This window comes from Mycolicibacterium helvum (assembly GCF_010731895.1).
Classification (GTDB): Bacteria; Actinomycetota; Actinomycetes; order Mycobacteriales; family Mycobacteriaceae; genus Mycobacterium; species Mycobacterium helvum.
The window spans coordinates 2,985,424-3,041,693 of sequence record NZ_AP022596.1; the positions used below are offsets into that span (position 1 = coordinate 2,985,424).

The following is a 56,270-nucleotide window of genomic DNA, read 5'->3' on the forward strand; positions in this document are numbered from 1 at the left end:
ACCGTTACCCTTGGCGAAGACCTTGGGACGGGTAGGAGCATGCCGTGGCGCGAGCGCGCAACCAGGACGCGCGGCGCAGCCAGCTGGTGGCTGCGACGATCGAGGTCATCGCCGACCGTGGCCTGGGCGCCGTACGCGCCAAGGACATCGCCGCGGCCGCCGGGATATCTCCGCGGTTGGTGGCCTACTACTACCCGGAGATCGACGATCTCATCGACGAGGTCTACCGCAGCGCCGTCGATCGGTATTACTGGCAGCGGCTGGAGGCGATCAACAAGCTCGACAGCCCGGTTGACCGGCTCGTCAACCTGATCGAGTCAGGTCTACCCGCTGGCGAGAGCGACATGCTCAGCCGCGCGCTGTACGAGTTCTCCGTCAATGCCGGCCGTGAGCCCACCCATGGCACGTTGATGACGCTGCTATTCGAGCGCGAGGTGTCGCTGTACGCCGCTGTGCTCGAGGCCGGCCAGGCGTCGGGGGACTTCGCGCTCACCGAGTCCGTCCTCGATATCGCACAGAATTTCGTCGCGCTCGAGGATGCGTTCGGCATGTACCTCAACGGCGGCAACTCCTCATTGGACACCAGCGGTGCCGCGGCTTTGCTGCGCAGTTACGCGCGCTCGGTCACCGGCGCCGATATCTGAGAAATCCGCACCACCTCTTGACGCGCGACTCTTAGCGGAGCATTCTTTGCGGTATAGCGCAAAGAATGTGAACGGCGCGACATAGCACCGTGGTTCGTCGCATGCGCCACTTCGACAGGCGAGACCAATGGAGAGGACGGCATCACCCATGACCGAGACGATCGAAAGTCCCACATCATCGGCCCCGGCAACGGACTGGTCGATGGGCGACCTCGGGCGACTTGCCCAGCGGCACCTCATCATGAGCTTCACCGCGGGTTCGGTCTACACCGAAGTGCCCCCGCCGGTGATGGTGCGCGGCGAGGGCAGTCGTCTTTGGGATACGGAGGGTCACGAGTACATCGATGCGCTCGCCGGATTGTTCTGTGTCAACGTCGGATACAGCTTCGGCGCAGAGATCGGCGAGGCGGTACGGGATCAGATGGCCCAACTTCCGTACTACACCAACTGGGGTGCGGCGCATCCGCCGGCCGTGAAACTAGCTGCCAAGATCGCCGAATTGGCTCCGCGTGGACTGGACCGGGTGTATTTCACCTCTGGCGGCGGCGAGTCCAACGAGGCTGCCGTCAAGCTCATCCGGCAGTACCACCAGGCCCGCGGCGAACACGCCCGGATCAAGTTCCTCTCGCGGCGCGCGGCCTACCATGGCACGTCGTATGCCGCCCTTTCATTGAACGGAATGACCAACCTGCGCAAGCAGTTTGAGCCACTGATGTATGGGTCGCGACATATCGCCAACAGTAAGCGTTACAAGCGTCCCGCCGGGGAGACCGAGCGGCAGTTCACCGAATTGCTGCTCAACGAGATCGAGACGCTGATCGCGCAGGAGGGGCCGGATACGGTGGCGGGGATTTTCCTCGAGCCGCTGCAGAACGCCGGTGGGTCGCTGGTGCCTCCAGCGGGCTATCACGAAGGCGTACGTGAGATCTGCGACCGCTATGGCATCGTCCTGGTCGCCGATGAGGTGATCTGCGGATTCGGCCGGCTCGGCGAGTGGTTCGGATCCACCCGGTTCAACGTCCAGCCCGACATCATCACTTTCGCCAAGGGTGTGTCGTCGGCGCACGTGCCGCTCGGCGGGATGATCACCAAGAGCGCGATCCTGGATGCGGTCAACAACGGACCCGACGGAATGTACCTTCACGGCTTGACATTTGGTGGTCACCCAGTGGCGTGCGCCGCCGGCCTGGCGAATATCGAAGTAATGGAGCGCGAGGACGTTCTCGGTAACGTCAAGCGTAACGAAGCCTATTTCCGCGCCCAGTTGGACACACTGCTCAATGAGCGTCTGGTCGGCGATGTCCGTGGCGTCGGTTACCACTACTCACTGGAGTTGGTTACTGACAAGGAGCGGCGCACCTGGACGGCCGAGACGACGGCCAACGACTTCGTGTCCGGCATGTTGCAGCCAGCCCTCCTTGAGGCCGGGATCCTTTGCCGTGCGGCGGTGGATCATGAGGGCGCGCCGCTGATCCAGTTCTCGCCGCCGCTGGTGTTCGGTCGCGACGATATCGATGAACTCGTCGGACGGCTGCGGCGGCTCCTGGGTGAGCTGACCGCGCGCGTGCGGTAGAGGTTCGGGTGACGGTGCCCGCAGTCACAGGCTGCGGGCACTTCGCCGACCCCGAAATATGTTGTGCTGCATCGATTTATGCGATTATCTAGCCAGGAAAAGAGTGCTTTACACGTGGCTGCGCCGGCCTCAGTGTCATATCTCACAGCAGCGGTATCGCTCGCTGATGCGATCACAAGCAAAGGTGCGATAAATGGCCTCAGACAAGCTATTCGAAGTATCGGCGGACCAGCAGACTGTCCTGGCCGCCAGCGAGACAAAGCATCTCCAGAAGTCGCTCGGCCGGCTGGACATCATTTTCCTCATCGTTGCGGCGGTGGTATCCATCGAAGTGCTGGGACAGGTTTCCAGCTTCGGCGGGCAGACCTTCACTTGGGCACTCGTGCTCGCCGTCTTCTTCTTGGTGCCCTATGGCCTGATCTTCGCCGAGATCGGAAGTACGTTCACCGACGAGGGTGGTGTGTACGTGTGGGTGCGGCGCGCCTTCGGCCGTCCGATGGCGGCCATTGCCGCGCTCTTGACGTGGGTGACACAGCCGGTGTGGGTGGGCGGCTCGTGCACGTTCATCGCCGCCGAGGTATGGAGTCAGTACGTCCTGCCGTTCGAGCACGGGTCACTGACCGACTACTTGTTCAAGACGGTATTCATCTGGATGACGGTGTTGGCCGCGGTCATCAGCCTGCGTCACGGAAAATGGATCCCCAACCTCGGTGCAATCCTCAAGATCATCTTCCTGCTGAGCTTCGTCGTGACCGCCGGAATCTACGCCGCCCGCAACGGTTTCGCCGGACTGACGACAAGTGACTTCTCGCCGACGCTGGCCGGCCTGCTAGGCGTGACACCGCTGCTGCTGTTTTCCTATCTCGGCTTCGAGTCGGGAAACAGTGCTGCAGAAGAGATGAAGAAGCCGGCACGGGACGTGCCCGTCGCCATCGCGCGGTCCTCGGCGATCGCTGCGGCCGCATATCTGTTGCCGATCGCGGCGATCCTGCTCGTTGTGCCCGCCGACCAGATCACCGGGATCGGTGGTCTCATGGAAGCCGTTGCCACTGTCTACAGCGTCTACGGTTCGGCTGCTCCGGCCATGCTGACCGTGACGGGCATCGTGTTCGCCCTCGTGTTGATGACGCAGGGCTCCGCATGGATGATCATCAGTGACCGGATGCAGGCGATGGCTGCGGCCGACGGAGCCTTCTTCCGTGGGTTCTTCGGCCGATTCCATCCCAAGCTGGGCACGCCGATCCGCGTCAACCTGCTGTCGGGCGTCGTGGGGACGATCTTCATGCTGGCCGCCATGGCTGTCAGCGGATCGGCCGCAGCGGTATTCGGAGTTGTGCTCTCGATCTCGGTGTCGACGTTCCTGCTCAGCTACTTGATCACGATCCCGGCCGCGGTTCGGTTGCGCACGGCATTTCCCGATGTAGTTCGGCCCTTCAAGGTGCCGGTGTCCGACAGCGTGTTCCGTGCGTTGGGTGCACTGTGCTTCAGCTGGGTGGCATTGGGCAGTTGGGTAGCCGTCTTCCCCGGTACGCTCGATCGCCTCTTCGGCCTTGACTACGACTTCCAGGAAACCTGGGGTGTGAGTGCGGGCGTCTTCGAACTGTTCACGCTCGGCACGCTCGCCGCCCTCACCGCCCTTGGACTGGTGGGTTATCTGGCAGCCAGACCGTTGCGAACCGAACGAGGAACCGGACAGCGAACGCCGGCAGCTGCCGTCGAGGGCGAACCTGCGTTGCCGTGACCGGGACCGGTTGCCGCAGTCGCGCGAGGGGCAGAAGTCCTCGCGTGGCTGCGCTTTGCGCCAGGCCTCACAGTTGGTCGTCGGGAATCCGGCTGATCAATCGGATCGCGAGGTGGACGCAGGGCCCGATGAAGACCGCGAACAGCACCGTTCCGATTCCCGCGACACCACCGAGCAGCCAGCCGGCGAGCAGCACAGTGCCCTCCACTGCGGCACGCGCCGCGCCGAGTGGCCAGCCCGCAGTTCTGGCGATGCCGGTCATGAGTCCGTCCCGCGGCCCTGGGCCCAGTCCAGTCGTGAGATAGACACCACTGCCGAGCGCGACGACCAGTATCCCGCCTATACACAGGGCAACCCGTTGGGGCAGCACGTCGACGTCGGGTAGCCAACGCAGGACCACGTCGAGAGCACTGCCAACCAGCACGACATTGGCCAGCGTGCCCAGACCGGGGCGCTGCCGCAACGGAATCCACAGCAGCAGTACGGCCGCGCCGATCAGGTTGGTCATCATGCCGATGGATAGCCCGGCACGGGCCGCGGTGCCCTGCGCGAAGACCGTCCACGGTGAATTGCCCAGATGCGCCGCGACAAGCATCGCCTCGCCGGTGCCGAACAGCCACTGCCCGCCGACGAGCCGCACCGCCTGGCCGGGGCGCGGCAGCCATCTGCTCATCACCGCGGACAACGCACGGCGCTACCTCGCTCTAGAGTGCGATCCACGTGGTCTTGAGTCCGGTGTACTTGTCTAGCGCATGCAAGGACAAGTCGCGGCCGAAGCCGGACTGTTTGAAGCCGCCGAACGGCGTCTGCGCGCTCAGGGCGTCGACGGTGTTGACGGACACGGTGCCGGCCCGCAGCGCGGCGGACACCGTGTGAGCGCGGCGCAGGTCGTTGGTCCACACCGACGCGGCCAAGCCGTACACAGTGTCATTTGCCATCCGGATCGCCTCGTCCTGATCGTCGAACGTCTGGACCGCGAGAACCGGACCGAACACCTCCTCGGTGATCAGTTCGGCGGCCGGACCGAGTCCGGTCACAACGGTCGGTTCGATGAAGCAGCCGTCGCCGGCCCGCCTCCCGCCGACCAGCACATCGCCGTCGTTGCGCGAGCGGTCGACAAAGCCGAGCACGTGCTCGGTGTGGGCGACGTCGACGATGGCGCCCTGCGCTGCTGCCGGATCGAGGGGATTGCCCGGACGCAGCTGTCCGGCACGGACCACCAGCTCGGCAACGAACTCGTCGGCGATCGACTTCTGCACCAGCAAACGGGAATTCGACGAGCACACCGCGCCCTGGTTGTAGAAGGCGCCGAACAGTGCCTTGTCGACGGCCTGCTCGAGATCGGCGTCCGCGAACACCAGATTAGGGCTCTTACCGCCGCATTCGAGCCAGACCTGCTTGAGGTTGGAATCGGCGGCGTACCGCAGGAACGCCTTCCCGGTGGCGGTCGAGCCGGTGAAGGCGAGGACGTCGACGTCTGGATGCAGGCCCAGAGCTGCACCCGCGGTCTGCCCCAGGCCGGGAACGACGTTGAGCACTCCGCTGGGCAGGCCGGCTTCGGTGGCCAATTCGGCCAGCCGCAGCGAAGACAGCGGTGCACGTTCGGAAGGCTTGAGCACCACGGAGTTTCCGGCGGCCAGTGCCGGCGCCACCTTCCAGACGGCGAGGTCGAGCGGGAAATTCCACGGCGTCACGGCGCCCACCACACCAAGCGGTTCACGGGTCACCAACGCGAGGTTTCCCGGCTCGGTCGGTGCGATCTCACCGTTGATCTTGTCGAGGGCCTCGCCGTAGTAGGCGACTAAGCCTGCAGCCGAAGGGACGTCGACGGTGTAGGCCTCGGTGACGAGCTTGCCCATATCCATGGAGTCCAGCAGGGCTAACTCGACGCTGTGCTCAACGATCAAGTCCGCTAGTCGCAACAGCACGCGCTTGCGCTCCCCGATCGAGGAACGCGACCAGTCGCCCGTGTCGAATGCCCGCCGAGCGGATCGCACGGCGAGATCGACATCGACGTCCTGTGCCGAGGCCACTGTCGCGATGACATCCCCGGTGGCCGGATTCACCGAATCGAAGGTCGCCCCGGATTGGGCGGGGCGGAAAGCGCCGTCCAGGAAAATGCCGTCGCGGGGCTCGATGTCGGCGGCGTGGCGGGTCCAGTCGGCCAGAGTCGCGGGGCGGATATCTGCTGTCGTCGTCACGGCTCCACCCTGCACCGACGACATGCACCTGTACAGCAGGTGTTTCCGAACCCTAGGATCGATTTTCCTGATGCGAGAGGTTCTCGATATGTCCGACTACACACTGCGGCAACTCGAGTACTTCGTCGCGGTCGCCGAGGCGGGCAGCGTGACGCGAGCGGCGGCACAGGTTCACCTGTCGCAGTCGGCTATGTCGGCCGCGTTGGCCGACCTGGAGAACGCGTTGTCGGTGCAGCTGCTGGTGCGTCATCACGCCCGAGGAATCAGCCTGACTCCCGCGGGCAAGGAACTGCTTGTCGCCAGCCGCCAACTGCTGGCGTCCGCGGCCGACCTGCGCGCCGTCGCGCAGGGATTGGGCACCTCCCTCAGTGGCACACTCTCGATCGGCTGCTTCCAGGTCGTAGCGCCCTACCTGCTGCCGGAGCTGCTGGCCACCGCCGCCGAGAAACTGCCCAAACTCGACTTGCTCACGACCGAAGTCGATCTCGCAGATCTGGCGGAAGGGGTGGCCAACGGGACGTTCGAACTAGGCATCGGATACGACCTCGTCGACGACCCGCGGCTGAAGCGCTGGCCGTTGTACACGCTGCCGCCCTATGTCCTGGTCTCGGGACAGCATCGCTTCGCGACCCGGGACAGCGTCGATCTTGCCGAACTCGCCGACGAACCGATGGTCCTGCTGGATCTGCCGCACAGCCGCGACTACTTCCAGAGCGTCTTCAGTGCGGCCGGTGTCACACCGAACATTCGCTACCGCTCGACGACAGTCGAAACGTGTCGCGCACTGGTCGGGCGTGGCCTGGCCTACTGCGTGCTGAACCTGCGGGCTGCGGTGCCGACCGCACTCGACGGCCACGCGGTCGCCGCCGTTCCGATCAGCGGTGACCCGCCCAGCCTCACCGTGGTCCTGCTCGACGCCATCGCGGCCCGTCCTACCCGGCGAGCCAGCGTCGTTGCCGACCTGTGTCGCAACCTGTTTGCGAGTCCACCCAAAATCTGACCTCCGACGTGCGTGGATCGTTTTCCCCGATGCCATACATCGGATCTACGCGCTGTACAGATGCAGGCTGGGCTTGAACCATGGAAGGCGCGAGCAGATGTGCCGAATCCGTGGAGGTCAAGTTGTCGATCGAAGAGGTCGAGGTTCTCGTCGTGGGGGCGGGGCAGGCGGGGATCGCGATGAGCGAGCACCTCGGTGCGCAGCGCGTGCCGCACCTCGTCGTGGAGCGCGACCGCATCGCCGAACGATGGCGGTCGTGGCGGTGGGACTCCCTGGTGGCCAACGGCCCGGCGTGGCACGACCGCTTTCCCGGACTCGAGTTCGAGCTGGCCCCTGATGCTTTCGCCGGCAAGGACGAAGTCGCCGACTACCTCGTCGCGTACGCGAACAAGATCGCTGCTCCGATTCGCACGGGCGTCACGGTGACGTCGGTGCGGAAACTGCAGGGGCGGGCGGGCTTTCGCGTCGAGACGTCCGACGGCACCATCGATGCCCGGTTCGTCGTCGCCGCCACCGGTGCCTTTCAGAAACCGGTCATCCCGGCGGTCGTCCCGGACAGCGCCGGGATCCATCAGCTGCACTCCAGCTCTTACCACAACCCACAGCAGCTACCTGCCGGAGCCGTGCTGGTGGTCGGTGCCGGCTCGTCCGGGGTGCAGATCGCCGACGAGCTGCGGCAATCCGGCCGGGACGTGTATCTCGCGGTCGGTCCACACGACCGCCCGCCCCGAAGCTATCGGGGCCGCGACTTCTGCTGGTGGCTGGGAGTTCTGGGCAAGTGGGACATGGCCGCGCCCCCACGCGGCGCTGAACACGTGACGATCGCGGTCAGTGGCGCGCAGGGCGGACACACCGTCGACTTTCGTAACCTGGCGGCCAGCGGGATCACGCTGTTGGGGATGGCTGGTCCGTACGAAAACGGTGTCATGAGCTTTGCGCCGGATTTGCGCACCAACATCGAAAGTGGTGACGCGAACTACCTTTCGATGCTCGACGAGGCGGATGCCTACATCGCCCGCAACGGACTGGACCTGCCCGAGGAACCCCAGGCACGCGTCTTCGGCCCCGATCCTGACTGCATGACCAACCCGATCGGTTCACTCGACCTGGGCGCAGCCGGCATCACGTCGATCATCTGGGCCGTCGGTTTCGCGTTTGACTTCGGCTGGCTTCAGGTCGACGCCTTTGACGACACCGGCCGCCCCCGCCATCAGCGCGGTGTGTCAGCCGAGCCCGGCGTCTACTTCCTGGGGCTGCCGTGGCAGTCCCGTCGCGGATCGAGCTTTATCTGGGGTGTCTGGCATGACGCCAAATATCTGGCCGACCAGATCGCGATCCAGCGCAGCTATCTTGCCTACGATGCACCTCTGCTCGCCGATCACTAACTGCGCCAAAATGATTAGAGAGGATTGTGGTCGATGAGTGACGCGACACCGACTGGAGCCACGCACACGCGCATCCGGCCGTTCAACACCAAAGACACCTACCCCGAGCAGAACCTCGACAATGATCTCTGCCAGGCAGTGATTGCAGGTGGTGTGGTGTACCTCCGCGGGCAGATCGGTCAGGATCTCGACACCCGCGAGTCGGTAGGCATCGGAGACGTCGAAGCGCAGGCCGAGAAGGCGATGGCCAATATCGCGATGCTGCTCGATGAGGCGGGGAGCAGCCTCAAGGACATCGTCAAGGTGACGGTCTATCTCGTCGACATCCGCTACCGCGAAACGGTATACCGCGTGATGGGGCGCTGGCTCAAGGGCGTATACCCGGTCTCCACCGGGCTGGTCGTCGACGCGCTGGCCCGCCCCGAATGGCTGGTGGAGATCGACGCCACCGCGGTACTCAGCCGGGATCCGTCGTGACGTTCTCACTGGTGGTACGAGACGGCGCAGCGTTCGGCATGGTGGTGTGCTCGTCGAGTCCCGCGGTCGCCTCCCGGTGTGTGCACCTGCGCGCCGGTGTAGGAGCGGTCGCCAGTCAGAACGTCACCAACCCGCATCTGGGCGTGCTGACACTGAATGCGCTTGCCGGCGGGGCCGATGCGGCTTCCGCACTCGAGAAGACCGTCGCCGGTGAGCCATACGCCGACCACCGGCAACTGATCGTCGTCGACTCGTCGGGCGGCACCGCGATCCACACCGGTGCGAAGGCGTTGGGCACCCGGCACGAGAGGCAGACCGAGAACGCAGCGGCCGCGGGCAATATGCTCGCCGACCGCGCGGTCATCGATGCGCTACTCGAGGGTTATCGCGACTCCGCCGCATCCACGACTGAACGGCGAATGCTGGACGGTCTCGCCGCCGCTCTGGCAGCGGGTGGTGAGGCGGGACCGGTGCATTCCGCCGGACTCCAGGTGGTCGAGGACGTGCCGTGGCCGGTCACCGACCTTCGCGTCGACTGGCACGATGATCCGATCGGTGAGCTGCACCGGTTGTGGCAGGTCTGGGAGGAGCAGAAGGCCGACTACCGCACGCGCGCAATCGATCCCACTGCTGCACCGTCGTATGGAGTGCCGGGGGATCTATGATCGCCGCACTCGACGAGACCGTCCGCTCCGCGATCGATCGCGCGCGCGATCGAATCCTCGCGCTGTCGCACGATTTGCACGCACATCCCGAGATCGCTTGGGAAGAGGTCCGGTCCTGCGCCCGGGTGGCGAGCGACCTGGCTGATGCGGGATTCACCATCGAGGAGAATTTCACCGGTCTACCAACGGCCTTCCTGGCTCGGCGTGGAACCGGGCCACTCCACCTCGCGGTGTGCGCCGAGTACGACGCGCTGAAGGGGATGGGGCACGCATGCGGTCACAACGTGATCGCCGCGATCTCAACGGGTGCGGCAGTCGCCCTCGCACCGTACGTCGATGACCTCGGTGTCACGCTGTCGGTGTTCGGCACCCCCGCAGAGGAGGGCGGTGGCGGAAAGATCGAGATACTGGACCGCGGTGGATTCGTCGGTGTGCACGCGGCTGCCATGGTGCACCCCGGGCCGGTCGACGTGGCCCGTGCCGAGCCGTACGCCGTGTCGCACAGTCACATCCAGTACGACGGAAGGGCCGCTCACGCGGCAGCCTATCCGGATCGGGGAGTGAACGCCGCTGACGCCTTCACCATCGCTCAGGTGGCGATCGGCTTGCTGCGCCAGCAGTTCCCTCACGATGTCCGCGTGCACGGAGTGATGACCAATGGCGGAGAAGTGCCGAACGCCATCCCGCAGCGCACCGAGGGCCGCTGGTACGTGCGGGCGGGCACGCTGGCCGAACTCGCGGGCCTCGAGCAACGAGTCAACCGGTGTTTCGAGGCCGGTGCGCTCGCGACGGGTTGCGAACTGACGATCACTCCGGAAAGCAAGCCATACGCCGAGTTTCGTACCGACGAGGGCTTGCTGGCCGGCTACGTGCGGCGAGCCGAAGAGCTCGGCAGGCGCTTCAGTTCCGGTTCCGATTCGCTGATGAACCGTGCATCCACCGATATGGGCAATGTCTCCCAACATATTCCGGCGATTCACCCCTACATCGGGATCGACTCGCTACCCGCGGTCAACCACCAAGTCGAATTCGCGGCGGCGGCCATCTCTGCGGCCGCCGACAGAGCCGCAGTCGACGGCGCTCAGGCGCTGGCGCTTACCCTTCTGGACGCGGCGTCCGACCCCGAAACCCGGCAGCGCCTGATAGAGGCGGCGGAAGGCGATGTGCGATGACCGTACGCGTGGAACACGATCTGCTCGGCGACTGCGAGGTCCCCGCCCTTGCGTATTACGGGGTGCACACCGCGCGCGCTGTCGAGAATTTCCCGATCACCGGCATCCCCATCGCACGGTACCCGGAACTGATCGTTGCGCTGGGCTGCGTGAAATTGGCAGCCGCCCGCGCCAACCACCGGTTGGGGTTGCTCAACGCCGAACGGGCAGATGCCATCGTTTCGGCCTGCCAGGAGCTCAAGTCCGGCATGTTGCACGACCAGTTCGTCGTCGATGTCATCCAGGGTGGTGCCGGCACGTCGACGAACATGAACGCCAATGAGGTCATCGCCAACCGGGGCCTGGAATTACTCGGATACCAGCGGGGGCAGTACGCGCATCTGCACCCCCTCGAACACGTCAACCTCGGACAGAGCACCAACGATGTCTATCCGACTGCGCTGAAGATCGCGCTTCAGTTCGCGGTTCACCGGTTACAACGTGCGATGACTGAACTTGTTGCGGCGTTCGCGGACAAGGCTGTCGAGTTCGGCGGACATCTGAAGATGGGGCGTACCCAGCTGCAGGATGCGGTCCCGATGACGCTCGGTCAGGAGTTCGGTAGTTACGCGGTGATGGTGGGTGAGGATGCTGACCGATTGGGTGAGGCCGCCACACTGATCTGCGAGATCAATCTGGGCGGCACCGCGATCGGCACCGGCCTCAACGCGCACCGTGGATATGCCGAGGCGGTGTGTGAGGAGTTGTGCGCTACCACCGAATTGCCGTTGGTGACCGCATCGAACCTCGTGGAAGCCACCCAGGACGTCGGTTCGTTCGTACAACTGTCTGGCGTGCTGAAGCGAACCGCGGTCAAATTGTCGAAGATCTGCAACGATCTGCGGCTGCTGTCATCGGGTCCGCGGGCCGGCCTGGGTGAGATCAATCTGCCTGCCGTACAGGCGGGTTCGAGCATCATGCCGGGCAAGGTGAACCCGGTGATTCCCGAAGTCGTCAATCAGGTGGCCTTCGAGGTGATTGGCAATGATGTCGCGATCAGCATGGCTGCCGAGGGCGGTCAGTTGCAGCTCAACGCCTTCGAACCGATCATCGCGCACAGCCTGTTCGAATCCTTGACCCACCTGACGGCCGCATGTGACACCCTGCGGAAGCGCTGTGTGGTGGGGATAACGGCCAATGTCGCTCGTATGCGCGCCACGGTCGATCAGTCCATCGGTCTGGTGACGGCGCTCAACCCGTATATCGGTTACGAGGCAGCGACCAGGCTTGCGGCCGATGCACTGAACTCTGATTCCGATATCGCATCACTTGTCCTCGATCGCGGGCTGCTGACAGCCTCGGAGCTGGAGAAGATTCTGCAACCGCACAATCTGACCGGGCCGCGGCACGGGGGCAGTTGATGACGGGCATCGTGACCATCGGCATCGCACAGTGGCTGGCGCGATGCGGTGAGCCGGCCCGAAATCTGGACGACGCGCTGCGACTCGTCGGGGAGCTCGGGGAACGGGGCTGCGACCTCATCGTGCTGCCGGAGCTGTGGCCCTGCGGATACAACCCGGCGACGGTGGCCAGTGACGCGCGCAATGCCGCTGAGCCACTTGATGGTCCGCGTGGTCTGGCATTGGCGGACGCTGCGCGCACCCACAACGTGTGGTTGTTCGCGGGCACGGTGCCGGAGTTGAGCGCGGACCGGATCTACAACACCGCGCTGTGCTATCGACCGGATGGTGCGCTCGTCGGCACACACCGCAAGGTGCACCTCTACACACCGCTCGGCGAGCACGAGGTCTTCGCGGCCGGCGAGCGAGCCACGGTTATCGACGTCGACGGCGTCGGCGCGGTGGGCATGAGTACCTGCTTCGACGGTGATCATCCCGCGTACGCGCGTTCGCTGCACGACGCCGGCGCCCGCGTCGTGATTGCTCCATGCGCTTACGAGGTCGCGACCGAATCGTGGTGGGATATCTTGTATCCCGCCAACGCGCTGGCCAACGGCCAATGGTGGATCATGGCGAATCAGTGCGGTGACGATCTACTGGGCAAGAGCCGGATCATCGCGCCGGACGGGGCGATCGTGGCGCAGGCACGGCGGGTTGGCGACAGCGACGGCGCCGACCTGATCGTGGCTGCGGTGGACCTCGCCGCGGGCGTTCAGGCTGCCGAACTCACCGCGGGAGCCCTGTGGTCTTGATGCCATCGGATGGCCGGCCGAACGCTAGGCGCGCTGAACGGCTTTAGGGATCACAAATCACAATCGGGATGACCCGGTCGGTCCACGCCTGGTAATCCTGGAAGCTCGAGTACATCTCGACCAGCTTGGGCCAGTACACGGCGCGCTCCTGCTCGGTTGCGTCCCTGGCGGTCAGGTACAGCACCTCATCCTTGATCTGGACGGTGATCTTCGGGTCGGCCTTGAGGTTGAGGTACCACATCGGATGCTTTGCGGCGCCGCCCTGCGAGGCCACCAGAACCACCCGGTCGCCCTCGCGCAGGAACAACAGCGGACTCACCCGTGGCTCACCGGTCTTGCGGCCGGTGGTGGTCAACAACGCCACCGGTGCGCCCTGCAGGAAACTGCCGGCGACCTTGCCACCGCTGCGCTTGTACAAGAAGGTCTGCGCCCGCGACATCCACTTGATGATGAATTTGGTCTGCGGCGAGTTCAGCGACTTGGGTGGCGGCTTGGCGGACATGCGGCACTCCTCGTGCGTGCTAGCGCGTGATGAACGGGCGGATACCTGCCCGGATGTGGTGGATCAAGCCGTCGGAGGCGGGGATCAAGAACGTCTCGTCGATGTGTGCGCCGACTCGCCGTCCGGCCAACGACGGTTTGGTGACCAGATCAAAGCGGGCGTGGACTTCGTCGCCGACCACCCTGAACTCCGGCTCGGACACTGACGCGATGACCTTGTACTGCAGACCGTTATTGAGGCTGCGGCGCAAGTGATCTCCGGAGAAGCCGGTCTTGAGCCCGACCTCGACGCGCGTGCAGCCCGGGGCGAACGGCACCTGGTCGGCCCGATGGCTGGCCAGCGCCTCGATATAGGCGCGCGCCGCCGCAATCCGTGCATCGTCCGAAACAGGTTGGGTCACGCGAGCACTAGATCCGCTCGATGATGGTGCCGGTCGACAGCGCGCCGCCGGCACACATGGTGATCAGGGCGGTGCTCTGGTCGGTGCGCTCCAGTTCGTGCAGCGCGGTGGTGATCAACCGGCTGCCGGTGCTGCCCACGGGGTGGCCGAGCGCAATCGCGCCGCCGTTGACGTTGACCTTGTCCATATCGGCGCCGTGGACCTGGGCCCAGCTGAGCACCACCGACGCGAACGCTTCGTTGATCTCCACCAGGTCGATATCGCCCAGCTTCATGCCGGCCTTCTCCAACACCCGTGCGGTGGACTGCACGGGGCCGTCGAGGTGGTAGTAGGTCTCGGAGCCGACGAGAGCCTGGCTGATGATCCGAGCCCGCGGCTTGAGCCCGAGCGCACGCGCCTTGTCTTCGTCCATCCACAGCACCGCCGCGGCGCCGTCGGAGATCTGCGATGAGGTGCCCGCAGTGTGCATGGCGCCCTCCATCACCGGCTTGAGCCCCGCCAGCCCCTCGAGCGTGGTCTCCCGGAGCCCCTGGTCGCGGCTGACCATGTGCCGCTCCTCGGTAGGCCGCTTGTTCTCGTCGATCACCGGGGCCTCGATGGGGGAGATTTCCCGGTCGAAGCGGTGCTCGTCCCAGGCCCGCTTGGCTCGTTGCTGCGAGAGCAATCCGAGGTGGTCGAGGTCGTCGCGAGTGATACCGCGGCGCTTGGCGATCCGCTCGGCGGCGGTGAACTGATCGGGCATGTCGATGTCCCACGATGCGGCGCGGATCAGCGAGCGGTCCGGCCCGGCGTTGGCACCCAGACCGACCCGGCTCATCGCCTCGATACCGCAAGCGATGCCGACGTCGATGGCGCCGGTGGCAATCAGGCCGGCGATCAGGTGGTTGGCCTGCTGTGCGCTGCCGCACTGGCAGTCGACGGTCGTCGCGCCGATCTGCTCGGGCAGGCCCGCGGTCAGCCACGCCACCCGGGTGATGTTGTTGGACTGCTCGCCGTATTGGGTGACGCAACCGCCGATGACCTGCTCGACCTCGTTGGCGTCGATGCCGGCCTTGTCGATCACTGCCTTTTGAACGGCGCCCAACAATTCGGTCGCATGCAGACCCGAGAGCCAACCGCCCCGCTTGCCGATCGGGCTGCGGGTGGCTTCGACGATGACAGGATTACCCATGAGGTCAGGCTAGAACACGTTTCATTACTCTGACAAGCGAGGATGCTTTTGCGCCTTTTGTCTGCGGTGAAGCCATGTTTTACTGGCACTAGAACACGTCATATTGAGGAGTGCATGAGCATGCCAACCCCCAACATCCCGCCCGGCTTCGATTTCCTGGACCCGGATCTGTGTGTGCAGCGGCTGCCAGTCGAGGAACTCGCCGAGCTACGGCGGGTCGCGCCGGTTTGGTGGTGCGAACAGGCTATCGGCAAGGGCGGATTCAACGACGGCGGCTACTGGGTCGTCACCAAGCACAAGGACGTCAAAGAGGTCTCGCGCCGTAACGACGTCTTCCTCAGCTCGCCCAACACCGCGATCCCGCAGTTCCCCGATGAGATGGCGCGTGAAGACATCGACCTGCAAAAGGTCGTAATGCTCAACATGGACGGCGAGTACCACGACCGGTTGCGCCGGATCATCTCCAAGGGGTTCACCCCGAGGGCCATCGGGGCGCTGCGCGAGGAGCTCGACCGGCGGGCCCAGATCATCGCCAAGGAAGCCTCCGCTCAGGGCGGCGGCGACTTCGTCGAGCAGGTGGCCTGCGAGCTGCCGCTGCAGGCGATCGCCGATTTGCTGGGCGTGCCCCAGGACGATCGCGCCAAGCTGTTCCGCTGGTCGAACGAAATGACCGGTAACGGCGACGAAGAATTCGACGTCGACCCCAAGCAGTCCTCGATGGAGGTGCTGGCCTACGCCATGCACATGGCCGAGGTGAAGGGCAAGAATCCTGGCGATGACATCGTCACCGCGCTGATCAACGCCGACATCGACGGCGAGAAGCTCTCCGATGACGAGTTCGGCTTCTTCGTCATGATGCTGGCCGTCGCCGGCAACGAGACCACCCGCAATTCGATCACCCACGGGATGATCGCCTTCGCCAACAATCCTGACCAGTGGGAGCTCTACAAGAAGGAACGCCCGGAAACCGCGGCGGATGAGATCGTCCGGTGGGCCACCCCGGTCACCGCCTTCCAACGCACCGCTGCCGAGGATGTCGAGCTGTCCGGCGCGCAGATCAAGCAGGGCCAGCGGGTGGTGATGTTCTATCGCTCGGCCAACTTCGACGAAGACGTCTTCGAGGATCCGCACGCGTTCAACATCCTGCGCAATCCGAACCCGCACGTCGGCTTCGGCGGCACCGGGGTGCACTACTGCGTCGGGGCGAACCTGGCCAAGATGACGATCAACCTCATCTTCAACGCCATCGCCGACCACATGCCCGATCTCACCTCGGTCGGCACACCCGAACGGCTACGTTCGGGGTGGCTCAACGCCATCAAGCACTGGCAGGTCGACTACGTCGGCACATCGGCCTAAGCATTTCGTAGGAATCAAGGAGGATTCTCCGTGGACTTCAGTCCGGACGAAGGGCAGCAGGCCGTCACCGATGTGGTGACGTCCGCGCTGGAGCGGGACAACAGCTGGGACGCGCTGGTCACGGGCGGCATCGTGGCGTTCGGCGTCCCGGAGCGGCTCGGCGGTGACGGTCTGGGGCTAGCCGAGATCACCTCGGCGCTCACTCAGATCGGCAGGTTCGGCAACGTCAGTCCTGCGTTTGCGACCCTGGGTCTGGGCCTGCTTCCGTTGCTGGACTTGGCCTCCGACTCTCAACAGGATCGCTACCTGGCCGGTGTCGCCAAGGGCGCGGTGCTGACCGCCGCGCTGAACGAGCCGGGGCGCTCGTTGCCGGAGCGGCCCGCCACGCGGCTGACGGACGGCAAGCTCAACGGCACCAAGGTCGCCGTTCCCTATGCGGAGCAGGCGGACTGGATCGTCGTCAGCACCGACAGCGGTGTGGTCGTGGTCTCGCCCAAGGCCGCCGGCGTGAGCTTGACGAAGACTCCGACGGCGACTCACTCCGACGAGTACGTCGTCACCTTCACCGACACTCCGGTCGCCGACGCCGATGTGTTGGGCGGCAACGACTCCGTGCATCGGGTCAATCAGCTGGTGCTGGCCGCCGTCGGCGCATACGCGGCCGGTCTGGTGGCGGGTGCGCTGAGGCTCACCGCCGACTACGTCGCCACCCGCGAACAATTCGGCAGGCCGTTGTCGACGTTCCAGACCGTCGCCGCCCAGCTCGCCGAAATCTATATCGCCTCGCGAACCATCACGTTGGCGTCGACATCGGTGTCCTGGTTGCTGTCGGAGGGCCGGGACGCGTCGGATGATCTTGACGTCCTTGGTTACTGGGTGACATCGCAGGCGCCCCCGGTCATGCAACTGTGCCACCATCTGCACGGCGGGATGGGGATGGACATCACCTATCCCATGCACCGCTATTACTCGTCGATCAAAGACCTGACCCGGCTGTTGGGCGGTAAGGCACACCGCCTCGAACTGGTTGGAGCGTAAATGTTTATCGAGCTAACGCCCGAGCAGAAGCAGCTGCAAGCCGAACTGCGGGAGTACTTTTCAAATCTCATTTCGCCTGAGGAGACCCAGGCGATGGAGTCCGACCGGCACAATGAGGCCTACCGGGCAATCATCAAGCGAATGGGCTCCGACGGCAAGCTGGGTGCCGGCTGGCCCAAAGAGTACGGCGGCCTGGGCTACGGCCCCATCGAGCAGTCGATCTTCGTCAACGAGGCGCAGCGTGCCGATGTGCCGCTGCCCGCGGTGACTCTGCAGACCGTCGGACCGACCCTGCAGCAGTACGGGACCGAGGCGCAGAAGAAGAAGTTCCTGCCGGCGATCCTGGCCGGCGAGGTCCACTTCGCCATCGGCTACAGCGAACCGGACGCCGGCACCGACCTGGCCTCATTGCGGACCACAGCGGTCAAGCAAGGCGACGAGTACATCGTCAACGGTCAGAAGATGTGGACCACCGGCGGGCACGATGCCGACTACATCTGGCTGGCCTGTCGCACCGACCCTGACGCGGTGAAGCACAAGGGCATCTCGATTCTCATCGTCGACACCAAGGATCCGGGGTACTCCTGGACGCCGGTCATCTTGTCCGACGGCGCCCATCACACCAACGCGACGTACTACAACGACGTGCGGGTGCCGGCCGACATGCTCGTCGGTGAAGAGAACGGTGGCTGGCGGCTGATCACCACCCAGCTCAACAACGAGCGGGTCATGCTCGGGCCCGCCGGACGCTTCGCTGCGCTCTACGACCGGGTGCATGCGTGGGCGTCCAAGCCCGGCAGTAATGGGGACACTCCGCTCGACCACGACGACGTCAAGCGCTCGCTCGGCGAGCTCAAGGCGATGTGGCGCATCAACGAACTGCTCAACTGGCAGGTTGCGGCGTCGGGCGAGACCATCGACGTCGCGGACGCGGCCGCCACCAAGGTCTTCGGTACTGAGCGCATCCAGTACGCGGGCCGGTTAGCCGAGGAAATCGTTGGTACACATGGCAATCCGGCTGATCCGGAAACCGCTGAGCTGCTGCAGTGGCTGGACAGCCAGACCAAGCGCAACTTGGTGATCACATTCGGTGGTGGAGTGAACGAAGTGATGCGGGAAATGATCGCGGCGTCCGGCTTGAAGGTCCCGAGGGTTCCGCGATGAGCGCTTGCGCGAAGAGCCGAGGACAGCGATGAGCGCCGTCGACGACATCAAGGCCGCGGCCGAGCGGGTCAAGGCCGAAGGCAGGAGCAAGCCGCGGGTTGGCCGGCATCCGGTCAACCAGCCGATGGTCGATCACTGGCTGGACGCGATCGGTGACAAGAATCCGATCTACGTCGACTCCGACGCCGCCAAGGCGGCCGGTCATCCCGGCCTCGTTGCACCGCCCGCGATGATCCAGGTCTGGACGATGATGGGTCTCGGTGGTGTTCGCCCCGACGACGATCCGCTGGGCAAGATCCTCGAATTGTTCGACGAGGCAGGCTATATCGGCGTCGTCGCAACCAACTGCGAGCAGACGTATCACCGCTACCTGCGGCCCGGCGAAGAGGTCAGCGTCGCCGCCGAGCTGACCGATGTGGTGGGCCCGAAGCGTACGGCATTGGGTGAGGCATTCTTTGTCACGCAGACCATCACCTGGTCTGTCGGTGATGAGGATGTCGCCGAAATGATGTGGCGCATCATGAAATTCATCCCAGCAGAAAAGGATGGGGCTAAGGAGTCCGCAGTTTCTTCGGTGCCGGACGACCTCGATGCGGATTCCGCGATGCGGCCGGCGTCATCGCGGGACACCAAGTTCTTCTGGGACGGTGTCAACGCGCACGAGCTGCGCATCCAGAAACGGGACGACGGAACGCTGGTTCATCCGCCGGTTCCCGCGCTGTGGCTGGACAAAGAGCAGGAGACCGACTACGTCGTCGCCAGCGGCAACGGCACCGTCTTCAGCTTCGTGGTGCACCACGCACCCAAGGTGCCCGGTCGCACGCTGCCGTTCGTCATCGCCCTCGTCGAACTCTCCGAAGGCGTGAAGATGCTCGGTGAGCTGCGCAACGTCGACCCCTCGACCGTGGAGATCGGAATGCCAGTGCGCGCAATGTATATCGACTTCCCGGCCAACGATGTCGGCCCGGCCTGGACCAACTACGCGTGGGAGCCCGCCACATGAGCGCGCCTGCAATCGAGGTCGGCACCAAGCTGCCCGAGCTCAAGTTCTACGGGGACCCGACGTTCATCGTCTCGACGGCGATCGCCACCCGGGATTACCAGGATGTGCATCACGACCGGGACAAGGCGCAGGCCAAGGGTTCCAAGGACATCTTCGTCAACATCCTCACCGACACCGGTCTGGTCCAGCGGTTCATCACCGACTGGGCTGGGCCGACCGCGGTCATCAAGTCGATCGGTCTGCGCTTGGGCGTGCCCTGGTATGCCTACGACACGGTCACGTTCTCGGGTGAGGTCACCGCAGTGGAGGACGGATTGATCACGTTGAAGATCGTGGGCAACAACAGTCTTGGTGACCACGTGATTGCCAACGCCACGCTCACGATTGGTGCCGCCTGATGCCGGGCGAGCTGTCGGGCAAAGCCGCGATCGTCGGTATCGGCGCGACCGATTTCTCGAAGAACTCCGGTCGCAGCGAGCTCCGGTTGGCGTCCGAAGCCGTGCTGGACGCCCTGGCGGATGCGGGCCTCACGCCCGCCGACGTCGACGGCATGACGACGTTCACGATGGACTCGAATACCGAGGTCGCCATTGCGCGGGCCACCGGTATCGGCGACCTGAAGTTCTTCTCCAAGATCCACCATGGCGGGGGCGCGGCCTGCGCGACTGTCCAGCAGGCAGCCATCGCGGTGGCCACCGGTGTCGCGGATTGCGTTGTGGCATATCGCGCTTTCAACGAGCGCTCGGGGATGCGGTTCGGCCAGGTGCAGATGCGCCTGGTGGAGAATGCCGACTCCACCGGTGTGGACAACTCGTTCTCCTATCCGCACGGGCTGTCGACGCCGGCGGCTCAGGTGGCGATGATCGCCCAGCGCTACATGCATCTGTCAGGGGCAACGAGCCGTGATTTCGGCGCGGTGTCGGTCGCGGACCGTAAGCACGCCGCCAACAACCCGAAGGCGTACTTCTACGAGAAGCCGATCACCATCGAGGATCATCAGGCCTCACGGTGGATCGCCGAGCCGCTGCGGCTGCTGGACTGCTGCCAGGAGACCGATGGCGGTGTCGCGCTGGTGATCGTCTCGGCCGAGCGTGCCAAGGACCTCAAGCACCGGCCGGCGATCATCGAGGCGGCGGCGCAGGGGTCGAGCCCCAACCAGTACTCGATGACGAGCTACTACCGGCCCGAACTTGGGCTGCCCGAGATGGGGCTGGTCGGCCGGCAGCTGTGGGAACAGTCCGGGTTGACCCCGGCCGACATCCAGACGGCGATCCTCTACGACCACTTCACCCCGTTCACGCTGATTCAGTTGGAGGAGTTGGGGTTCTGCGCGCCGGGTGATGCGAAGGACTTCGTCAAGGACGGGGCGCTGGAGATCGGCGGACGGCTGCCGATCAACACTCACGGCGGTCAGCTCGGTGAGGCCTACATCCACGGCATGAACGGCATCGCCGAAGGTGTGCGCCAGCTGCGGGGCACCTCGGTGAACCAGGTGGACAACGTCGAGCACGTGCTCGTCACCGCAGGCACCGGCGTCCCGACGTCCGGCTTGATCCTGGGTTGATTTCCCGCCGAGCGTCACGTCAGAGTCACGTTCGGCGTCGAGCGTGGCTGTGGCGTGACGTTCGCGGTGGTTGTCGGTGGCTAGCGGCACACTGCCGCCATGAGTCAGCCGTTCATCGGTAGCGAGGCCGTCGCCGCCGGAGACATCCCCAAGAGTGCGCTGCGGCGTCGCTTCACTCGTCTTCTTCCCGACGGGTATGTCGCGGCCGGCACCGAATTGAACGCCCAGGGTTGGGCTCGAGGCCGGCTTGCCACGGCCGCAGACCCAGATCGCCATCTATGACACGTTCGGTGAACTGATCGCTTACCTCGACATGGGGTGGGAGGGCGTCAAGGTTGCCGCCGAGTACGACGGACAGCAGCACCGCACCGATCGGATGCAGTACGCCTGGGACTCGCGGCGCCGCGAAAAGCTGGAAGAGCTGGGATGGATCGTCATTCGGGTCCTGGCCGGGGATCAGCCGGCCGATGTCATCCGGCGGGTGCGGGCCGCTGTTGCACGCCGAGCGTCACTCCAGGGTCACATTCGACGTTCAGCGTGACTCTGGTGTGACGCTCGGCGAAAAAACTAAGGCCCGAGAGGGCTTAGGTCAGGTTGTTCTTGATCTGAGTATCCTGCATCTTGGCGATGGCCAGCGCGGTCTCGTTCTGCACCGGATCGTTTGGCGCACTGGAGAACTCGACGCTCGTGACTGCCTTACCCTGGGTGAAGTACACCTCGGTGATGGCTTTCGAGCCGTCGGGCGATTTGCCGGTGGCGATGAAGCCGCCGTCGCCGACGTCAGCGGGCTGCGGCGCTCCGTCGACGTCCTTGGAGACCGCTGACTTTGCATCATCCAGCCTCTTGACCGCCGCAGCGGGATCCGTTTCGATCATGATCTGGAAGGTGATGGTCTGGTTCTGCGCGGCGTTGGACATGGTCTGGCCGATTCCGGTGATACCGGCCGGGGGCGTCTCCGGCGGGCTGGCCACGAAGCTCGGATCGATGTCAGAGGCCTTCAGCAGAAGATTGCTGTAGTCGCCCGCGGGGGCGGCGGTGGCCGCAGCGCTGGAGGTCTCCGACGCGGCGGACGAAGAGCTGCTGGCGGAGCTCGACGCAGCCGACGACGACGATGAGGACCCCTTGTCGTCGCTGCCGCAGCCGACTGCTGCGGCGCCCACGAGCAGCGCGGCGGCGACGAGGCCGACGGTCTTGGTAGGGGCAATCTTCATGGGGACGTCCTTTCGTAGAAGCACCAAAGTTTGCTTTGCCTAAGTTCCTACCCTGGAGCTGGCTGAAAGTCCGACCGATCGACAAATAAGACGTCCAAATCACACCACTGCGTAATCTGGATCGCGGACTGCTGACGGTGGTGACGCACCGACCCGCTATCGCCCGCGAGAACTCAGACCGGGATAAATTCCACGTCGGAGAGGATGACGGCATCGTCGCGGCTCGGAGCGGTGACGATGCCGACATAGCGGCCGTCTTCCTTCCATGCGCTGACCTTGATGGTCTCACCCGGATAGCAGACCCCGGCGAACCGCGCGCCGTAGGTCTTCACAGCCGATGCGTCGGAATCGAGCAGCGTGTCGACCAGCGCCTTGCAGGTCATCCCGTAGGTGCACAGGCCATGCAGGATCGGCTTGGGAAAGCCTGCCGCCGCGGCGAATTCGGGATCGGAGTGCAGCGGGTTGCGGTCACCGCACAGGCGGTACAGCAGCGCCTGCTGGGGCAGTACCGGTACCGAGATCTCGTAGTCCGGCGCGCGATCGGGGGCAGCCACCGATGTCGACGGGCCGCGCTCGCCACCGAAACCGCCTTCACCGCGGGCGAAGATCGATCGCTTGGTGGTCCACAACAGCTTGCCGTCCGGGTCGGTCACCGTCGTCTCGCTGACGATGACGGCCGCCTTGCCCTTGTCCCAGATCTCGGTGAACCGCTGAACCGATCGCGCGGTGCCACTCGGCGGCAGCGGAGCTGGCACGGTCACTGCCTCGCTGGCGTGCAACACCTTGCTCAGCTCGATCTCGATGCCGGGGAACTTCACCTCGGGGGGCTCGGTCATGTGGAAGCTGGCCGCGACGTTGCCGAAGGTCGGCAGCACCTGTGGGGTGCCGTCGGTGAGGTAGCGCAATTCCTTGGGATCCATGGGATCCGCACCGGCGCCGAGACCGAGCTGATAGAGCTGGACATCGCTACTGGTCCAGGAGAACTCGATGGGTTCCAGTTCAGCCGCAAGTGCGACGGACACATCTATCGGCATGTCAGCTCTTTCCTGTGCTGGACGTCGCCGGCCCAGCGGCTCCGGCGATATGCAATGCCGCTAAGTACCCGAACGCCATCGCGGGGCCGATGGTGCCGCCGGGACCCGGATAGGTGTGACCCATCACCGGGGCACTGACATTACCGGCCGCATAGAGGCCCTCGATCACTGAACCGTCGTCGCGCAGCGCCCGTCCGTTCACATCGGTGCGGATGCCGCCCTTGGTGCCCAGATCGCCGGGCACCATCTTGGCGGCATAGAACGGCCCGTTCTTGATCTCGCCGAGGTTGGGGTTGGGCTTGTTGGTCGGATCGCCGTAGTAGCGGTCGTAGGCGCTTTCGCCACGGTGGAAGTCCTGATCGGTCCCCGAGCGGGCGAAGCCATTGAACCGCTCGACGGTCGCCAGGAAGGTGTCGGCCGGAAGTCCGGTCACCTTGGCCAGCTCCTCGAGCGTATCGGCCTTGACGATCACGCCGGATTCCATCCACTTCTTCGGAATCCGTTGTCCCGGCTGCAATCCGGCGAAGATGTACCGGTCGCGGTACTGCTGGTCGAAGACCAGCCACGCCGGGACGTTCTCACCCGGGCCGGGTCCCTGGCCGTACTGGCCGCCGTACATGTGGTGGCAGGCCTCGACATAGGGCATGGACTCGTTCATGAAGCGCTTGCCGGCCAGGTTGACGATGATCGATCCGGGGGAGTTGCGTTCCGACAGCGCGAACCACGGCGCGCCGACCAGCGGAACCGTCGGGCCCCACCATGCGTCTTCCATCAGTTCCAGTGCCGCACCGAGCTTCTCGGCCGCCACGATGCCGTCGCCGGTGTTGGCCGCGGCTCCCACCGTCCAGTCGGCGGTGATCGGTGCGCGCTGGTACTTCACGCGCATCTGCTCGTTGCGTTCGAATCCACCGCTGCCGAGGATGACGCCGCGGCGGGCGCGGATCAGTTGCGGGTCAGCTGATTCCGGTCCGGTGGTGTCACGCACATAGATACCGCGCACGACGCCGTCCTCGACGTACAGGTCGGTCAGCGCGGTGTTGAGCAGTACGGGAACCCCGGCCTGTTGCAGGCCGATCCGCAGCGGGGCGATCAACGCGCGGCCCATGCCGACCAGGTTCTTGCCGCGCGCACCGGCCCACATCGTGCGCGCGCCGACCTTCAGGCTGCGCAGCACACCGCGGGGATGGCGCTTGAGCTGGTTGAGACGCACGTAGTCCTGCTGCATGACAACCACATTGAGTGGCACCTTGCCGTAGGGCGGTTCCAGGAACTTCTCGTCGGGGCCCAGCTTCTTGGCGTTGAACGGCTTCGGTTCGATCGAGCGTCCCCCTGGGCGCCCGCCGGGAGTCTCCGGGTAGTAGTCGGAGTAGTTGGGCACCCAGCACATCTTCAGCGGCGAGTGCTTGAGCACGAACGACAGCATCTCGGGTCCGCGCTCAAGGTAGGTGTCGATGCGCTCCGGCTCCACCACGTCGCCGACGATCTCGTGCAGATACCTCCGCGCGGCTTCTTTGGTGTCGGTGACCCCGTCACGCTTGAGGATCTCGTTGTTGGGGATCCATACGCCGCCACCCGAGCGCGCGGTCGAGCCGCCGTAGTGCGGGGCCTTCTCGACGACGACCGCCGATAGTCCCTGGTGAGCGGCGGTGAGTGCGGCGACCATCCCGGCAGCGCCGCTCCCGACGACGACGACGTCGAACTCCTGAGCTGTCATACTAGAACACGTTATAGAATTGCCCCGTCCGGGCGCTACTGACCCCTCCTTTCCGATCAGCGGAACGCTTACCCCAAGGGCTCTCGGACCGCACTAGAATTGCCGCACCGGGTGCCGTTAGCCCCGGTCACACCGACGATGGGACTCCCCGGAATGCTGAGCGTTTCGACGCGCGACGAGCTTGCCGCCGAACTTGCCGAGGCGGAGCGCAGCCGCGTCCCCATGACTCCGTTGACGTCCAATCACCCCGATATCGATGTGGTCGACGCCTACGAGATCCAGCTGATCAACATCCGGCAGCGGATCGCCGAAGGGGCCCGGGTGGTCGGTCACAAGGTCGGGCTGTCGTCGGAGGCCATGCAGAAGATGATGGGCGTCGACGAGCCCGATTACGGTCATCTGCTGGCCGATATGGAGGTGTTCGAGGACCGGCCGGTGCCCGCCGGGCGCTACCTGTTCCCGCGCGTCGAGGTCGAGGTCGGCTTCATCCTCGCCGACGACTTGCCGGGCGCGGGGTGCACCGAGGACGACGTGCTGGCAGCTACCGCCGCCTTCGCGCCGGCGATCGAACTCATCGACACCAGGATCAAGGACTGGAAGATCGCGCTGTGCGACACCATCGCCGACAATGCGTCCTCGGCGGGCTACGTGCTCGGCAAGGAGCGGGTGTCGCCCAAAGACGTTGATATCAGGGCCATTGACGCGGTGCTCACCCGCAACGGGGAAGTGGTGGCCGAAGGTCGTAGCGACGCCGTGCTGGGCAATCCGGTCACCGCGGTCGCGTGGCTGGCCCGCAAGGTCGAGAGTTTCGGGGTGCGCCTCAAGGCCGGCGACATCGTGCTGCCGGGGTCGTGCACCAGGGCCATCGATTGCCGCCCTGGCGACCAGTTCATCGCCGACTTCGCCGGGCTGGGTTCAGTCCGGCTGTCATTCGAGTAAGAGGAGCGTCCTAATGGGCCAGAAGAGCTCAGTTGCGATCGTCGGGTCGGGCAACATCAGCACCGACCTGCTGTACAAGCTCCTTCGTTCGGAGTGGCTCGAGCCGCGCTGGATGATCGGCATCGATCCGGAGAGCGAAGGCCTGGCTCGCGCCCGCAAGCTGGGGCTGGAGACCAGTCACGAGGGCGTCGACTGGCTGTTGGCTCAGTCGGAGAAGCCGGATCTGGTGTTCGAGGCCACCAGTGCCTACGTGCACAAGGCCGCCGCGCCGCGCTACGCCGAGGCCGGGATTCGGGCCATCGACCTGACGCCGGCCGCCGTCGGCCCCGGCGTGATTCCACCGGCCAACCTGCGTCAGCACCTGGACGCCCCGAACGTCAACATGGTCACCTGCGGCGGCCAGGCCACCATCCCGATGGTCTACGCAGTCTCGCGCGTGGTCGATGTGCCGTACGCGGAGATCGTCGCGTCGGTGTCGTCGGCATCGGCCGGTCCGGGCACGCGGGCCAATATCGACGAATTCACCAAGACCACCAGTGCCGGTGTCGAGGTGATCGGTGGTGCCAAGCGCGGCAAGGCGATCATCATCCTGAACCCGGCCGATCCGCCGATGATCATGCGAGACACCATCTTCTGCGCGATTCCCGAGGACGCCGACCACGACGCGATCACCCAGTCGATCAAGGACGTGGTTGCGGAGGTGCAGACCTACGTGCCGGGCTACCGGCTGCTCAACGAGCCGCAGTTCGACGAGCCGACGGTCTACAACGGCGGCAACCATCTCGTCACCACGTTCGTGGAAGTGGAGGGTGCCGGTGACTACCTGCCGCCCTACGCTGGAAACCTGGACATCATGACCGCCGCGGCCACCAAGGTCGGCGAAGAAATCGCGAAAGAGCGCGCGTCGCGCGGCGATGAGCGCTCGCGCGAAGAGCAGACAGCAGCGGCCGGAGGAGCGCAGGCATGAGCACCGAAGAGATCTACTTCAACCCGATGTGGGACGTCCGGATGACGGACACGTCCTTGCGTGACGGCAGCCACCACAAGCGCCATCAGTTCACCAAGGAAGAGGTCGGTGCCATCGTCGCCGCCCTCGACACCGCGGGCGTTCCGGTCATCGAGGTGACCCACGGCGACGGGCTGGGCGGCTCGAGCTTCAACTACGGGTTCTCCAAGACCCCGGAGCAGGAGCTGATCAAGCTGGCCGCCGAGACGGCCAAGGAATCCAAGATCGCGTTCCTGATGCTGCCCGGCGTCGGCACCAAGGAAGACATCAAAGAGGCGCAGAACAATGGCGGCTCGATCTGCCGGATCGCCACCCACTGCACCGAGGCTGACGTCTCGATCCAGCACTTTGGCCTGGCCCGCGAACTCGGGTTGGAGACCGTGGGATTCCTGATGATGAGCCACACCATCTCTCCGGAGAAGCTGGCTGCGCAGGCGCGGATCATGGCCGACGCGGGATGTCAGTGCGTCTACGTCGTCGATTCCGCCGGTGCCCTGGTGCTCGAGGGGGTGGCCGACCGAGTCGCCGCGTTGGTCGCTGAACTCGGTGACGACGCTCAAGTCGGTTTTCATGGCCACGAGAACCTCGGCCTCGGCGTGGCCAACTCGATCGAGGCCGTCCGCGCCGGTGCCAAGCAGATCGACGGATCGTGCCGCCGGTTCGGCGCGGGGGCGGGCAACGCTCCGGTCGAGGCGCTAATCGGGGTGTTCGACAAGATCGGCGTCAAGACCGGTATCGATTTCTTCGATATCGCCGATGCCGCCGAAGAGGTCGTCGCACCGGCCATGCCGGCCGAATGCCTGCTGGACCGCAATGCGCTGATCATGGGTTACTCCGGCGTCTACTCCAGCTTCCTCAAGCACGCCATCCGGCAGTCCGAGCGCTACGGCGTGCCGGCCCACCAGCTGTTGCACCGGGCCGGTCAGCGCAAGCTGATCGGTGGCCAGGAGGATCAGCTGATCGATATCGCGCTGGAGATCAAGCGCGAACAAGAAGCGGCTGCCGCCAAGTAGGGGACTTCCTGACACGAGACGACGCCCAGGCCATCCTGGAACAGTTGGCCGGGCCCACCGCGGTTCTGCGCGACGACCAGTGGACGGCCATCGAAGCACTGGTGGTGCATCGCCGCCAGGCGCTGGTCGTGCAGCGCACCGGGTGGGGCAAATCGGCGGTGTATTTCATCGCCGCCAAGCTGCTGCGCGAGCGGGGCCACGGTGCGACGGTCATCGTGTCGCCCTTGTTGGCGCTGATGCGCAACCAGGTCGCCGCCGCGCAACGAGCAGGAGTTCGTGCGGCCACCATCAACTCGGGCAACGTCACCGAGTGGGACGAGATTCACCAGCGGGTCAACAGCGGCGACCTTGATGTCCTGCTGGTCAGCCCGGAACGGCTGAACAATCCGGAGTTTCGCGACACCGTGTTACCGGCGCTTGCCGCCGACGCCGGACTGGTGGTGGTCGATGAGGCGCACTGCGTCTCGGACTGGGGCCACGACTTCCGGCCCGACTATCGGCGGATCCGAACGCTGATCGCCGAACTCGGTTCGGATATACCGGTTTTGGCGACGACCGCCACCGCCAATGATCGTGTCGTCAACGATGTCGCGGCGCAGCTGGGCGTCGGCCGCGCCGACAATGTGTCGGGTGGCGGCCGGGACACGCTGGTGCTGCGCGGTGGACTTGATCGTGAGTCGTTGCGGTTGTCGGTGGTCCAGGCCGGCGGCGGCGCACAGCGTACGGCCTGGCTGGCCGAGAATCTCGATTCGTTGCCGGGTTCTGGAATCGTCTACACCCTGACCGTCGCCCAGGCGAACGATGTGGCCGCGCTGCTACGCGAGCGCGGGTATGAGGTGGCCGCGTACACCGGGTCGACGGAAACCGCTGAGCGAGAACAGCTCGAGGCGGACCTCCTCGGCAACCGGGTGAAGGCCCTGATCGCCACTTCGGCGCTGGGGATGGGATTCGACAAACCGGATCTGGGCTTCGTGGTGCATCTCGGAGCGCCCTCGTCGCCGATCGCGTACTACCAGCAGGTCGGGCGTGCGGGTCGCTCGACGGACAACGCTGAGGTGGTGCTGTTGCCTGGTCGTGAAGATCAGGACGTCTGGCGGTATTTCGCATCGGTGGCGTTTCCCTCGGAGGCCATGGTGCGGAACGTGATTCGTGAGCTCGATCCCGACCGCCCACAGTCGACGCCCGCCTTGGAGCCATTGGTGGATCTGGGCCGCACCCGGCTGGAGATGGTGCTGAAGGTGCTCGACGTCGACGGTGCGGTACGGCGGGTCAAAGGTGGCTGGCTCGCCACCGGCGAACCATGGCATTACGACGAGGCCCGCTACCGCCAACTCGACGAGGCCCGCCGCCGCGAGCAGCAGGCGATGCTCGACTACCAGAGCACCGGCGAATGCCGAATGACGTTCCTGCGCAGGCAACTCGACGATCCTGATCTCATCGACGGCGAGCGGTGTGGCCGCTGCGACAACTGCGCCGGTGCCCATTTCGGTGCCGCGGTGGACGAAGATGCGGCCGTGCTCGTCCAGGAGCGGCTGATGCGACCCGGCGTGGAGATCACCCCGCGCAAGCAGTGGCCGTCGGGGCTGGGAAAGCTCGGTGTCACTCTCAGCGGCCGAATCGGCGACGGTCCGGAGCCGGGCCGGGCGATTGGGCGACTGACCGACCTGGGCTGGGGCCCGCGCCTGCGGCGGTTGATCGACGAACCCGACGGTGAGGTGCCACCGGATGTGGTGCAGGCTGCGGTCAAGGTGCTGGCCGCCTGGGACTGGGCAACTCGTCCGGCTGCTGTGCTGGCATTGGACTCGGATAGGCATCCCGCCCTGATCGCGTCCCTGGCTCGGGAACTGGCCCGGCTCGGCAGACTGACCGACCTCGGGGTGTTGCGCTACGCGGCGGGCCACCGGCCGGTTGGCGCGGCCAACTCCGCGTATCGGGTCGCAGCCCTGGATGGAGCGTGGTTGCCGCCGGATCCGGCGGCTATTGCGGCAGCGGGCGGCCCGGTGCTGCTCGTCGATGATCTGACCGATACGGGGTGGACACTGACGATGGCCGCGCGGGTAGTGAAGGAGGCCGGTGCGCCCGCCGTGCTGCCGCTGGTGCTCGCGGCTACGAGCTGAGGGCGGGTAACGCCGGCGGTCGTCATCGGCGAGCTGTGATCACCACTGCGGTTTGGTGCCCCCGAGCTGTGCGGTGAGCGCATCGGCGGCGGCGACCAATCCGCGGGCGTGCTTGGCGATCTCGGAGTCGGTGAGCGCCCGGCCGATCTGAAGCGACACCACCATCGCCTGTCGGTGGTAGTGGTCGTAGACGGGCGCGGAGATGACGCTGACGTCGTGGCGTTGACGGGTGCCCTCGGCCTCACTGCGCAGGTACACCCGCTCCCCGATATCGGAGATCAACTCACCCAGCAGCGCGCGCAGCTCGTCGGGCAGTGTGCTCGACATCCCCGCCATCATCGCGTACAGCCGTCTGCCCCCTGGGGTGAGGCGCTCGACGAGATATCCCGTCGTCCGGCATTCGGCGATCACGCGGTCGAGTCGCTGCGTTTCGGTGCGCAGCGGGATTGTCGGGGCCCTGTCCAGCCAGTTGCGCAGGGAATCGTCGTCCCACAGCACGAACATCAGGCCCACCGGCGGGGCGAAGGGGTAGCTCTGCCCGACGCGCACCCCGACGTCGGAGCCGGGCGGTTCGACCAGTTCCAGCAGCGTGATCCGGTCATCGACGACGGCGGCCAGCGCCGCAGTGGTGTCGAAGGACTTCGACAGCGTGGCCAGTTCGGCACGCGCGGCCGGGTTGACCCGCAGTGATTCCTGCGCCAGGTGGCCCAGCGCGATCAGGCTGGGGCCCAGCCGGTAGGTCTTGTCGGCAGCATCGCGCACCAGGTAGCCCGACTCGGTCAGGGTGGTGACGATGCCCAGACAGGTGGGCTTGGCCAGGCGGAGTCGGCGGGCCAGCTCCGAGAGACCGAAGCGGTCGTGTGGGTGTTTGGCGAGAAAGTCCAGAATCGCCACCACGCGCTGCGTCGGGGGAGATGATCGACCGGGAGTGGACGGGTCCGCCATTGCAAAATCCTACCTCTACGTTCCAGATATGGACCATTAGCTTGGTTGACTGGAATTAGAACGCGTTCTAGTCTCAGTCGGAGAACGTACCAATGCGGTCCAATATTGAAACGCGAGGCGGTCGATGTACACCCAGCCACTAGTGGACGCCATTGCCGAGTCCGAACGTCTGGTCTCCGAAGCTCCGTTCATCGAGTCGGAGGCCGACCTGCTCGAGGGGCTGCAATATCTGGCGGGGTGCGTCGCGGCCTGTACACACGTCGCCTTCGACTACGACCGCGACCATCCGTTCCTGCATTCGGGTACCGGACCGTTCACCAAGATGGGTCTGGACAACCCGGACACGATGTACTTCGGCACCAGGGTGGTGGCCGGCCGTGAGTACGTCGTCACCGGCAAGCGCGGCACCACCACCGACGTCAGCTTCCAATTACTCGGCGGTGAGTACACCGATGCGGTGGTCCCCGACAGTGAGACGGCGTTCGACGACCGCAAGCTGGACATCGCCGCCGACGGCACCTTCGAGTGGCGATTCACCCCGGACACCAACGCGCAGCTGGTGATTCGCGAGGTCTACAACGACTGGTCCGCCCAGCGTGGCAGCTTTGCGATCGCTCGCACTGACACCGCAGGCACTGCGCCGCCGGCACTCACCAACGATCTGATCGAAAGGCGCTGGGCGACCGCGGGCAAACAACTGGTGCAGCGCGTCAAGACCTGGCTGCAGTTCCCGAAATGGTTCTATGACAATCTGCCGGTCAACACCCTGACGGCACCGCGTCTCACACCTGGTGGGCTGGCCACCCAGTACTCGTCGGTGGGCCATTACGACATCACGCCCGATCAGGCACTGATCCTGACGCTGCCGGTCTCCGACGCCCCGTACCTCGGGTTCCAGCTCGGCAGCTTGTGGTACATCTCGCTGGACTACATCAACCACCAGACTTCTCTGAATGGCACTCAGGCACAGGCTGATCCGGACGGCAAGATTCGCATCGTCGTCGCCGACCAGAACCCCGGGGTGACCAACTGGGTCGAGACGCTCGGGCATGCCAAGGGCTACCTGCAGTTCCGCTGGCAGCGGGTATCCCGCGAACTGACCGAGGCTGACGGCCCCACCCTGGAGCTGGTCGATCTCGACGCGGTGGCGGGCAAGCTGCCCTACTACGAGCACAACAAGATCTCCGACGACGACTGGCGCCAGCGAATCGCGCTGCGTCAGCAATTAATTGGCAACAGGATGGTGGGATAAACACATGGCCGGCTTGCTCGAGAACAAGGTCGTCGTGATCAGTGGCGTTGGTCCGGCGCTGGGCACGACGCTGGCGCGCCGATGTGCCGAGGAAGGCGCCGACCTGGTGCTTGCGGCACGGACGGTCGGGCGCCTGGACGATGTGGCCAAACAGGTCACCGACCTTGGCCGCCGCGCGCTGTCGGTGGGCACCGACATCACCGACCAGGGCCAGGTCGACAATCTGGTCAAGCAGACGCTGGACGCCTACGGCAAGGTCGACGTGTTGATCAACAACGCATTCAAGGTGCCGTCGATGAAGCCCTTCGCCAATACGACGTTCGACCATATCCGCGAGACGGTGGAGCTCACAGTGCTCGGCGCGCTGCGGCTGATCCAGGGTTTCACCCCGGCTCTGGTCGAGGCCAAAGGATCGGTGGTCAATGTGAACTCGATGGTGGTGCGGCACTCCGACCCCAAGCAGGGCGCATACAAGATGGCGAAGTCGGCATTGTTGGCCATGTCGCAGTCGCTGGCCAGTGAGCTGGGAGAACAGGGTATCCGCGTCAATTCCGTTCTGCCCGGCTATATTTGGGGCGGAACCTTGCAGGGCTACTTCGAGCATCAGGCCAGTAAGTACGGCACGACCGTCGACGAGATCTACAAGGCTGCCGCGGTGAACAGCGATCTCAAGCGGCTGCCCACCGAGGACGAGGTCGCCTCGGCCATCCTGTTCATGGCCAGTGATCTGTCCAATGGAATCACCGGCCAGACGCTGGACGTCAACTGCGGGGAGTATCACAACTGATGAGTGAAAAGACCGTGAGTGATTTCCTCAGCGTCGAGAGCCTGCTCGCCTCGGCCGTCAAGGCCACGGGTATGGACGATTTCGGCGTTGATGATGACAACTATCGAGAAGCGCTGAGTGTGCTGCTCGAATCGTTTCGCAACGATGCGGACCTCACCGAGGTCGGCAGCAAGATGCAGCGGTTCTTCGTGCGAAATGCATTGGTGGCCAGGCTGGTTTCCGAGGCGGCCTTCAAACAGTATCCGCAGCATGTCGACGTGCCGATCGAACGACCGATCTTCGTCACCGGGCTGCCGCGCACCGGAACCACCGCGCTGCATCGGCTGTTGTGCGGCGACCCGCGGCATCAGGGATTGGAGCTGTGGCTGGCCGAGTTCCCGCAGCCCCGGCCGCCCCGGGAAACCTGGAAGGACAACCCGGTCTTCCAGCAGATCGATGCGCAGTTCGCCAAGGCTCATGAGGAGAACCCGGACTACACGGGCTTGCACTACATGACCGCCGACGAGGTGGAGGAGTGCTGGCAGTTGCTGCGGCAGTCGCTGCACTCGGTGTCCTACGAGACGCTCGCGCACGTGCCGACCTACGCGCAGTGGCTGGCAGGTCAGGATTGGACGAAGTCCTATGCGCGGCATCGCAAGAATCTGCAACTGATCGGGCTCAACGAGCCGGAGAAGCGTTGGGTGCTCAAGAATCCGAGTCACCTGTTCGCCTTGGATGCGGTGTTCGCCGTCTACCCTGATGCGCTGATCCTGCAGTGCCATCGGCCGGCCGAGACGATCATGGCGTCGATGTGTTCGCTGGCTCAACACACCACCGAGGGCTGGTCGAATACGTTTGTCGGGGACGTGATCGGTGCCGACTCGCTGGAGACCTGGTCGCGCGGGCTTGAGCGGTTCAACACCGAACGCGCCAAGCAGAATCCGGCACAGTTCTACGATGTGGACTATTTCGAGCTCATCAAGGAACCGATTCGCACGGTGGAGAACATCTACTCGCACTTCGGCATCGAGATGACTGACGACGCACGCGCAGCGATCCAGCGCACCGACGAGGAGAGTAAGCAGGGCCCGCGGGCGCCCAAACACACCTATTCGCTGGCCGACTACGGGTTGACCGAGGAGCAGGTCAAGGAGCGCTTCAGGGGGCTGTGAGCCTCCTCGAGGAGAAGGTGTCGTCGAGCTATGCGCCGTCGTTGCCATCGCGCAGGGAACGGATCATGCTCTGCAGGATCCGGTACGCGCCTGACTGCTCGGTCTCGGTCAGGCCGGCCAGCATTCTGACCTCGACGGACCGGACCGCTACGGTCGCCTTCTCGAGGCTGCGTCGGCCGCGCGGTGTGAGCCGCGTAGGGAGAACCTTCCCGACGGGCGCCGCTGCGGGCCTGGTCACGTACCCGTCTCGTTCCAGGGCCTGGAGCAGCACGTTCATCGATTGCCGTGTCACGAACGCGCCCCGCGCAAGCTCGGAGTTCGACAAGCCCGGCCGTTGAGCCAGCAGCTCGAGGCAGGAGTAGTGCGTCACGCTCATCCCGAGCGGCCGCAGCACCTCCTCCATGGCTGCGCGGAGCGCGCTCGACGCCTCTTTCAGCAGGTATCCCAGTGACGTCTCGAGGTCGACGCCGTCTTGACTCATGTCAGTATTCTGACATAGTGTGCGCCGTGTCAGTAAACTGACACAAAGAGAAGGAGCATCCTCATGCCCGCCACCGGCCCCGACTTCATCTCGCTACAAGCGCGCGACCTCGACGCTTCGCAGGCGTTCTACGAGCAGTACCTCGGCCTCGTTCGATCGCAGGCCGGACCTCCGCACGCCGTGGTCTTCGAGACGAAGCCGATTGCGTTCGCGCTCCGCGACGTCATACCCGGCACCGATCTCGGATCCGTTGCTCAGCCGGGCATCGGTGCAGCGATCTGGTTCCACGCCACAGATGTCCAGGCCATTCACGATGCTCTCGTCGCCGACGGTCACCCCATCGTTTCCGCACCGATTGACGGGCCCTTCGGCCGGACATTCACCTTCGCCGACCCCGACGGTTACCACGTCACTCTCCACGACCGCGGCTGACCGGCCCTAGCGCACTGGACGATCACCGGTCACAACGACCGCGCCTCTACACATTGGCGTGGGCGCTACAGTGCGGCAATAAGATTCAGCCGTCGCCCGGGGCGGGGGCGCTGGAGTACTCTTCCAGGCAGCCCTCCGCCACCGCGTGCTTGATGCTGTCGGACAGTTTCGGGCAGGACCGGGTGCGGGCACTAGACCCGCCCGCCTCGCGAATCTCGGCGAAGTAGGCGCAGCGCTGCTGGGCCTCGCTGCTCCACTGAACCGCGGTGTGCGCGGCGCCGAGCTTTTTGACCTTCACCGCGATATGGCAGTACCGGCAATCCACGTCGGCCAGGCCTGCCGACAGGTAGCGTTCGCGGTCCTGGCGAGTGGCCTCGTGCATGGCGGCAGCCCGCTGCGGGTCGGAGGCGAAATCGGGTGCCTTGGACCACGATCCGGGCGCGCCGTCGTCGTGCCCGTGCGGCTCATCGTGCTCGTGCACGCCGAGCAGCTGGAGCATGGACCGCGCCAGATCGTCGACGTCAGGCGGTTCGTCGGGGGTCATAGTCACACCTGGGTCGGCTGTCCTTCAGCATCGGCCTGCTTCTTGAGGTTCTCCTGAACCTCGACCTGCCACTTCTCATTGGCCGGTGCGGTGTCGACCTCGAGCTCGAAGCGGTCGGTCATATCAGGGGTCACGTCGGCGACGTCGACGTAGAACTGCTGATACCACCGGCGCATCTGGTAGACCGCGCCGTCTTCCTCGACGAGCAGCGGGTTGTCGATGCGGGTCTTGTGCTTCCAGATCTCGACGTCCTGGAGGAAGCCCTTGCTGACGCCGACGACCATCGCGTCGGAGAGCTTGTCGGACATGGATTCGTCCATGCCCTGCGGCTTTTCGACGATCACGCCCCACTGCAGCATGAACGAGTCCTGCGTCACCGGATAGTGGCAGTTGATCAGGATCGACTCGGCCTTGAAGCCACCGTAGTTGTTGTGCAGCCAGTTGATCATGAACGACGGCCCGAAGTACGAGGCCTCCGAATCCAGATGAGATTCGGTGTAGGCCGAGCCGCCCAGCGTGACGTCGGGCCGTCCGACATTGTGCAGATACTGCGAGGCGATGTGGCCCTCGAAGACGTTCTTGAAGTACGTCGGCAATCCGAAGTGGATGTAGAAGAAGTGCGCCATGTCGGTGACGTTGTCGACGATCTCGCGGCAGTTGGAGCCCTCGATCAGCATCGAGTTCCACTTCCACTCGGTCCACTCGCCACTGGTGTACTCCGGGATCTCCGGAATCTGCACCTCGGGCTGCGGCGGGTTGCCCTCGTGGTCATGCCAGACGAACAGCAGCCCGCTGCGCACATCGGTCTCCCAGGACCGGGTGCGCGCCAGCCGGGGGGTGCGCTTGGCGTAGGGCACCAGACGGCAGCGGCCGTCGCCGCCCCAGCGCCAATCGTGGAACGGGCAGGCCAGTGCGTCGTCCTTGACGGTGCCCTGGGACAGGTCTCCACCGAGGTGACGGCAGTAGGCGTCCAGGACGTGGACCGCTCCCTGGGAATCGGCGAAGACCACCAGTTTCGTCCCGAATGCGTTGATCGGGTGCGGCTTGCCGTCCAGGTAATCAGTGACCGGACCCAGGCAGTGCCAGCCCCGGGCGTACCGGTCTGGCAGGGTCCCGGTGTCGATCTCGCGAATGCCGGTAGTCACCCTCATGCCTCCACTCATAGGTTCTAACTAGAACACGTTACAGTTTTAACGTCTGATCGCGCAATCTTCAGTGGCTTTACCTGGGGATTACCCACCTGAATTGCGGTATATGTGAACGATGCCGATGTATTCGTTCGAGGGCCGGTCACCACGGGTGGATCCCACCGCGTTCGTCGCACCGACCGCCGTGCTCATCGGTGACGTCACCGTGGAGGCCGGCGCGTCGGTGTGGTTCAACGCAGTCCTGCGCGGGGACTACGCGCCGATCGTGATCCGGGAAGGTGCGAACGTGCAGGACGGCTCGGTCCTGCACGCCCCGCCCGGCATCCCGGTCGACATCGGACCGGGGGCCACGATCGCGCACATGTGCACGATCCACGGCGTCCATGTCGGCGCCGAGGCGCTGATCGCCAATCACTGCACGGTGCTCGACGGCGTGGTCATCGGGGCCCGCAGCATGATCGCCGCGCACTCGCTGGTGGTCGGCGGCACCCATATCCCCGACGAGGTTCTGGTCACCGGATCGCCGGCGAAGGTCAAGGGACCGATCGCCGGAACGGGTGCCGAGGTCTGGGTGAACCTCAACCCCAAGGCGTATCAGGATCTCGCCCAGCGCTACCTGGCGGGCTTCGGCGAGATCTGAATCAGATCTTCTGCGCGCTCGCGGTGGCCTTGTCGAGCTCCCAGTAGGCGCGCAGCGCAATGATTTTGCCCTCGGCGTTGACCCGGTAGGTGAACACGCCCTCGGCGACTACCCGGTAGCCGCTGGACTCGATCACGATGTGGCCGACGTTGGCTTCCTCGTCGCCGCACTGGTAGGTCTTCTCGAAGTTGAAGGTCAGTGTGCTCGGCGCGATCGCCATGTCGTAGAACTTCGCGATCGCCTCCTTACCGCGGTGGCCGTTGCCCTCGGGATCGAAATGCGATGGGCCGATGGGGTCTTCGACGATCGCGTCGTCGGCGAACACCGCCAGCCAGGCTTCTTTGTCGTGAGCCATCGCGGCCTCGCGTGAGCGCCGTCCCGCCTCGTGCGCCTGGGTGCTCATCACCGTCCTACCTCACTCACTCCCACCATCAGTCCTGCCAGCCCGAGTGGATGTAGGTGTCGGCGAACCGCTTCATCGAGTCGATCTTCTTGTCCACCGGGGCGTCGAAGGGCAGGCCCTCGAAGACCCACGGAATTCCGATGTAGTCGGTGACACCGGCCGCAATCAGGTCGCGGTGGCCGTCGACACCGAATTTGTCGATGCAGACGGCCTGGTACTCGAACGGGTCGTCGGCGCGCCCGGCGTCGGCCAGTAGTTTCTTCAGCTGGTTGATCGTCTCGGCCAGCTGATCGCACGTCATCATCGCGCTGGTCCAGCCGTCACTGACCCGCACCGCGCGCTTGAGCGCCACCTCGGTGTGTCCGCCGACGTAGAACGGCACCGGCGTGGACGGCGCCGGGCTCATCTGCAGCCGGTCGAAATCGTAGAAGTCGCCGTGGAATTCGACCATGCCGCCGGCGAGCACCAGCTTGATGACGTCGATCATCTCGTCGACGCGCTTGCCCCGCTTCGCGTAGGGCACTCCGCACCACTCGAATTCCTCAGGAGCCCAGCCGATCCCGACACCGAAGCCGAACCGGTTATTGGTCAGGTTCGCCACCGACCCAACTTGGCGGGCCAATAGCAGCGGATTGCGCGAACCGAGCTTCATCACGTTGGTGTAGAAGCGCAGCTTCGACGTCACCGCACCCAAGGCGCCCGCGAGGATCAACGGATCGACCCATGGCGAGTTCTCATCGAACATCCGCTTGCCGTCAGCGGTGTAGGGATAGTCGACGGACTGTTTCTCGAAATAAAAGATCGAGTCTGGCAGCGCGATATTGTCGAAGCCGAGTTCCTCAGCGGCCTTGGCGATTTCGATGAGCTGGTCGAGTGGGCTGAACGCGATGCTGACGGTGTACTGCATGCGCGTCATTTCGAGGCGGGCTTATCCGAGCTGACCACCCACATCGAGAAGTACTGGGCGCCGCCGCCGTAGGCGTGACCCAGCGCCTTGCGCGCACCCTCGACCTGGTGGTCGCCGGCCTTGCCCATCACCTGGATCGCCGATTCGGCGAACCGGATCATGCCCGATGCGCCGATAGGATTGCTGCTCAGCACGCCGCCGGAGGGGTTGAACGGGATCCGTCCACCGATCGCCGTCTCGCCGGCTTCGGTGAGCTTCCAGCCGTCGCCTTCGGCCGCGAAGCCCAGGCTTTCCAGCCACATCGGCTCGTACCAGGAGAACGGCACGTACACCTCGGCCACATCGATCTCGTCGATCGGGCTCTTGATCCCGGCGTCTTTCCACAGGGCGGCAGCCGCGTCCCGGCTGGCTTGCGGATTGACCTGGTCCCGTCCGGCGTATGCCAGCGGTTCGGTGCGCAGCGCCGTGGCGTGGATCCAGGCGACCGGATGTCCGGCGGCCACCCGGGCGTCGGCGCTTTCCTCGTCGCCGATCACCATGGCCGCTGCGCCGTCTGACGACGGGCAGGTCTCGTCGTAGCGGATGGGATCCCACAGCATCGGCGACTCCATCACCTTCTCGACGGTGATGTCGGGCTGGTGCAGATGCGCCAGCGGATTCTTAGCGCCGTTGAGCCGGTCCTTGACGGCCACGATCGCGCCGATGTTCGTGGGCGCGCCGGAACGCCGGATGTAGGCGCGCACGTGCGGCGCGAAGTACCCACCCGCGCCTGCTCCGACCGGCTTGGTGAACGGCACCGGAATGCTCAACGCCCACATGGCGTTCGACTCGGACTGCTTCTCCCAAGCCATGGTCAGAACGCGCTTGTACTTACCCGACTGCACCAGGCTGGCGGCGACGATCGCGGTCGAGCCGCCGACCGAGCCCGCGGTGTGCACGCGGATCAGCGGCTTGCCGGTCGCTCCGACAGCGTCGGCCATGAACAGCTCGGGCATCATCACGCCCTCGAAGAAGTCGGGCGCCTTGCCGACGACGACGGCGTCGATATCGTCGAACGTCGAACCGGAGTCCGCGAGCGCCCGGTCGATCGCCTCGCGCACGAGGCCGTTCATCGAGACGTCTTTGCGCTTGGCGACGTACTTCGTCTGTCCGGTACCCAGAACGGCAGCGAGCTTTTTGGCCATCAGTTCTTGCCTTCCATGACCGCGACGAGATTCTGTTGCAGCGCAGGGCCGCTGGTGGCGTGCGCCAATACGCGGCCGGCCGAACGAGAGAAGATGTGCTGAGCGGCGAAACCGATCCGTTCCAGACCGGCCGAGAACATCGGGTTGGCGGCCAACGCGCCACCCGACGGGTTGATCTTCGTCGATGCCGGCAGACCGATCGCCTCGGCCAGGATCAGCTGCTGATGGCTGAACGGAGCGTAGATCTCGGCGACCTCGATGGAGCCGGCGTCACCGCCGGTCGCCACCTTGGCCGATGCGGCGGTGGACGGCGACGTGGTCAGGTCGCGAGCGCCCAGCACCGGCGTCTCGATGCGGTGCTCGAAACCGGTGATCCAGGCGGGGTTCTCCCGTAGCTCGCGGGCCTTGTCGCCGGCGGCCAGCACGATTGCCGATGCGCCATCGGTGATCGGCGCAATGTCGTGGCGCCGCAACGGATCTGCGAAGTACGGCCGGGCCAGTAGCTCGTCGATGCTTTTCGCGGGCTTCTCCGAGTCGGTGCGTTCGGCAGCGGCGAAGGAGTCCAGCGCCACCTGCGCCATCTGCTCGGCGGTCCACTTACCCGAGTCGAGGCCGAGCCGGGCCTGCAGGCCGGCCATCGATACCGAGTCGGGCCACAGCGGTGCGACCGTGTACGGGTCGGTCTGCAGCGCAAGGACCCGGCGAAGCGTGCCGGCCGACGGTTTGCCGAAGCCGTACACCAGCGCGGTGTCGACCTGGCCGGTCAGGATCTTGATGTAGGCCTCGTAAAGGGCCCACGCCGCGTCCATCTCGACATGCGACTCGTTGATCGGCGGGATCGCCCCGATCGAGTCGATGGCCGAGATGAACGAAAAAGCGCGCCCGGCAAGGTAATCCGATGAGCCGGAGCACCAGAAGCCGATGTCGGTCTGCTTCAGGCCGAGTTCTTCGTAGAGCCGATGGAAACACGGCATCAGCATCTCGACGCCGTTGGTGGTGCCGCTGGTACGTCGGACATGCGGGGCATGGGCGAAACCGACGACCGCTACATCGCGAAATGTCATGTGGCGAGTCCCTTAGAGATGGTGCTTGTAGGTGTCGTAATCGGCGTCGGGTTCGCCGGTCGGTTTGAAGTACTCGATGTTGTCGATGCCGAGGCCCCATTCGTCACGGGGCTTCCACACCGCCTGCACCCGCATACCCATCCGCACATCGGAGATGTCGATCTCCTGAATCAGGTGCAGGAACGGGATGTCCGCGCCGTCGAGCAGCACATAGGCCGCGACGTACGGCGGCTTGATGCGCTGGCCCGCGAACGGGATGTTGATGATGGCGAACGTCGTCACGGTGCCCACGTCCGGCAGCTCGAGGAAGTTGTCGAGCTCCAGGCCGGTGGCCGGATCGGCTTCCTTCGGTGGGAAGTACACCTTGCCGTCGGCGCCGGTGCGAGCGCCGAGCAGCTTGCCGTCTTCCAGCCCGCGCAGGAATGCGCTCTCCGGAAGCGATGCGGTGTGCTGGATCTCGATGCTGCTCGGTGACACCAGGATGGTCACCGGCTCGCGGTCGTCGGGCTCATCCGATACCGGTTCGGGGGAGTCTCCGAGCTCGAAGTACGCGATATCGGTGATCGCGCCGACTGGCTCGTCGACCCAGTGCGCATGGACGCGTGCACCGGTGCTGATCGCGTCCGAGGAATCCGCGGCGACCGCATGCAGCAGGCCGGTGTCCGCGCCGTCGAGTTGGATCAGCGCCCACGCGAACGGCTTGTCGAGCGGCTGCCCCTCCAGTGGTTCGGACTGCCAGGTCCACGACAGCACCGTGCCGACACTGGCGACCGGCACCACCTCCGTCAATGGCGCGTAGGTCACGGGGTCATACTCAGCGGGCGGAACGAGCACTCGGCCGTCCGAGCCGCGGACGCCAAGAATGCGTCGCCCGCGCAGGGCAGTGAAGAACTGGCCGAGGAGTGGTCCGACTGAACGGGTGTAGTCGAATGACAGCTTCAGCGGTGCCGAAAGGGGCTTCTGATGCGTGTCGATCTGCACCGGGCTGCTTTGGCTGGTGGTCACAGCATCGAGTAGAACAGGTTCTAAGAATCGTGGCAAGGACCGTGTCCCGGACAGAAAGGCGGCACCGATGAAGCTTGGTCTGCAACTCGGATACTGGAGCGCGCAACCTCCGACGAACCATGCGGAGTTGGTGGCGGTGGCCGAAGAGGCCGGCTTCGATACCGTGTTCACCGCCGAGGCGTGGGGCTCGGATGCGTTCACTCCGCTGGCGTGGTGGGGCCGGGAAACCACCCGGATGCGGTTGGGCACCTCGGTGGTCCAGCTCTCGGCGCGGACTCCGACGGCGTGCGCGATGGCCTCGCTGACCCTGGACCATCTCTCCGGTGGCCGCCACATTCTAGGGCTGGGTGTCTCCGGCCCGCAGGTGGTGGAGGGCTGGTACGGGCAGAAGTTCCCCAAGCCGTTGGCGCGCACCCGCGAGTACATCGACGTGATCCGGCAGGTCTGGGCGCGTGCGGCCCCGGTCACCAGCGCCGGCCCGCACTACCCGTTGCCACTGTCGGGGGAGGGCACCACCGGCTTGGGTAAGCCGCTCAAGCCGATCGTGCATCCGCTGCGCGCCGACATCCCGATCATGCTCGGGGCCGAGGGCCCCAAGAACGTCGCACTGGCCGCCGAGATCTGCGATGGCTGGCTGCCGATCTTCTACTCCCCGCGCCTGGCGCCGATGTACAACGAGTGGCTCGACGAGGGATTCGCCCGCCCCGGGGCGCGTCGGTCCCGCGAGGACTTCGAGATCTGTGCGACCGCGCAGGTGGTGGTCACCGACGACCGGGCCTCGATCATGGACCTGATCAAGCCGCACCTGGCGCTCTACATGGGCGGAATGGGCGCTGAGGACACCAACTTCCACGCCGATGTCTACCGCCGGATGGGCTATTCGGAGGTCGTCGACGAAGTCACCCGACTGTTCCGAAGCGACCGAAAGGACGATGCGGCCAAGGCCGTTCCCGACGAACTCGTCGACGACTCGGCCATCGTCGGTGACATCGACTACGTGCGCAAACAGATCGTCGCCTGGGAAGCCGCCGGCGTCACCATGATGGTCATCGGCGCCCGCACCCCCGAACAGATCCACGAGGCCGCCGCGCTGTTGTAGACACTTCTTGCGAGTTGTCTAGCCCGGGCCCTAGATTGACCGGATGACGTTCGGCCTAGCGCAGGACATGGGCGTCGCCGAACGTCATCTCGACGTTGGCGACCGATCCCGACACCATCGCGCGCTTGGGCAGCCCCAGCGAGGCCAGCTCCTTGGCGTACGGATGGTCGCCGAGGCGCAGGGTGGCGCCGCCCGGCCGGAAGCGCACCCCGGAGTTCTTCATCTCCCAGGGCACCTCCCGAGTGGTGCCTTCGGAGAAGGTGTAAGTCTTGAGCACCTGGCTGCGCGGCCGCAGCGACGGCAACGGCAGACCCCGGTGGAACTCGATTCCGGCGATCAGCGATCCACCCTCGCTGACGTCGAAAGTGAACGGGTTCGCGTCGCGAACGTTGAAGTCGGCCATGATCTTGGGGAAGCCCCAGATGGTGCGGCCAGCCTCGAGGGTGAAGGACTGGTCGACGGGCAGATGGTGGATGAACGCCGCGGCATCGCCGAGCGCCTTGAGGCCGCGGGCATCCGAGCCCGGTGGATTGACCATCACGCACGTGCCGAATTCGTGGTACTTGCCGAGGTCGCCGTCGATGTAGCGGGCCAGCATCAGATTCACCACCGCGCGGCCCGGCCGGAACTGGCAGACCTGCAATCCGCTGTAGTCGACGAGTCGCTGTGCGGCGTCGGCCGGAACCGAGAACATCGCCGTGTGGACGTCGGCCTTGCGAATTCGCACCGGCATCGTGAGCACGGTGCCGGCAATGGTGTGCTGCGAATCAGACATGCGGACACTGTAATCCGCTTCGAGACCTGGCGTGGACAGAAGTATGGAGGGAATTAGATGACAGGCACTCTGGCTCCGGCCAAGCCGAATGTTGATCTGACCGATGGCAATTTCTACGCCGACGGTGCCGCGCGTGAGGCATACCGCTGGATGCGGGCCAATGAGCCGGTGTTCCGCGATCGCAACGGTTTGGCCGCCGCGGCCACCTATCAGGCGGTCATCGACGCCGAGCGCGACCCCGAGACGTTCTCCAACACCGGCGGTATCCGGCCGGACAACCCGGGCATGCCCTACATGATCGACATGGACGATCCCGGACATCTCTTGCGCCGCAAGCTCGTCAACGCCGGCTTCACCCGTAAGCGGGTGATGGACAAGGTCGCCGGGATCGACATCTTGTGCGACACCCTGATCGACGCGGTCTGCGAGCGAGGGGAGTGCGACTTCGTCCGCGATATCGCCGCGCCGCTGCCGATGGCCGTCATCGGCGACATGCTCGGCGTGCTGCCCGAGGAACGCTCGACGCTGTTGAAGTGGTCCGATGACCTGGTCTGCGGCTTGAACTCGGCCGCCGATGCCGAGACCCTGCAGGCGGTCATGGACGCGTTCGCCGGATATTCGGCATACGCCACCGAGACCATCGCCAAACGCCGGGCCGAGCCGACCGACGACCTGTTCTCGATTCTGGTCAACTCCGAGGTCGAAGGCCAGCGGATGGATGATCAGGAGATCATCATGGAGACCCTGCTCATTCTCATCGGCGGGGACGAGACCACCCGGCACACATTGTCGGGCGGCACCGAACAGCTTGTGCGCCACAAGGATCAGTGGCAGGCCCTGGTGGCCGACCCGAGCCTGCTGCCCGGCGCGATCGAAGAGATGCTGCGCTGGACCTCCCCGGTCAAGAATATGGCGCGAACCGCCATGCGCGACGTCGAGTTTCATGGCACGCAGCTGCGCCAGGGCGAGAAGATGCTGCTGATGTTCGAGGCGGCGAACTTCGACGAGTCGGTCTTCGGTGACCCGCACAACTTCCGCATCGACCGGAACCCGAACAGCCACTTGGCTTTCGGCTTCGGAACGCACTTCTGTCTGGGCAATCAGCTGGCGCGGTTGGAGCTGAGCACCATGGTGCGCAAGGTGCTCGAGCGGCTGCCGGACCTGCGGCTGGCCGACGAGAACGCCCTGCCGCTGCGGCCGGCGAACTTCGTCAGCGGCCTGGAGGCAATGCCGGTGGTGTTCACTGCGTCCAAGCCGGTTCTGGCCTGAGCCTGCGTCGTCGCAGTCGCACGTGAACCTCGCTACCGCGAGCCCGTCGCTGTCGCGCTGGTTACTCGAGCTTGTCCTCGATAACCACAGCTTCGACGTCGGTTGTGTTTGGGCTGTCCCACTTTCGGGAATCACGAACCAACCTCGGTGCAAGCAGTGCCGCTACCCGAGGCAATACAGCACAATCACGAGATTTTTGGGGCGACATGAGTGTCATCGGGTCCGGCCAGGCTCAGTACATCCGCAACCTCTTCTTCGCCGCGATGCTGTCCGTCACGGCGCTGGTGGTCGCACCCCCAGGTATTCCAACGGCGGCGGCCGAAGACTGTCCCGACGTCGAAGTGGTCTTCGCTCGCGGCACCTTCGAACCGCCCGGCGTCGGTGGCATCGGTCAGGCGTTCGTCGACCAGCTGAAAGCGCAGCCCCAGCTGGGCGGCAAGTCGATCGACGTCTACGCGGTGAATTACCCTGCGTCGCTGAACTTCCCGGCCGCCGCTGATGGTGTCGTCGACGCCAGTAATCGTGTTCGGGACATGGCCGGCAGATGTCCAGACACCAAGATGGTGCTCGGTGGCTACTCGCAGGGCGCCGCGGTCGCCGGCTACGTCACTGCGGACAAGATTCCGGACGGCTACGTTCCGCCGAACGGGATCAACGGGCCCATGCCGCCCGAGATCGCCAAGCACGTCGCGGCCGTCGCCTTGTTCGGCAAGCCGTCGAACGGGTTCCTGAACAGCATTGACCGCAGTGCGCCGCCGATCACCGTCGGAGGCCTCTACGCGCCCAAGACCATTGATCAGTGCATCCCCGAAGACCCCATCTGCTCACCGACGGGCGGTGACAATGGCGCCCACGGGGCCTACGCCGACAACGGAATGACCGCTCAGGCGGCGGCGTTCGCAGCGCAGAAGGTCACCAGCGCGGCGGTGGTCAACACGGCCAGCGGCTAGCGCATCTTCCAGACGGGGGCCCGCTTCTCCTTGAACGCCAGCGGGCCCTCTTTGGAGTCCTCGGACAGGAATACCGGGATGCCGTTGGCGGTGTCGGGTTTGAACGCGTCGAGTTCGTGCATGCCCTCGGATTCGCGGATGGTCTTCAGGATCGCCTGCACGGCCAGCGGGCCGTTGTTGTTGATGACCTCGGCGATCTCGAGGGCCTTCGCCAATGCCGTGCCGTCGGGCACCACGTACCCGATGAGCCCGTAGGACAGCGCCTCGGCTGCGGTGATGTGGCGGCCGGTCAGCAACAGGTCGCACGCAATCGTGTACGGGATCTGCCGCGGCAACCGCACCGCCGAGCCACCCATCGGGTACAGGCTCCACTTGGCTTCGGAGATACCGAACTTCGCGCTCTCGCCGGCGATCCGGATGTCGGTGCCCTGCAGGATCTCCGTGCCGCCCGCGATGGCGGGGCCTTCGACGGCGGCGATGAGCGGCTTGGTCAGCCTGCGGCCCTTCAGCAGCCCCTCGATCTTCGTCGGGTCGAACGCGCCGCTCTTGAAGGAATCCCCGGGGGGCGCCTTGGTGGCGTTCTTCAGGTCCATGCCCGCGCAGAAGTAGCCGCCCGCGCCGGTCAGGATGCAGGTACGGATCTCGGGATCCTCATCGACGCGGTTCCACGCGTCGACCATGATCGAGAGCATCTCAGTCGAAAGCGCGTTACGGGCCTCGGGCCGGTTCAGCGTGACGATGAGGGTGTGTCCGCGCTGCTCAATGAGGGCGTCGGCCTTCTTTTCGGGCTCGCTCACGGGTACCTGCCTTCCAGCATCTTTGCCACAGACTTGTGTCGAAATGTAACACGTTCTAGTTTGGGTCCGTGGCCCTGAACATAGCCGACCTAGCCGAACACGCCATCGACGCCGTGCCTGAGCGCGTGGCCTTCATTTGCGGTGACGACCGAATCACGTTCGCCGAGCTCGAGGACAAGGCGAATCGCTTCGCCCACTACCTCATCGACCACGGCGTCAAGAAGGACGACAAGGTCGGGCTGTACTGCCGGAACCGCATCGAGATCGTCATTGCGATGCTCGGCACGATCAAGGCCGGCGCGATCCTGGTCAACGTCAATTTCCGCTACGTCGAGGGCGAACTGCGCTACCTGTTCGAGAACTCCGACATGGTGGCGCTGGTCCACGAACGCCAGTACGCCGACCGCGTCGCCAACGTGCTGCCCGACACCCCCGACGTCAAGACGATCCTCGTCGTCGAAGACGGCAGTGATCTCGACTACCAGCGCTACGGCGGCGTGGAGTTCTATCAGGCGATCGCCGAGAGCTCACCGGAGCGGGACTTCGGGGAGCGCAGCGAGGACGACATCTACCTGCTCTACACCGGCGGGACCACCGGCTTCCCCAAGGGCGTGATGTGGCGCCACGAGGACGTCTACCGGGTTCTGTTCGGCGGTACCGACTTCGCCACGGGTGAATTCGTCAAGGACGAGTACGACTTGTCCCGGGCGGCGGTCGCCAACCCGCCGATGGTCCGCTACGCGATCCCGCCGATGATCCACGGCGCGACCCAGTCGGCGACCTGGATGTCCATCTTCTCAGGCCAGACCACCGTGCTGGCACCGGAATTCGACGCCGACGAGGTCTGGCGCACCATCCACGACCACAAGGTGAACCTGCTGTTCTTCACCGGCGACGCCATGGCCCGCCCGCTTCTCGACGCGCTGCAGGCCGCTCAGGACAGCGGCAAAGATTACGACCTGTCCTCGCTGTTCCTGCTGGCGAGCACGGCTGCGCTGTTCTCCACCAGTCTCAAGGAGAAGCTGCTCGAACTGCTGCCCAACCGGGTGATCACCGACTCGATCGGCTCGTCGGAGACCGGCTTCGGTGGCACCAGCATCGTCGCCAAGGGTGAGCACCACAACGGTGGCCCCCGGGTGACCATCGACCATCGCACCGTCGTGCTCGACGAGGAGGGCAACGAGGTCAAGCCCGGCTCCGGGGTGCGCGGTGTCATCGCCAAGAAGGGCAACATCCCGGTCGGCTACTACAAGGACGAAGAGAAAACGCGGCAGACCTTCCGAACCTACAACGGCGTGCGCTACGCGATTCCCGGTGACTACGCCGAGGTCGAGGCGGACGGCACGGTCACGATGCTGGGGCGTGGCTCGGTGTCGATCAACAGCGGCGGCGAGAAGATCTACCCCGAAGAGGTCGAGGCCGCGCTGAAGGGCCACCCAGACGTGTTCGACGCCCTTGTCGTCGGTGTGCCCGATCCGCGCTTCGGCAGCCATGTCGCCGCTGTGGTGGCGCCGCGCAAGGGTGCCCGTCCGACGCTGTCCGACCTGGATACGTTCGTGCGCAAGGAGATCGCGGGCTACAAGGTGCCGCGCAGCCTCTGGCTGGTTGACGAGGTGAAGCGCTCACCAGCCGGCAAGCCGGACTACAAGTGGGCCAAGGATCAGACCGAACTGCGGCCGGCCGACGAGGTACACGCCAAGCATGCGGGTGCCGCCAGCTGATGCACACAGATCTGTGCGACCGGTTCGGTATCGACTACCCGATCTTCGTGTTCACCCCGTCGGAGAAGGTGGCCGCTGCGGTCAGCCGGGCCGGCGGTATGGGCGTTTTGGGTTGTGTGCGATTCAACGATGCCGACGACCTCGATGCCGTGCTGCAGTGGATGGACGAGAACACCGACGGTAAGCCGTACGGGGTCGACATCGTGATGCCGGCGAAGGTCCCCACCGAGGGCACCGCCGTTGATATCAACAAGCTGATTCCGCAGGAGCATCGGGACTTCATCGCCAAGACGCTCGCAGATCTTGGGGTTCCGCCGCTTCCCGAGGAAGGCGAGCGCAACGAAGGTGTGCTGGGCTGGCTGCATTCGGTGGCTCGCTCGCACGTGGAGGTGGCGCTCAAGCATCCGATCAAGCTGATCGCCAATGCGCTCGGGTCACCGCCGAAGGACGTCATCGACCAGGCTCACGAACACGGCGTGCCGGTCGCGGCCCTGGCTGGTTCGGCCAAACATGCGGGGCGGCATGTCGACAACGGCGTCGACATCGTCGTTGCCCAAGGCCATGAGGCGGGTGGCCATACCGGGGAGATCGGCTCTGTGGTGCTCTGGCCAGAGATTGTCGATGCGCTTGATGGCAGGGCACCGGTGCTGGCGGCGGGCGGTATCGGTTCGGGTCGGCAGGTGGCGGCCGCGCTGGCGCTCGGGGCGTCTGGCGTCTGGATGGGATCGGCGTTCCTGACCTCCGCCGAATACGACCTCGGCCACCGCGAGCCCGGCGGAACGTCGACCATTCAGGACGCACTTCTTCGGGCCACCTCCAGCGATACCGTGCGCCGCCGGATCTACACCGGCAAGCCCGCTCGGCTGCTGAAGACCAAGTGGACGGACGCGTGGGATGCCGAGGGCGCGCCGGATCCGCTGCCCATGCCGCTGCAGAACATCCTGGTCAGCGAGGCACATCAGCGGATGAACGAGTCGGACAATCCGGACACCGTCGCGATGCCGGTCGGCCAGATCGTGGGCCGGATGAACGAGATCCGTCCGGTCGCCGACATCATCGCCGAACTGGTTGCCGGATTCGACGCGGCGACGCGGAAACTGGACACGATCCGCGACAGCTAGCTGCTCGCCCAGCTGATCTGGTTATGCTCGGTCGGGTGAACGGAGCACAGGCACTGATCACCACGTTGGTCGACAACGGGGTGCGGGTCTGCTTCGCCAATCCGGGCACCTCGGAGATGCACTTCGTCGCCGCGCTGGACACCGTGCCGCAGATGCGGGGTGTGCTCACCCTTTTCGAAGGGGTCGCCACCGGGGCGGCCGACGGTTATGCCCGGATCTCGGGTGAACCGGCTGCGGTGCTGCTCCATCTGGGCCCCGGCCTGGGTAACGGGCTGGCGAATCTGCACAACGCACGACGGGCGCATGTGCCGGTGGTCGTGGTGGTCGGCGATCACGCGACGTATCACAAGAAGTACGACGCCCCGCTCGAGTCCGATATCGACGCGGTGGCCGGCACAGTGTCCGGCTGGCTGCGGCGCACCCTCGCGGTCGCCGATGTGGCTGCCGATGCCGGCGAGGCTGTCGCAACCGCGCGCGCTCACAAGCACATCTCCACACTGATCCTGCCCGCCGACGTCTCCTGGGACTCCGGTGCCGCCACGCTGGAAAGTGCTGTGGTGCAGGTGGAGCCGCCCCACGTTGATCTTGGCCAGGCAGAAGCCGCGCTGCGCTCAGGTGAGCCGACGGTGATCATGGTCGGTGGCGACGCCACCGGCGCGGCCGGTCTGTCCGCGGCGGTCCGGCTCGCGCAGACCAGTGGGGCGCGGGTGCTGTGCGAGACGTTCCCGACCCGGCTGGAACGCGGGGCCGGCATCCCGGCAGTGGAGCGGTTGGCTTATTTCGCCGAGGCGGCCACCGCGCAGCTCGCGGGCGCGAAACACCTCGTTTTGGCTGGGGCGCCTCATCCGGTGTCGTTCTTCGCCTATCCGGGCAAGGCCAGTGACCTGGTGCCGGATGGCTGTGCCGTGCACACGCTGGCCGGCCCGGTCGGCGCCGGTGCCGCGCTGGAGGTCCTGGCGGACCGGATCGCGCCGTCCGAGATCGCCGACACTGCACCGCTGTCGCGGCCTGCGCTTCCGAGTGGTCCGCTGACCGTCGTGACGTCGGCCGACGTCATTGGTGCGCTGCTACCTGAACGGGCGATCGTGGTCGACGAGTCGAACACCTCGGGAGTGCTTCTGGCGCAGGCGACGGCGGGCGCCCCCGCACATGACTGGCTCACCCTGACCGGTGGCGCGATCGGCTATGCGCTGCCGGTGTCGGTCGGCGCCGCGATCGCGGCCCCTGACCGTCCGGTGCTGTGTCTGGAGTCCGACGGTTCGGCGATGTACACCATCTCGGCGCTGTGGACCCAAGCCCGTGAGCAGCTCGACATCACCACCGTCGTCTACGCCAACCGGTCCTACGACATCCTGCGAATCGAACTTCAGCGGGTCGGAGCCGAGGCTGCGGGGCAGGGGCCTGGGCCCAAGGCCGAGGCGTTGCTCGATTTGACCGGGCCCACACTGGATTTCGTTCGTATCGCCAAGGGCATGGGAGTTCCCGCGCGCCGGGTAGGCACCGCTGAGGAACTCGCCGACGCACTGCAATGGGCATTCGACGAACCGGGACCGCACCTGATCGAGGCCGTCATGCCGTCGATCGCGGGCTAGCGCGGTATCTCGAAGACCGGGTCAGCGCACTCCAGCGCCTCGGCGGACAGCCTGCGCTTGATGACCTTGAACGTCTCGGTGCGCGGCAGGGCGGTGCTCACCCGCACGAATGCTGGCCACTGCTTGGGCCCGAGATCGTCTTGGGCGGCCAGGAATTCGCGGAACTCGGCCGGGTCGAATTCGGTGCCCTCCGGTAGAACCAGCGCGGCCATCACCCGATCACCGACCGCCGGGTCAGGGATGGCGTAGACCGCGGCCTCGGTCACGTCGGGGTAGCGCATCAACACTCGCTCGATCGGCGCGGTGCCAAGATTCTCGCCGTCGACCCGCATCCAGTCGCCCAGCCTGCCGGCGAAGTGCACGTAGCCGGCGTCGTCACGGTAGGCCAAGTCCCCGCTGTGATAGACCCCGCCGGTCATCCGCTCGGTCTCAGCGTCAGGGGCGTTGTAGTAACCGCGGAAATTGCCTGGGCCAGTGAGGTTCACCAGCTCGCCGATGACCCCTGGCGGGCACGGCTGGCCGGTCTCGACGTCGACGATCTCGAGACCTTCCGGCAGCGGCCCAAGCGCTCCCTCCGGGGTGTCCGGGGTTCGGGCGATGTTCACCCCACCCTCGGTCGAGCCGAAGCCGTCGACCACCATCACGCCGAAACGCTGCGCGAACCGGTCGATATCGCGCGGCGCGGCCTCGTTGCCGTAGACGACGCGCAATGGGTTGTCGGCATCGTCCGGGCGCGGTGGGGTGGCCAGGATGTAGGACATCGGCTTGCCGACGTAGTTGGCGTAGGTGGCGTGGAACCGGCGCGCATCGGGGATGAACTGCGATGCAGAGAACTTGCGGCGCAATGCAATTGAAGCACCGGCCGCGACGGCCGGAGCCCAGCCCGCCATCACCGCGTTGGAGTGGAACAACGGCATCGACAGGTAGCAGGTATCGGCCGGGCCCAGCCCGAACCGCTGCGCCAGCATCACGCCAGGAAAGGCGACTTTCTCGTGCGTGCACCGAACCGCCTTCGGGTCGCCGCTGGTACCCGAGGTGAAGATCAGCATGAAGAGGTCATCGAAGTGGCTGGGCGCGAACGTGATCGGTGTCCCACGAAACTGCCCGAGCTCGTCGGCCCAGGCGGTCGTTCCGACATCGATGACGGCCATGCCCTCGGGGGCGAACCCGGCGCCGTAGGTTTCCGGGCCGACGTTGTCGCCATCGGCGAGTACCAGTTGGCAGTCGGCCGTCTGGATATCGCGCGCCAGCGCTTCGCCGCGGCGAGTGGGGTTCAGCCCGACCGGAACGAGTCCGGACAACGCGGCTGCCACCAGCAGTGAGGAGAAGAACGGCGTGTTGCCCAGCAGCACACCGACGTGCGGCGGCCGGTCCGGATCGAGCCTGTCTTTGCACGCCGCAGCCAGGTCGGCACCATCCTGGATGTGTTGACGCCAGGTCGAATACGAGCCGTCGTCGGCGTGGATCCCGCGATCGTCGACGTCGGCCAACCGCGCGAGCAGATCGGTGACGGTCTGCTCGTCGCTCACCGGTCCGGTCAAGCCGGCGTGTCGGCCAGCTCGCGGCCGATGCGCCGCAGCTGAGCGGTAGCGCCGCCGAGTGCGAACTCGACCTGCTTGGCGGTGAGGAAGTAGCGGTGCACCTGATGATCCATGTCGATCCCGACGCCGCCGTGGACGTGCACGGTGGTGTGGGCGACGCGGTGTCCGGCCTCGGCCGCCCAGAACGCCGCGGTGGCCACCTCGACATCGGCGGGCAAGTCCTCGGAGAGCCGCCACGAGGCCTGCACGAGTGCCAGCCCCAAGCCCTTGATCTCGATGTAGTCGTCGGCGAGCCGAGCCGAAACCGCCTGGAAACTGCCGATCGGCCGGTCGAACTGCTCGCGGGTGCGGGCATATTCGGCCGTCAGCTCGAGCGCGCGCTCGAGCACGCCGAGCTGGAAAGCCGTGTGCCCCAAGGTCTTGTGGGTGGTCAGCCACGCCAGCGCGTCGGCATCGCCAAGGATCCGGTCGGCTCCGACCTCGACGCCGGCTAGGTCGAGCTCGGCGGCACTGTTCTTCCCGGTGGTCAGCAGCGGGGTCACCGAGACCCCAGGGTCGGTGGCGGCCACCAGGAAAACCTTGGTGCCGGAATCGGTTTCGGCCGGTACCAGGAACGCGTCGGCGACTGGGCCGAACTCGACCTGGGTGCGACTACCGGTCAGCCGGAAGCCGTCGCCGGATGCGGTCGCTTGCACCGGGCCCTGACCGAACTCCCCGTCGAGGGCCACGGTCAGGATCTTCTCGCCGGCCACCGCCGGGGCCGCCCACTGGTCACGCAGTTCGGGCGTACCGAACCGGGCCAGCGCGCCGGTAGCCAGGACCACCGACTGCAAGTACGGCACCGCAGCCAATTGGCGGCCCAGCGCCGTCAGGATGGCCGTCTGCTCCAGGACGCCGTATCCGCCGCCGCCGACGGACTCCGGCGCGGCGGTGGACAGAATGTCAGCGTCGATGAGTTTGCGCCATAGCTCGGTGTCGAACCGCTGGTCTAGGTCGTCGAGCGCACGCTGATGCTGCGGTGTGCAGACGGCGTCGACGATGGTGCCGACCAGCCCCGAGAGGTCCTGCGCGGCTTCTGTCTTGGTGAAATCCATTTCGGTCCTAAATCTCTCGAGGTCTTCTCGGTCGTTTCAGCGGTTGACTCGGGGCAGGCCCAGCGCGACCATGCCGATGATGTCGCGCTGGATCTCATTGGTACCGCCGCCGAAAGTGAGGATCAGCGCCGCGCGGTGCATCCGTTCGACACGACCGCGCAGCAGGGCGCCGTGGGAGTCCTGGCGCAGCGTGGCTGACGGTCCGAGGATCTCCATCAGCAGCCGATATGCCTCGGTGGCCAGCTCGGTGCCGAAGACCTTGGCCGCCGAGGCGTCGGCGGGGTTGAGCGTTCCGCTCTCGGCCGATGCCAGCTCCCAGTTGATCAGCTTCAGGTACTCAGCCTTGGCCAGCACGCGGGCGAGATTGAGCTGCACCCACTCGGAGTCGATCAGGCGATTGCCGTGCACATCCTTGGTGTTCTGTGCCCACTCGCGAACCTGGTTGAGTGCCAGGAAGATCGGCTGGGCCGACACCAGGGCGACCCGCTCATGGTTGAGCTGGTTGGTGACCAGTTTCCAGCCGGCGTTCTCTTCGCCGACCCGGCTGGACGCCGGAACGCGTACATCCTGGTAATAGGTGGCGCTGGTGCCGACACCGGCCATCGTGTGTACCGGCGTCCACGAGAAACCCTCCGAGGCGGTCGGCACGATCAGCACCGAGATGCCGCGGTGCTTCTTGGCCTCGGTGTTGGTGCGCACCGCCAACCAGACGTAGTCGGCGTACTGGATCAGGCTGGTCCACATCTTCTGGCCGTTGACCACGTAGTCGTCGCCGTCGCGGACCGCGGTGGTGCGCAGGGCCGCCAGATCCGTGCCGGCGCCCGGCTCGGAGTAGCCGATCGCGAAGTGCAGGTCACCGGCGGCGATCTTGGGTAGATAGAACGCCTTCTGCTCGTCGGTGCCGAACGCCATGATCGTCGGCGCGACGCTGTTGATGGTCAGGAACGGCACCGGCGCTCCAGCGATGGCCGCCTCGTCGGTGAAGATCAGCGAGTCCATCGGGGCGCGGTTCTGGCCGCCGTACTCCGTCGGCCAGTTCAGCGTGAGCCAGCCGTCCTTGCCCATCTGGGAAACGGTCTCGCGGTACACGTTGCCGGTGCCGATCTCGCCCCCGGTCGTCGACATCAGCGCTTCCTGGCGCTCCGGCGTCATCAGCTTGCCGAAATAGGTCCGGAGCTCGCGGCGCAGCTCCTCTTGTTCGGGCGTGTAACTGATCCGCATCGACTCGATCCTTCGCTGGAGTTGGCAAGCTGGCGGCGACCCGCCGACACTCCTGGTTGTAACACGTTCTAGTCTTGTGGTCCAGCGCCGGTTTGGGCCAGGTTTCGCTCCATCTGGTCGTATCGTGGTGCTGCGAACGCCCCGCCCTCGGGGTCAGCCAGGCTAGGAGGTTGTCATGCGAGTCGAAGTCGACCGTGATCGCTGTGAAGGTAACGCCGTCTGTGTGGGAATAGCCCCGGACCTGTTCGAACTCGACGATGAGGACTACGTGATCGTCACCAAGGATCCGATCCCCGCAGACGAGGAAGACGTGGCCGAGCAATCCATCGCCGAGTGCCCCCGCGCCGCCCTGACCCGCAAAGACTAGAGGTATTCGTAAGTTGACTGCACAAAACGTGTCTGACGACTCCACCGACCTGGCCGGACGTGTCGCGGTAGTGACCGGTGCCGCCTCGGGCCTGGGCCGTGCCGAGGCGATCGGGTTGGCTAAATCCGGTGCGACGGTCGTCGTCAATGACATGCCCAAAGCGCTGGATGAATCCGATGTGCTCGACGAGATCAGCGCCGCGGGCTCCAAGGGCGTGGCGGTTGCCGGTGACATCAGCCAGCGCTCGACGGCCGACGAGCTGGTGGCGACCGCCGACGGGCTTGGCGGGCTGAGCATCGTCGTCAACAACGCCGGCATCACCCGCGACCGCATGCTGTTCAACATGACCGACGAGGACTGGGACGCGGTCATCGCAGTGCACTTGCGTGGGCACTTCCTGCTCACCCGCAATGCGGCGACCTACTGGCGCAACCAGGCCAAGGACAACGGCGGGTCGGTGTACGGCCGCATCATCAACACCACCTCGGAAGCCGGC

56 protein-coding genes and 1 pseudogene (1 of these 57 running past the window's edge) are annotated in these 56,270 nt (G+C 65.4%); 35 read left to right on the forward strand and 22 right to left on the reverse strand.

Translation table 11 applies throughout. From position 1 onward, the window contains the following. Positions 1–44 precede the first annotated feature (44 nt). From G6N38_RS13945 to G6N38_RS13955, 3 genes are all read left to right on the forward strand, one after another. Positions 45–644, forward strand: a complete 600-nt coding sequence (locus G6N38_RS13945) for a TetR/AcrR family transcriptional regulator (RefSeq protein ID WP_163748342.1) — start codon at positions 45–47, stop codon at positions 642–644. A gap of 148 nt (positions 645–792) precedes the next feature. Continuing rightward, entirely contained in the window at positions 793–2,217 is a 1,425-nt protein-coding gene (locus G6N38_RS13950; RefSeq protein WP_246227910.1) for an aspartate aminotransferase family protein, read from the forward strand. A gap of 193 nt (positions 2,218–2,410) precedes the next feature. Continuing rightward, positions 2,411–3,958, forward strand: a complete 1,548-nt coding sequence (locus G6N38_RS13955) for an APC family permease (RefSeq protein ID WP_163748345.1) — start codon at positions 2,411–2,413, stop codon at positions 3,956–3,958. Between the two features lie 67 nt (positions 3,959–4,025). On the opposite strand, the gene yczE is transcribed toward G6N38_RS13955, so the two are convergent. Further along, complete coding sequence (yczE, locus tag G6N38_RS13960; protein WP_163748347.1) at positions 4,026–4,631, reverse strand: membrane protein YczE; 606 nt, start codon at positions 4,629–4,631, stop codon at positions 4,026–4,028. Between the two features lie 31 nt (positions 4,632–4,662). Then, positions 4,663–6,159 carry an aldehyde dehydrogenase gene (locus G6N38_RS13965; protein WP_246227913.1) on the reverse strand — a complete coding sequence of 499 codons (1,497 nt, stop codon included), beginning with the start codon at positions 6,157–6,159 and terminating at the stop codon, positions 4,663–4,665. Between the two features lie 88 nt (positions 6,160–6,247). On the opposite strand from G6N38_RS13965, the gene G6N38_RS13970 reads away from it, so the two are divergent. The 7 genes from G6N38_RS13970 (at position 6,248) to G6N38_RS14000 (ending at position 13,049) form a co-directional block, all read left to right on the forward strand. After that, positions 6,248–7,159 carry a LysR family transcriptional regulator gene (locus G6N38_RS13970; protein ID WP_163748354.1) on the forward strand — a complete coding sequence of 304 codons (912 nt, stop codon included), beginning with the start codon at positions 6,248–6,250 and terminating at the stop codon, positions 7,157–7,159. A gap of 122 nt (positions 7,160–7,281) precedes the next feature. Then, a complete protein-coding gene (locus tag G6N38_RS13975; protein ID WP_163752004.1) occupies positions 7,282–8,544 on the forward strand; it encodes a flavin-containing monooxygenase in 1,263 nt (420 codons plus the stop codon). 33 nt (positions 8,545–8,577) lie between these two features. Then, positions 8,578–9,021 (forward strand): RidA family protein, encoded by a 444-nt coding sequence (locus G6N38_RS13980; protein WP_163748357.1) that lies wholly within the window; start codon positions 8,578–8,580, stop codon positions 9,019–9,021. Continuing rightward, the gene (locus G6N38_RS13985; protein ID WP_163748360.1) at positions 9,018–9,686 is read left to right on the forward strand and encodes a DUF1028 domain-containing protein; all 669 of its coding nucleotides are present in this window, start codon (positions 9,018–9,020) and stop codon (positions 9,684–9,686) included. The genes G6N38_RS13980 and G6N38_RS13985 overlap by 4 nt, the downstream gene beginning before the upstream one ends. Beyond that, positions 9,683–10,858 (forward strand): M20 family metallopeptidase, encoded by a 1,176-nt coding sequence (locus tag G6N38_RS13990; protein WP_163748363.1) that lies wholly within the window; start codon positions 9,683–9,685, stop codon positions 10,856–10,858. The genes G6N38_RS13985 and G6N38_RS13990 overlap by 4 nt, the downstream gene beginning before the upstream one ends. Next, the gene (locus G6N38_RS13995; protein WP_163748366.1) at positions 10,855–12,258 is read left to right on the forward strand and encodes an aspartate ammonia-lyase; all 1,404 of its coding nucleotides are present in this window, start codon (positions 10,855–10,857) and stop codon (positions 12,256–12,258) included. The genes G6N38_RS13990 and G6N38_RS13995 overlap by 4 nt, the downstream gene beginning before the upstream one ends. Next, positions 12,258–13,049, forward strand: a complete 792-nt coding sequence (locus G6N38_RS14000) for a carbon-nitrogen hydrolase family protein (protein ID WP_163748369.1) — start codon at positions 12,258–12,260, stop codon at positions 13,047–13,049. Before G6N38_RS13995 ends, G6N38_RS14000 begins: the two co-directional genes overlap by 1 nt. 43 nt (positions 13,050–13,092) lie before the next feature. Here G6N38_RS14000 and G6N38_RS14005 read toward each other — a convergent pair whose 3' ends face one another. The 3 genes from G6N38_RS14005 to G6N38_RS14015 are packed head-to-tail and all read right to left on the reverse strand — an operon-like array spanning position 13,093 to position 15,122. Then, entirely contained in the window at positions 13,093–13,551 is a 459-nt protein-coding gene (locus G6N38_RS14005) for a nitroreductase family deazaflavin-dependent oxidoreductase (protein ID WP_163748372.1), read from the reverse strand. Positions 13,552–13,570: 19 nt separating this feature from the next. Further along, positions 13,571–13,951 (reverse strand): DUF8021 domain-containing protein, encoded by a 381-nt coding sequence (locus G6N38_RS14010; protein WP_163748375.1) that lies wholly within the window; start codon positions 13,949–13,951, stop codon positions 13,571–13,573. 7 nt (positions 13,952–13,958) lie between these two features. Beyond that, complete coding sequence (locus G6N38_RS14015; RefSeq protein WP_163748377.1) at positions 13,959–15,122, reverse strand: steroid 3-ketoacyl-CoA thiolase; 1,164 nt, start codon at positions 15,120–15,122, stop codon at positions 13,959–13,961. Positions 15,123–15,242: 120 nt separating this feature from the next. Here G6N38_RS14015 and G6N38_RS14020 point away from each other — a divergent pair, with 120 nt between their 5' ends. The 8 genes and pseudogenes from G6N38_RS14020 to G6N38_RS14055 form a co-directional block, all read left to right on the forward strand. Further along, entirely contained in the window at positions 15,243–16,481 is a 1,239-nt protein-coding gene (locus tag G6N38_RS14020; protein ID WP_163752005.1) for a cytochrome P450, read from the forward strand. Positions 16,482–16,511: 30 nt separating this feature from the next. Next, a complete protein-coding gene (locus tag G6N38_RS14025; RefSeq protein WP_163748378.1) occupies positions 16,512–17,519 on the forward strand; it encodes an acyl-CoA dehydrogenase family protein in 1,008 nt (335 codons plus the stop codon). After that, a complete protein-coding gene (gene fadE29 / locus G6N38_RS14030; RefSeq protein ID WP_163748380.1) occupies positions 17,520–18,683 on the forward strand; it encodes an acyl-CoA dehydrogenase FadE29 in 1,164 nt (387 codons plus the stop codon). It abuts the gene before it with no gap. A 28-nt stretch (positions 18,684–18,711) separates the two neighbouring features. Continuing rightward, entirely contained in the window at positions 18,712–19,686 is a 975-nt protein-coding gene (locus tag G6N38_RS14035; protein ID WP_163748382.1) for a bifunctional MaoC family dehydratase N-terminal/OB-fold nucleic acid binding domain-containing protein, read from the forward strand. Next, positions 19,683–20,084, forward strand: coding sequence for a MaoC family dehydratase (locus tag G6N38_RS14040; RefSeq protein ID WP_163748385.1), 402 nt, complete (start codon positions 19,683–19,685; stop codon positions 20,082–20,084). The genes G6N38_RS14035 and G6N38_RS14040 overlap by 4 nt, the downstream gene beginning before the upstream one ends. Next, positions 20,084–21,250 carry a 17-hydroxy-3-oxo-4-pregnene-20-carboxyl-CoA lyase gene (locus tag G6N38_RS14045; protein ID WP_163748387.1) on the forward strand — a complete coding sequence of 389 codons (1,167 nt, stop codon included), beginning with the start codon at positions 20,084–20,086 and terminating at the stop codon, positions 21,248–21,250. The genes G6N38_RS14040 and G6N38_RS14045 overlap by 1 nt, the downstream gene beginning before the upstream one ends. A gap of 99 nt (positions 21,251–21,349) precedes the next feature. Then, positions 21,350–21,532, forward strand: a complete 183-nt coding sequence (locus tag G6N38_RS14050; RefSeq protein ID WP_163748389.1) for a hypothetical protein — start codon at positions 21,350–21,352, stop codon at positions 21,530–21,532. Then, positions 21,489–21,791, forward strand: a pseudogene (locus tag G6N38_RS14055) (DUF559 domain-containing protein); the annotation flags it as partial. The gene G6N38_RS14050 and the pseudogene G6N38_RS14055, both read left to right, overlap by 44 nt. 43 nt (positions 21,792–21,834) lie before the next feature. Here the strand turns inward: G6N38_RS14055 and G6N38_RS14060 are convergent. From G6N38_RS14060 to kstD, 3 genes are all read right to left on the reverse strand, one after another. Continuing rightward, positions 21,835–22,461 carry a hypothetical protein gene (locus G6N38_RS14060; RefSeq protein WP_163748391.1) on the reverse strand — a complete coding sequence of 209 codons (627 nt, stop codon included), beginning with the start codon at positions 22,459–22,461 and terminating at the stop codon, positions 21,835–21,837. 173 nt (positions 22,462–22,634) lie between these two features. Then, complete coding sequence (locus G6N38_RS14065; RefSeq protein ID WP_163748393.1) at positions 22,635–23,495, reverse strand: enoyl-CoA hydratase ChsH3; 861 nt, start codon at positions 23,493–23,495, stop codon at positions 22,635–22,637. A 1-nt stretch (position 23,496) separates the two neighbouring features. Further along, positions 23,497–25,209 carry a 3-oxosteroid 1-dehydrogenase gene (kstD, locus tag G6N38_RS14070; RefSeq protein ID WP_163748403.1) on the reverse strand — a complete coding sequence of 571 codons (1,713 nt, stop codon included), beginning with the start codon at positions 25,207–25,209 and terminating at the stop codon, positions 23,497–23,499. A 153-nt stretch (positions 25,210–25,362) separates the two neighbouring features. Between kstD and G6N38_RS14075 the strand changes: the two genes are divergently transcribed. From G6N38_RS14075 to G6N38_RS14090, 4 genes are read left to right on the forward strand one after another with little or no spacing between them, the layout of a single operon-like run. Then, positions 25,363–26,148 carry a 2-keto-4-pentenoate hydratase gene (locus G6N38_RS14075; RefSeq protein WP_163752007.1) on the forward strand — a complete coding sequence of 262 codons (786 nt, stop codon included), beginning with the start codon at positions 25,363–25,365 and terminating at the stop codon, positions 26,146–26,148. 13 nt (positions 26,149–26,161) lie between these two features. Next, on the forward strand, positions 26,162–27,115 hold the full coding sequence (locus tag G6N38_RS14080) for an acetaldehyde dehydrogenase (acetylating) (protein ID WP_163748405.1): 954 nt from the start codon (positions 26,162–26,164) through the stop codon (positions 27,113–27,115). Continuing rightward, the gene (dmpG, locus tag G6N38_RS14085) at positions 27,112–28,167 is read left to right on the forward strand and encodes a 4-hydroxy-2-oxovalerate aldolase (RefSeq protein ID WP_163748407.1); all 1,056 of its coding nucleotides are present in this window, start codon (positions 27,112–27,114) and stop codon (positions 28,165–28,167) included. The genes G6N38_RS14080 and dmpG overlap by 4 nt, the downstream gene beginning before the upstream one ends. Positions 28,168–28,211: 44 nt before the next feature. Continuing rightward, positions 28,212–30,284: a RecQ family ATP-dependent DNA helicase gene (locus tag G6N38_RS14090; RefSeq protein WP_246227915.1), complete on the forward strand. Its 2,073-nt coding sequence runs from the start codon at positions 28,212–28,214 to the stop codon at positions 30,282–30,284. Positions 30,285–30,323: 39 nt separating this feature from the next. On the opposite strand, the gene G6N38_RS14095 is transcribed toward G6N38_RS14090, so the two are convergent. After that, positions 30,324–31,229, reverse strand: a complete 906-nt coding sequence (locus G6N38_RS14095) for an IclR family transcriptional regulator (protein WP_163748409.1) — start codon at positions 31,227–31,229, stop codon at positions 30,324–30,326. A 124-nt stretch (positions 31,230–31,353) separates the two neighbouring features. On the opposite strand from G6N38_RS14095, the gene G6N38_RS14100 reads away from it, so the two are divergent. From G6N38_RS14100 to G6N38_RS14110, 3 genes are read left to right on the forward strand one after another with little or no spacing between them, the layout of a single operon-like run. Further along, positions 31,354–32,481 carry a hypothetical protein gene (locus tag G6N38_RS14100; RefSeq protein WP_163748410.1) on the forward strand — a complete coding sequence of 376 codons (1,128 nt, stop codon included), beginning with the start codon at positions 31,354–31,356 and terminating at the stop codon, positions 32,479–32,481. A 4-nt stretch (positions 32,482–32,485) separates the two neighbouring features. After that, on the forward strand, positions 32,486–33,268 hold the full coding sequence (locus tag G6N38_RS14105) for an SDR family oxidoreductase (protein WP_163748412.1): 783 nt from the start codon (positions 32,486–32,488) through the stop codon (positions 33,266–33,268). After that, on the forward strand, positions 33,268–34,419 hold the full coding sequence (locus tag G6N38_RS14110) for a sulfotransferase family protein (protein WP_163748415.1): 1,152 nt from the start codon (positions 33,268–33,270) through the stop codon (positions 34,417–34,419). Before G6N38_RS14105 ends, G6N38_RS14110 begins: the two co-directional genes overlap by 1 nt. 28 nt (positions 34,420–34,447) lie before the next feature. Here the strand turns inward: G6N38_RS14110 and G6N38_RS14115 are convergent, their stop codons facing one another. After that, a complete protein-coding gene (locus tag G6N38_RS14115; protein ID WP_163748418.1) occupies positions 34,448–34,900 on the reverse strand; it encodes a MarR family winged helix-turn-helix transcriptional regulator in 453 nt (150 codons plus the stop codon). Positions 34,901–34,963: 63 nt separating this feature from the next. Here G6N38_RS14115 and G6N38_RS14120 point away from each other — a divergent pair, with 63 nt between their 5' ends. Beyond that, positions 34,964–35,332 (forward strand): VOC family protein, encoded by a 369-nt coding sequence (locus tag G6N38_RS14120; RefSeq protein WP_163748420.1) that lies wholly within the window; start codon positions 34,964–34,966, stop codon positions 35,330–35,332. 85 nt (positions 35,333–35,417) lie between these two features. Here the strand turns inward: G6N38_RS14120 and G6N38_RS14125 are convergent, their stop codons facing one another. Both G6N38_RS14125 and G6N38_RS14130 read right to left on the reverse strand, forming a co-directional pair. After that, on the reverse strand, positions 35,418–35,876 hold the full coding sequence (locus G6N38_RS14125; RefSeq protein ID WP_179968524.1) for a hypothetical protein: 459 nt from the start codon (positions 35,874–35,876) through the stop codon (positions 35,418–35,420). 2 nt (positions 35,877–35,878) lie between these two features. After that, on the reverse strand, positions 35,879–37,021 hold the full coding sequence (locus tag G6N38_RS14130; RefSeq protein WP_246227918.1) for a 3-ketosteroid-9-alpha-monooxygenase, oxygenase component: 1,143 nt from the start codon (positions 37,019–37,021) through the stop codon (positions 35,879–35,881). A 118-nt stretch (positions 37,022–37,139) separates the two neighbouring features. On the opposite strand from G6N38_RS14130, the gene G6N38_RS14135 reads away from it, so the two are divergent. Beyond that, entirely contained in the window at positions 37,140–37,664 is a 525-nt protein-coding gene (locus G6N38_RS14135; RefSeq protein WP_163748427.1) for a gamma carbonic anhydrase family protein, read from the forward strand. A gap of 1 nt (position 37,665) precedes the next feature. Here the strand turns inward: G6N38_RS14135 and G6N38_RS14140 are convergent, their stop codons facing one another. The 5 genes from G6N38_RS14140 to G6N38_RS14160 are packed head-to-tail and all read right to left on the reverse strand — an operon-like array spanning position 37,666 to position 42,227. Then, entirely contained in the window at positions 37,666–38,067 is a 402-nt protein-coding gene (locus G6N38_RS14140; protein WP_163748429.1) for a nuclear transport factor 2 family protein, read from the reverse strand. A gap of 28 nt (positions 38,068–38,095) precedes the next feature. Further along, the gene (locus G6N38_RS14145) at positions 38,096–38,974 is read right to left on the reverse strand and encodes a TIGR03619 family F420-dependent LLM class oxidoreductase (RefSeq protein ID WP_163748431.1); all 879 of its coding nucleotides are present in this window, start codon (positions 38,972–38,974) and stop codon (positions 38,096–38,098) included. Between the two features lie 5 nt (positions 38,975–38,979). Beyond that, positions 38,980–40,158 carry a thiolase family protein gene (locus G6N38_RS14150; RefSeq protein ID WP_163748434.1) on the reverse strand — a complete coding sequence of 393 codons (1,179 nt, stop codon included), beginning with the start codon at positions 40,156–40,158 and terminating at the stop codon, positions 38,980–38,982. Further along, positions 40,158–41,222 carry a thiolase family protein gene (locus tag G6N38_RS14155; RefSeq protein WP_163748436.1) on the reverse strand — a complete coding sequence of 355 codons (1,065 nt, stop codon included), beginning with the start codon at positions 41,220–41,222 and terminating at the stop codon, positions 40,158–40,160. The genes G6N38_RS14150 and G6N38_RS14155 overlap by 1 nt, the downstream gene beginning before the upstream one ends. 12 nt (positions 41,223–41,234) lie before the next feature. Then, positions 41,235–42,227: a Zn-ribbon domain-containing OB-fold protein gene (locus G6N38_RS14160; RefSeq protein WP_246227921.1), complete on the reverse strand. Its 993-nt coding sequence runs from the start codon at positions 42,225–42,227 to the stop codon at positions 41,235–41,237. A gap of 67 nt (positions 42,228–42,294) precedes the next feature. On the opposite strand from G6N38_RS14160, the gene G6N38_RS14165 reads away from it, so the two are divergent. Beyond that, on the forward strand, positions 42,295–43,326 hold the full coding sequence (locus tag G6N38_RS14165; RefSeq protein ID WP_163748438.1) for an LLM class F420-dependent oxidoreductase: 1,032 nt from the start codon (positions 42,295–42,297) through the stop codon (positions 43,324–43,326). A 55-nt stretch (positions 43,327–43,381) separates the two neighbouring features. On the opposite strand, the gene G6N38_RS14170 is transcribed toward G6N38_RS14165, so the two are convergent. Further along, entirely contained in the window at positions 43,382–44,101 is a 720-nt protein-coding gene (locus G6N38_RS14170; RefSeq protein WP_197748130.1) for an acetoacetate decarboxylase family protein, read from the reverse strand. A gap of 57 nt (positions 44,102–44,158) precedes the next feature. Between G6N38_RS14170 and G6N38_RS14175 the strand changes: the two genes are divergently transcribed. Continuing rightward, entirely contained in the window at positions 44,159–45,370 is a 1,212-nt protein-coding gene (locus G6N38_RS14175; protein WP_163748440.1) for a cytochrome P450, read from the forward strand. Between the two features lie 263 nt (positions 45,371–45,633). Next, positions 45,634–46,320 (forward strand): cutinase family protein, encoded by a 687-nt coding sequence (locus G6N38_RS14180; protein ID WP_170314218.1) that lies wholly within the window; start codon positions 45,634–45,636, stop codon positions 46,318–46,320. Here G6N38_RS14180 and G6N38_RS14185 read toward each other — a convergent pair. Next, the gene (locus G6N38_RS14185) at positions 46,317–47,117 is read right to left on the reverse strand and encodes a crotonase/enoyl-CoA hydratase family protein (protein ID WP_163748444.1); all 801 of its coding nucleotides are present in this window, start codon (positions 47,115–47,117) and stop codon (positions 46,317–46,319) included. The two genes, G6N38_RS14180 and G6N38_RS14185, sit on opposite strands and share 4 nt — an antisense overlap. A gap of 68 nt (positions 47,118–47,185) precedes the next feature. Here G6N38_RS14185 and G6N38_RS14190 point away from each other — a divergent pair, with 68 nt between their 5' ends. The 3 genes from G6N38_RS14190 to G6N38_RS14200 are packed head-to-tail and all read left to right on the forward strand — an operon-like array spanning position 47,186 to position 51,551. Further along, on the forward strand, positions 47,186–48,838 hold the full coding sequence (locus G6N38_RS14190; RefSeq protein WP_163748446.1) for a medium/long-chain-fatty-acid--CoA/3-oxocholest-4-en-26-oate--CoA ligase: 1,653 nt from the start codon (positions 47,186–47,188) through the stop codon (positions 48,836–48,838). Further along, a complete protein-coding gene (locus tag G6N38_RS14195; RefSeq protein ID WP_163748447.1) occupies positions 48,838–49,959 on the forward strand; it encodes an NAD(P)H-dependent flavin oxidoreductase in 1,122 nt (373 codons plus the stop codon). The genes G6N38_RS14190 and G6N38_RS14195 overlap by 1 nt, the downstream gene beginning before the upstream one ends. 35 nt (positions 49,960–49,994) lie before the next feature. Continuing rightward, positions 49,995–51,551, forward strand: coding sequence for an acetolactate synthase large subunit (locus G6N38_RS14200; protein WP_163748450.1), 1,557 nt, complete (start codon positions 49,995–49,997; stop codon positions 51,549–51,551). Here G6N38_RS14200 and fadD17 read toward each other — a convergent pair. Genes fadD17 through G6N38_RS14215 form a run of 3 tightly spaced genes read right to left on the reverse strand, consistent with a single transcriptional unit; the run spans position 51,548 to position 55,407 of the window. Next, positions 51,548–53,080: a long-chain-fatty-acid--CoA ligase FadD17 gene (gene fadD17 / locus G6N38_RS14205; RefSeq protein WP_163752011.1), complete on the reverse strand. Its 1,533-nt coding sequence runs from the start codon at positions 53,078–53,080 to the stop codon at positions 51,548–51,550. The genes G6N38_RS14200 and fadD17 overlap by 4 nt on opposite strands. A gap of 8 nt (positions 53,081–53,088) precedes the next feature. Further along, complete coding sequence (locus G6N38_RS14210) at positions 53,089–54,186, reverse strand: acyl-CoA dehydrogenase family protein (RefSeq protein WP_163748453.1); 1,098 nt, start codon at positions 54,184–54,186, stop codon at positions 53,089–53,091. A 36-nt stretch (positions 54,187–54,222) separates the two neighbouring features. Then, positions 54,223–55,407, reverse strand: coding sequence for an acyl-CoA dehydrogenase family protein (locus G6N38_RS14215; protein ID WP_163748455.1), 1,185 nt, complete (start codon positions 55,405–55,407; stop codon positions 54,223–54,225). 175 nt (positions 55,408–55,582) lie between these two features. Here G6N38_RS14215 and G6N38_RS14220 point away from each other — a divergent pair, with 175 nt between their 5' ends. Next, the gene (locus G6N38_RS14220) at positions 55,583–55,774 is read left to right on the forward strand and encodes a ferredoxin (RefSeq protein WP_163748458.1); all 192 of its coding nucleotides are present in this window, start codon (positions 55,583–55,585) and stop codon (positions 55,772–55,774) included. A 28-nt stretch (positions 55,775–55,802) separates the two neighbouring features. After that, positions 55,803–56,270 carry the 5' portion of a 3-oxoacyl-ACP reductase gene (locus tag G6N38_RS14225; protein ID WP_163752012.1) on the forward strand. The gene runs 441 nt beyond the window's last position, so 468 of the gene's 909 nt are visible here — the first part of the coding sequence; it begins with the start codon at positions 55,803–55,805; its stop codon lies off the right edge, out of view.

Bases quoted from the DNA above. Each gene is read 5' to 3' on its own strand.
- G6N38_RS13995 (WP_163748366.1), top strand. From the start codon at position 10,855: ATGACCGTACGCGTGGAACACGATCTGCTCGGCGACTGCGAGGTCCCC.
- G6N38_RS14125 (WP_179968524.1), bottom strand. From the start codon at position 35,876: ATGACCCCCGACGAACCGCCTGACGTCGACGATCTGGCGCGGTCCATG.
- G6N38_RS14120 (WP_163748420.1), top strand. From the start codon at position 34,964: ATGCCCGCCACCGGCCCCGACTTCATCTCGCTACAAGCGCGCGACCTC.
- G6N38_RS14095 (WP_163748409.1), bottom strand. From the start codon at position 31,229: ATGGCGGACCCGTCCACTCCCGGTCGATCATCTCCCCCGACGCAGCGC.
- G6N38_RS14155 (WP_163748436.1), bottom strand. From the start codon at position 41,222: ATGACATTTCGCGATGTAGCGGTCGTCGGTTTCGCCCATGCCCCGCAT.
- yczE (WP_163748347.1), bottom strand. From the start codon at position 4,631: ATGAGCAGATGGCTGCCGCGCCCCGGCCAGGCGGTGCGGCTCGTCGGC.
- G6N38_RS14215 (WP_163748455.1), bottom strand. From the start codon at position 55,407: ATGCGGATCAGTTACACGCCCGAACAAGAGGAGCTGCGCCGCGAGCTC.
- G6N38_RS14065 (WP_163748393.1), bottom strand. From the start codon at position 23,495: ATGCCGATAGATGTGTCCGTCGCACTTGCGGCTGAACTGGAACCCATC.
- G6N38_RS14170 (WP_197748130.1), bottom strand. From the start codon at position 44,101: ATGTCTGATTCGCAGCACACCATTGCCGGCACCGTGCTCACGATGCCG.
- G6N38_RS14135 (WP_163748427.1), top strand. From the start codon at position 37,140: ATGCCGATGTATTCGTTCGAGGGCCGGTCACCACGGGTGGATCCCACC.
- G6N38_RS14075 (WP_163752007.1), top strand. From the start codon at position 25,363: ATGCTGAGCGTTTCGACGCGCGACGAGCTTGCCGCCGAACTTGCCGAG.
- G6N38_RS14195 (WP_163748447.1), top strand. From the start codon at position 48,838: ATGCACACAGATCTGTGCGACCGGTTCGGTATCGACTACCCGATCTTC.
- G6N38_RS13980 (WP_163748357.1), top strand. From the start codon at position 8,578: ATGAGTGACGCGACACCGACTGGAGCCACGCACACGCGCATCCGGCCG.
- G6N38_RS14080 (WP_163748405.1), top strand. From the start codon at position 26,162: ATGGGCCAGAAGAGCTCAGTTGCGATCGTCGGGTCGGGCAACATCAGC.
- G6N38_RS14100 (WP_163748410.1), top strand. From the start codon at position 31,354: ATGTACACCCAGCCACTAGTGGACGCCATTGCCGAGTCCGAACGTCTG.
- G6N38_RS13990 (WP_163748363.1), top strand. From the start codon at position 9,683: ATGATCGCCGCACTCGACGAGACCGTCCGCTCCGCGATCGATCGCGCG.
- G6N38_RS14060 (WP_163748391.1), bottom strand. From the start codon at position 22,461: ATGAAGATTGCCCCTACCAAGACCGTCGGCCTCGTCGCCGCCGCGCTG.
- G6N38_RS14015 (WP_163748377.1), bottom strand. From the start codon at position 15,122: ATGGGTAATCCTGTCATCGTCGAAGCCACCCGCAGCCCGATCGGCAAG.
- G6N38_RS14050 (WP_163748389.1), top strand. From the start codon at position 21,350: ATGAGTCAGCCGTTCATCGGTAGCGAGGCCGTCGCCGCCGGAGACATC.
- G6N38_RS14145 (WP_163748431.1), bottom strand. From the start codon at position 38,974: ATGCAGTACACCGTCAGCATCGCGTTCAGCCCACTCGACCAGCTCATC.
- kstD (WP_163748403.1), bottom strand. From the start codon at position 25,209: ATGACAGCTCAGGAGTTCGACGTCGTCGTCGTCGGGAGCGGCGCTGCC.
- fadE29 (WP_163748380.1), top strand. From the start codon at position 17,520: ATGTTTATCGAGCTAACGCCCGAGCAGAAGCAGCTGCAAGCCGAACTG.
- G6N38_RS14045 (WP_163748387.1), top strand. From the start codon at position 20,084: ATGCCGGGCGAGCTGTCGGGCAAAGCCGCGATCGTCGGTATCGGCGCG.
- G6N38_RS14020 (WP_163752005.1), top strand. From the start codon at position 15,243: ATGCCAACCCCCAACATCCCGCCCGGCTTCGATTTCCTGGACCCGGAT.
- G6N38_RS14180 (WP_170314218.1), top strand. From the start codon at position 45,634: ATGCTGTCCGTCACGGCGCTGGTGGTCGCACCCCCAGGTATTCCAACG.
- G6N38_RS14000 (WP_163748369.1), top strand. From the start codon at position 12,258: ATGACGGGCATCGTGACCATCGGCATCGCACAGTGGCTGGCGCGATGC.
- G6N38_RS14150 (WP_163748434.1), bottom strand. From the start codon at position 40,158: ATGGCCAAAAAGCTCGCTGCCGTTCTGGGTACCGGACAGACGAAGTAC.
- G6N38_RS14035 (WP_163748382.1), top strand. From the start codon at position 18,712: ATGAGCGCCGTCGACGACATCAAGGCCGCGGCCGAGCGGGTCAAGGCC.
- G6N38_RS14040 (WP_163748385.1), top strand. From the start codon at position 19,683: ATGAGCGCGCCTGCAATCGAGGTCGGCACCAAGCTGCCCGAGCTCAAG.
- dmpG (WP_163748407.1), top strand. From the start codon at position 27,112: ATGAGCACCGAAGAGATCTACTTCAACCCGATGTGGGACGTCCGGATG.
- G6N38_RS14115 (WP_163748418.1), bottom strand. From the start codon at position 34,900: ATGAGTCAAGACGGCGTCGACCTCGAGACGTCACTGGGATACCTGCTG.
- G6N38_RS14105 (WP_163748412.1), top strand. From the start codon at position 32,486: ATGGCCGGCTTGCTCGAGAACAAGGTCGTCGTGATCAGTGGCGTTGGT.
- G6N38_RS13955 (WP_163748345.1), top strand. From the start codon at position 2,411: ATGGCCTCAGACAAGCTATTCGAAGTATCGGCGGACCAGCAGACTGTC.
- G6N38_RS14110 (WP_163748415.1), top strand. From the start codon at position 33,268: ATGAGTGAAAAGACCGTGAGTGATTTCCTCAGCGTCGAGAGCCTGCTC.
- G6N38_RS14005 (WP_163748372.1), bottom strand. From the start codon at position 13,551: ATGTCCGCCAAGCCGCCACCCAAGTCGCTGAACTCGCCGCAGACCAAA.
- G6N38_RS13970 (WP_163748354.1), top strand. From the start codon at position 6,248: ATGTCCGACTACACACTGCGGCAACTCGAGTACTTCGTCGCGGTCGCC.
- G6N38_RS14210 (WP_163748453.1), bottom strand. From the start codon at position 54,186: ATGGATTTCACCAAGACAGAAGCCGCGCAGGACCTCTCGGGGCTGGTC.
- G6N38_RS14165 (WP_163748438.1), top strand. From the start codon at position 42,295: ATGAAGCTTGGTCTGCAACTCGGATACTGGAGCGCGCAACCTCCGACG.
- G6N38_RS14220 (WP_163748458.1), top strand. From the start codon at position 55,583: ATGCGAGTCGAAGTCGACCGTGATCGCTGTGAAGGTAACGCCGTCTGT.
- G6N38_RS13950 (WP_246227910.1), top strand. From the start codon at position 793: ATGACCGAGACGATCGAAAGTCCCACATCATCGGCCCCGGCAACGGAC.
- G6N38_RS14175 (WP_163748440.1), top strand. From the start codon at position 44,159: ATGACAGGCACTCTGGCTCCGGCCAAGCCGAATGTTGATCTGACCGAT.
- G6N38_RS14140 (WP_163748429.1), bottom strand. From the start codon at position 38,067: ATGAGCACCCAGGCGCACGAGGCGGGACGGCGCTCACGCGAGGCCGCG.